Genomic DNA, 57,073 nt, shown 5'->3' with positions numbered 1-57,073 from the left:
GACCGTCGGACCGCTGTCGATCACGATGGCCTGGACATTCTGGACCGGCTGCGGCTGCGGCGTCGGCGCGGGCGTGCTGTTGTCGGAACCGCCGCCACCGCCACAGGCCAGCAAGAGCGCGCTGCTGAGCAGGCAAAGCAGATAAGTCATAGAACGCATGGTCATCTCCGGTCAGCGAATGTCATTAGGGGTCACGCCTTGCGGCAGCAAGGATGGCACATAAGCGCTGCCGGCAAAGGAGCGCATATGACCGCCTGAATGCAATACCAGCTGATCCGACTGGATGGCGACCGCGCGGCGCACGGCATGGGGCGCGCTCGCGGCGCTGACATACTGGTCGGCATAGGTGCCCAGCAATTCCTGCAGGTTCGGCATGTCCGGTCCCTGCCAGCTGACCGCAAACACGATGTTGGCCGGCGAGATGTATTCCCGCACCGTGGTGCCGGACGGCTGCACCGTCTCGCTGACGGTATAGCCGTTGTAGCTGCTGACGCGGGCGGCGCTGGCCTTGGCGCGCGCACTGTCGGACTGCGCCGCGCCGTTGACCGGGGCCGGCCCGGCGGCGGCGCCAAGTGCCGCAAATGCCGGCACGGATTGCGCAAAAAGCAATGCGCAGATGACGGAAACGGGGAATCTCATGGCTCACCTCTGTTCGATTAGCAAATGTCTACGAAATGATACCCGATGCTGCACAGCAATTTACAAAGATGTTTTCATGTCCTTGTCATCACATGACAATCGAAATGTGCTAGAAATTTCCCCCGTTTGCAATGATTAAATTGCGGCTTCGTTTCACCCCGCCCAACCCGGCCCGGCTTTTCTCAGATTCTGTTCTGCAGGCGGGCGCGCACAAAGCCGATATGTTCGCGCAGCACATAGAACTGGTCGGCAAACGCCAGCGGCATTTTCATGCGGTTGACCCCCTCCTCTATGCGATCCAGGCGCTGCAGCAGGTCCGCCTGCTCTTCCTCGGTATGGGTGGCGACGGCGCGTTCCAGCGCAATCAGGGCGCCATACCAGCGGTAGATGCGCGACTTGATGCGCCAGCCGTAGAGCAGCGGCACCAGCTTGAAACCTGGTATCAATAACAGGATGATGGGCAGCAGCACCACCAGGGTCCGGTCTACCAGGCTGGCCAGCCAGAACGGCAGTCCGGAGCGGTAGAAGAAACTCTTGCCCGACTTGTAGTAGCGCGTGGCGTCTTCGCTAAGCGGATATTCGTGCGCCAGCGGCGCCGGGAATTCGCCGGCGCGCTGCAATACGTTGGCGCCGCTGTGCACTTCCTTGGCGGCGTCGATCAGCATGTCGGAGAGCGCCGGATGCAGGTCGTCGCGGGCGATCAGTTCGGCGGTCGGTGCAATCAGGCGAATGTCGCGGCTGGGGACATTCTTGCCCAGGTCGAACAAGCCTTTGGGAATCTTCAGCTCGTTCAGGTAGCTGAAACGGCGCGCATAGGCGCCGGCCTGGGAAAAATCGAGCAGACTGATGCCCGGGGTGTGCAACAGCTTGACCATGGTCGGCGGCGAGGCCGAATCGCCCATCAGGAAAGCGGCGTCGATCTTGCCGTCGGTCAGGGCTTGCGCCGCTTCGTCGCCGCCCATGTCGAGCAGCTCGGTAGTGCCGCCGAGTTCGATCTCGTTGGCTTTCAACAGCGTCAGCGCCAGCACCCGCGAACCGCTGCCAGGCACGCCGATCGCCACCCGCTTGCCGCGCAGCTCGGACAAGCGGTCCAGCCGCTCATGGCCGCGGTAGAACACCGACACCGGCACATAGGAAATGCTGCCCAGCGACACCAGGCCGGCTATCGGCATGTCGCCCGCCACCCCGCCCTGGACAAAACCGACGTCGATGCCGGAATGCGGATCGCTCAGTTTCTTCAGGTTGTCCAGCGAACCCTCCGAGCTGACAATCTTCAGCTTGATGCCGTTGCGCGCCAGGATGGTCCGGTATTTCTCCGCGATCTTCCAGAAACTGCTGTTTTCGGAACCCGTGCTGATGGTGATCGTGCTCGGCGGCGCCGGGTGGATGAACTTGATCGCCAGCCAGATCGCGAAGATGGCCAGCAAGGCAATCGGACCGAAGCTGATCGCCAGGTCGCGCCAGGAAATCGCGACGAAGCGAGTCTTGATGTTGATTGCGGATTGCTTGAGGTCGGACGGTTTGAGTGGATTAGCCATGCGTCTTATTTTATCGTTGAAGAGCGACAGTCAGCCCTTTTTCTTTGCCTTATCGCTGGCGCAAGGGCTGCAGCAAGTGCGACAAGGCATTGTGATCCAGTTCATACATCAGCGCCAGCAAACCGCCCAGCTCGCCGGCGGGAAAGCCTTCACGGGCAAACCAGGCCAGGTAATCGCCCGGCAAATCGGCGATCAGCCGCCCTTTGTATTTCCCAAACGGCATCTGGCGGGTCACCAGCAGTTGTAGATGTTCCGGGTTCATGGCGTAACAGATCCTGCTCAAGGCATTGCGTAGCAAACGCGCGTATTGTGCCAAACTTCCCGCCGCTATGCGATTTTTGCAGCAACAAGAGCCGATGCCGTCATTTTCTCTTTCTGAGTTCTCTTTCTGGGCAAGCGCCCAAACGCTGAGGGAAAATCCTCTATACACTGTCGACCACAAACCAAATTATCAATCGTCCATGCAAAGCAACAGCGAACCAAAGACATCTGCCGACACCGGCATCCCGGCACTGGAATGCCGCGGCCTGCGCAAGACCTACGGCCATGGCCGTGTGGTGCTGGCGCATCTCGACTTTACCCTGGCCACCGGCGAATACGTCGCCATCATGGGCGACTCGGGGGTCGGCAAATCGACCTTGCTGAACCTGATCGCCGGCCTCGACAACGCCAACGGCGGCGCGATACTGATCGACGGCGTCAACATCTCGAACCTGGGCGACGACGACGCTACCCGCCTGCGCCGGCAAAAGCTCGGCTTCATCTTCCAGGCCTTCCACATACTGCCGCACCTGACCTTGCAGCAGAACGTCGCCCTGCCCTTGCTGCTGAATCAAGCGCCGCAGGAACGCGCGCTGGAGCTGCTGGCGGCAGTCGGCCTGGATGGCCGCGGCAACGACTTTCCGCGCCAGCTGTCGGGCGGCGAACTGCAGCGCGTCGCCATTGCACGCGCCCTGGCGCACCGCCCCAAGCTGATCCTGGCCGACGAACCGACCGGCAACCTCGATCCGGACACTGCCCATGAAGTGCTGGCCCTGCTGCGTCAGGAAATCAAAGTCAACGGCGCTTCCGCCATCATGGTCACCCATTCCGCCGCCGCGGCTGCCAGCGCCGACCGCATCCTGATCATGAGCGCCGACGGCTTGCGCCCGCTGCCGGAAAACGCCACGCTGCCGCTGCTGCAATGAGCGCGGACGCCTCTGCCGCAATCCCGCTCCAAGGCGGCAAACCGCTGCGCACCCTGTCGCGCTGGCTGCTGCTGGGCGAATGGCGCGCGCATCCGGTGCGGGCGCTGGTAGCGATCGCCGCCATCGCGCTCGGCGTCGCCCTCGGCTACGCGGTCGACCTGATCAACGATGCTGCCTTCAACGAATTTTCCGCCGCCACCCGCAGCCTGTCCGGCCAGTCCGACCTGCAGGTGCGCGGCGTCCAGGCCTGGTTCGACGAGGCGCTCTATCCGCAGCTGGCGCTGCGGCCAGGAGTGGCTGTCGCCAGCCCTGTGCTGGAACTCAACGTCACCTTGCCGGGCCAGCAAAGCGCCCTGAAAGTGCTTGGCATCGACGTCTTTCGCGCTGCGCACGTTGCGCCCGACCTGGTCGGCGTGCCGGCGCCGGAACGGCCTTTCGATACGCTTTCCGACGATGCCATTTTCCTGTCGGCGGCAGCCCAGGAATGGTTGCAGGTGCGGCCGGGAGAGCAGCTGGCGCTGCGCAACGGCACCGGCCTGGTCCATCTGCGGGTGGCCGGCGGCCTGGCAAGTGCGCGCGCCGGACAGCGCGTGGCCGTGATGGATATCGGCGCCGCGCAATGGCGCTTCGGCCGCATCGGCAAACTGTCGCACATCGATCTCAAGCTGCAGCCCGGCGTCAACCTTGCCGCATTCAGAGAGCAACTCAGCAGCCAACTGCCGGCCAGCGTGCAGGTGACGGCAAGCCAGGATCAGGACAGCCGCAACAATAATATGTCGCGCGCCTATCGCATCAACCTGAATGTGCTGGCGCTGGTGGCGCTGTTTACCGGCGCCTTCCTGGTGTTCTCGACACAGGCGCTGTCGGTCATCCGGCGCCGTCCGCAATTTGCCCTGCTGCGCGTAATGGGCTTGCGCCGGGCTCAGCTGCTGCGCCAGGTTCTGCTGGAAGGCACTCTGCTCGGCTGCCTGGGGGCGTTGCTGGGACTGGCGCTGGGATACGCTATGGCCGCGGCGGCCCTGCATTTCCTCGGCGGCGACCTCGGCGGCGGCTATTTCCGCGGTGTGCAGGCCAGCGTCCGCTTCGACCTGCCGGCGGCACTGGTTTTCTTTGCCCTGGGCAGCGGCATCGCCCTGCTCGGCAGCCTGGCGCCGGCGCTGGAAGCAGCCAGGGCAAAGCCCGCGGCAGCGCTCAAATCCGGCAGCGAGGAAAGCGCACTGGCGCGGCTGGCGACGCCCTGGCCGGCGCTGGCCTGCCTGCTGCTGGGCGCCCTGCTGACCCGCTTGCCGCCGCTGTTCGGCTTGCCGGTGTTCGGCTATCTTGCTGTGGCCCTGCTGCTGATCGGCGGCATCACGCTGATGCCGCGGCTCGCTGCACTGGCATTTTCCGCGCTGCAGAGGTTCAGCCTGGGGCGCCGCATCGGCATCGTCCAGACGCTGGTGCTGGCGCGCCTGGCCAACGTCCCGGGGCAGGCTTCGATAGCGCTCGGCGGCGTGCTGTCCAGCTTTAGCCTGATCGTGGCGATGGCCATCATGGTGTCGAGCTTCCGCGTTTCGGTCGATGACTGGATGCAGCAGTTATTGTCGGCCGACCTCTATGTACGCTCCGCCAGCAGCGGCGAAACCGGCGCCATGCGCCCTGACGAGCAGCGCCGGCTGACGGCGGCGCCCGGAGTCGCACGCGCCGATTTCCTGCGCAGCTCGCCGCTGACGCTGGATCCGGCGCGGCCGCCGGTGATACTGATCGCCCGCGGCATCGACGCTGCCGACCCCGGCCGCACCCTGCCGCTGATCGGCCCGCTGCTGCCAGCGCCGGCCGTGGCCGCGGCCATTGCCGCCAACGAGCTGCCGATATGGGTGTCGGAAGCCATGGTCGATATCTATCGCTACCGCCTGGGCCAGCGCCTCATGCTGCCGCTGGCCGGCCGCAGTTATCCGGCGGTGGTGGCCGGCATCTGGCGCGACTATGCGCGGCAATCGGGCGCGATCCAGTTGCGCCTGGCGGATTACCAGCGCCTCAGCGGCGATAGCGAGGTCACCGACGCCGCCCTCAGCCTGCAACGTGGCGTCGATCCCGAGACCGTGATCGCGGCGCTGCGCAAACTGCCGTTCGGCGCGGCGCTGGAATTTTCCCAGCCGGGAGAACTCCGTGCCCTCACCCTGAAAATTTTCGACCGCAGCTTCGCCATCACCTATCTGCTGGAAATCGTCGCCATCGTGATCGGCCTGTTCGGCGTCGCCGCTACTTTCTCGGCCCAGACCCTGGCGCGCGCCAGGGAATTCGGCATGCTGCGCCATGTCGGCGTCACCCGGCGCCAGATCCTGTCCATGCTGGCGCTGGAAGGCGGCCTGCTGACGGCCCTGGGAATGGCGGTGGGCTTCCTGCTGGGCTGGGTGATCAGCCTGATCCTGGTGTTCATCGTCAATCCGCAATCGTTTCACTGGACCATGGATTTGCATATGCCCTGGTTCGGCCTCGCCATCGTGGCGTTGCTGTTGCTGGTTTCCGCCGGCGCCACGGCTTTGCTGGCGGGCCTGCGCGCGGTGTCTATCGATGTATTGCAAGCGGTGCGGGAGGACTGGTGATGTTGCAGAGAATATTCACATGGCTGTCCGGCAGCCTTCTATGGGTCATGCTGTCGTGGGCGCCGCCGTCAGTTGCCGCCGCGCCGGAGTTTGTCCAGGTCGTCCCGGAAAAAGCGCTGGCGCTGCCGCGGGATACCGGCGCCCATCCCGATTTCCGCACCGAGTGGTGGTATGCCACCGGCTGGCTGGCGCTGCCCGACGGCAAGCCGCTCGGCTTCCAGATCACGTTCTTCCGCTCCGCCACAGAACATGACCGCGCCAATCCCAGCGCCTTTGCCCCCAGCCAATTGATCATCGCCCACGCAGCGCTGTCCGATCCAAGCCTCGGCAAACTGCTGCACGATCAGAAAAGCGCCCGTGCCGGATTCAGCCTGGCATATGCCAAAGAGGGCAACACCGACGTCGCCCTGGATGACTGGCGGCTGCTGCGCCAGGCCGACGGCCGCTACCTGGTCAGTGTCGCCGCCCGCGACTTCACGCTGGAGCTCAGCCTGGCGCCGACCCAGCCGCCCTTGCTGCAAGGCGACGGCGGCTATTCGCGCAAAGGACCGCAGGCGGCGCAAGCCAGCTACTACTACAGCGAACCGCAGCTACAGGTGAGCGGTAAAGTGAGCCGCGCCGGCCAGGCCCAGGCTGTCAGCGGCAGCGCCTGGCTGGATCACGAATGGTCAACCAGCGTGCTGGCGGCCGGCGCCGTCGGCTGGGACTGGCTGGGCGCCAACCTGGACGATGGTTCCGCGCTGATGGGATTCCAGATCCGCAACCGCAGCGGCGACAAGGTGTGGGCGCATGCGGCCTTGCGCGATGCACACGGCCAGGTCACCCAGTACGGACCGGAGCAGGTCAGCTTCGTGCCGCAGCGCAGCTGGCGTTCGCCGCGCACCGACGCCAGCTATCCGGTGCAAGCCGTCTTGCACACCGGCGCAATCGCATGGTCGCTGCAGCCATTGCAGGACGATCAGGAGCTCGATTCGCGGCTGTCGACGGGATCAGTCTATTGGGAAGGCGCGGTCACGGTAAACCGGGACGGCAAGCGCGCCGGGCGCGGCTATCTGGAGTTGACCGGCTATCTCAAGGCCTTGAAATTCTGAAGGCGAGCTATGCGGCCTGCTTACATGTCGCCATACACTTCGACGATGGCATCGGCCACGGCGCGCACCCGCGCCGTGCGGTTCAGGTCGCCATGCAGCACTAGCCAGATATCGTAGGCTTCGGCGCGCTGCGGCCAGATCCGCGCCAGCAGAGGATCATCGTCCGCCATGTGGGTCGGCAGCTCGCCGATGCCGAGCCCGGCACGCACCGCTTCTATCATCATCAGGCCGGAATTGACTTCCATCGCCACGCGCGCATTGCCGCAGGGTTCGCCGCACAAGGCTTCGCTCTGGGAAGGCGAGATGCTGCGCTGGTAGATCACCAGGTCGTGTCCCTGCAAGGCGGTATCCGGCTGCGGCTGGCCGCGCAGTTTCAGGTAGCTTTTGGAGGCATACAAGCCGACTTCGCGCCGTGTCAGGTGGCGCGATATCAGATCCGGACTGCTCGGGCGCAAGGTGCGTACCGCCAGGTCGGCTTCGCGTCGGGTCAGGTTCGAGAGCTGGGTAGAGGTGCTTAGCACTACCCGGATATCCGGATGCAAGACGTGCAGGCGCTGCATGGCGATCATCAGGAAGTGCTTGCCCATGGTGTCGGTGGCGGCCAGCCGCACTACGCCGGACAGGCGATCGTCGATGCCTTGCATCTGCCGTTGCAGCTGGTCGGCCGCCTGCTCCATCCGCTCGGCCGCGGCAAAGGCCAGCTCGCCGGCCGGCGTCGGCACATAGCCGGTGGGCGTGCGCAGGAACAGGCGCGCGCCGAGCGACTGCTCCATCGCCGCCAGGCGGCGGCCGACCGTAGCCTGGTCCAGATGCAGCAAGGCGGCAGCGCCGCGCAGCGTGCCGACACGGTAGATGCCAAGGAAAATCCTGGCGTTGTCCCAATCCATCAATCCTCGCTGTTGTTTTTAGTGATGCATTTTTGCATCAGACAAATGAAATTATACGGATTTATTACATCAACGGAGGGTACTACCATACTGGGCTATTGATAAACACAACACAGGGAAACATACCATGGCCGCTCAATGCCCCACTCCCGTCAACCTCACCGGCACGGCGCCCGGCGGCTTGCTGCCGCTGGTCACGCTGGCCATCGGCTTCGTCATGGCGATGCTGGACGTCACCGCCGTCAATGTCGCGCTGGCCGACATTTCGCACAGCCTGCGGGTGCCGCTCAGCGGCCTGGTCTGGGTGGTCGACGGCTACACCTTGACCTTTGCCGCCCTGCTGCTGGTCGGCGGCGCGCTGGCGGACCGCTATGGCGCCAAGACCGTCTACCTGAGCGGACTGGCGGTTTTCATGCTGGGCTCGGCCCTGTGCGGCGCAGCCCCGGACGGCAATACCCTGATTGCCGCCCGCATGCTGCAAGGCGTGGGCTCGGCCTTGTTCATGCCGAGCTCATTGAGCTTGCTGACCCACGCTTACCAGGATGAGCGCGTGCGCGCCCGCATGCTCGGCACCTGGTCGGCGATTGTTGCGGTCGCGGCGGCCATGGGGCCCTTGGTGGGCGGCGTGCTGGTCGACCGCTACGGCTGGCGCAGCGTGTTCCTGATCAACTTGCCGGTCGGCCTGCTCGGCCTGCTGCTGGCGCAGGGTGCGATCCCTGCGGCGCCCAGGCACTGGCGCGCACTGCCTGTATTCAGCCACGCGCTTGGCATCGGCGGCCTGGCCAGCCTGTGCTTTACCTTGATCGAAGGACCTGTGTATGGCTGGACCTCGGCGCCGATCCTGGCCAGTGCGGCGCTGTTTGCCACTGCGCTGACGCTGCTGGTGCGGCGCGAACGGCGAGGCGCTGAACCGCTGCTGCCGCGCGCCCTGTTTGACACGCCGCGCTTCGCCGCCGCCAACGCGATCGGCTTCCTGGTCAATTTCAGCGCCTTTGGCCAGTTGTTCCTGCTGAGCCTGTTTTTACAGCAGGCGCGCGGCAGCGACGCCTTGCATACCGGTTTGCAGCTGCTGCCGGTAATGGCGGTATTTTCCATCGGTAACCTGCTGTCTGGACGTATTACCGCGCATTGGGGCGCGCGTCTGCCTATGTTGGGCGGCCTGTTGCTGGCGACCGCGCTGACCGCGCTGCTGGCGGGCATGAAGCCGGATACCCCGTATCTGCTGTTGGCGCTGGCAGCGGCCGTCGCCAACTGGGGCGTCGGCATTGCGATTCCGGCGATGACCACCACCGTGATGCAGGTAGCAGGACGCAGCCATGCCAACAGCGCAGCGGCGGCCCTGAACGCCAACCGCCAGATCGGCGCCCTGGTCGGCGTCGCCATCGTCGGCAGCATCCTGCATGCCGCCGCCGGCTGGGACAGCCGCCTGCCGTTCGCCTTCGGCGCCATCAGCCTGGCCTATGGCGCCGCCGCAGTGCTGGTGTGGCGCTTCATCAGGAATCCGGTGCAATCGCACAGTGTGCGAGCCTGATGGCAATCGATCGGCCCGGCGCCTGCTCTCACTGCTGCCCGATCGGCGCCAGGTTTCCATTTCCGTCAACGCAGGCTACACTTAGAGCCGGGACCAAAAGATGATACATTTAACCTCGATAGCTTAAATTCAATTCGCAGCATTTTTTATCGGGAGACGCATGAAAAGTCCATTGACAGGTCCATTTCTCTTTCTCGCCACCATCCTCCTTGCCGGCTGCAGCATGATGCAGCCCAACGTGCGCAGCTATACGCCACCGCCGCGCAGCGCCGCGCCGGCGCCCGCACCGGTATCGCTGTCGGAATCGCTGAGCCCGTCGGAACAGATCGTCGACATGCCGCAAGCAAGCGCGGCGCCGAAACGCGGCGAATTGTCCGACGTGGTGGAACGCATGGCGCGCCGCAACGCGTGCGCGCCGGCCGCCAATGCCACGCTGATCGCCAAGACCAGCGCGGTCGAAACCTACCAGGTCAGTTGCCAGGATGGCCAGCAACAGCTGTACAAGTGTGAGTTGCGGCAGTGCCGCTTGATGAATTAAAACCAGACCGACGGGTGGTTTTCATGAAAACTGCACTAGCCGTACTTGCACTCATTTCATTGCTGGCCGGCTGCGCCTACCCGCATCTGAAATGCGACGATCCCGATGCGCGCCCTAGCTGGTGCGACGACACCGGCGGCATGCGCGGCGCCAAGCATCCTCAATAAGGCACAGCCGTTTCCTCATCTGAAAACGGCTGCCTGCACGGATGGCAATCGGCAGCTATAGCGGCGGCGCGGCGATGAACTCAGCCAGATGCTCCGCTTTTTCCGAAAACGCTTGCAGCGCCGGATAATCCGAGGCGATGACGATTTCCGGCAGCATCATCTGCGTGAAATTCCAGGCAACCGCGGTCGTCAGCCCAGCCTGGTTCATGGTCCGGCTCGTCACTTCCAGCGGCTTGTTGCGCAATTCAAGCTCCAGCGCCTGGTAAGCCGCGAACAGCTGGCCCTGGACCCGCGCCACCCACGGCTCATGTTGCTTTTCCGGCGGCCGCAAGTTGCGCTCGTAGACGATCTGCACGCTCTTCTCGCATGCCGCCAGGCCAAGGCCGATAAGCCGCAAGGCATGCAGGCGTTCGCCGATCTCTGCCGGCATCAGGCTTTTTCCCGGCGCCGCCAGTGCTTCGGCGTATTCCAGGATCAGCGTGGAATCCATCAGCACTCCGCCATCGTCGCACACCAGTGAAGGCGCCTTGACTACCGGATTGATCTGGCGGAACTGTTCAAAAGTGCTGAATACCGAAATCGATTGATGCTCGAAGGGGATGCCAAGCAATTGCAGGGAAATCGAGACACGGCGGACGTACGGTGAATCAAGCATACCGATGAGCTGCATGGTTTCTCCTGATGAGGGTGCGATAGGACCGCCGGACGCGTCCGGCAGGCCGCGTTGCGGCGGTGGAAATCGTAGCATGAAACCGCGTCAGCGCATGATGCATACCTGCGCGATGTAGACCAACTTGCTGGGATGTATGTGCCCCCGGCCGGCGCATGCCGCCGGAGGGGCTAGGATTGCGAGTCAATCCAGATCTTTGCCCATTCACTGCCGAGATATTGTGCTTCGGTCTCGCTGGCCGCCGCGATGGGGGGCTTGAAGACCACTTCGATTTCCCTGTCCGGACCTGATATCGCTACCATCAGAATCACTGCTTCGAAGCAGCCGTTGGCAAGAGCATTGATTTTCAGCGAGTACCTGAAATTACCGTATTCACGCTGTACTGCAAATAACATAAAGCCTTGATCAAGAAAAATTTCAAACGCGTTTGATGCCTGCTACTCCACAACACCATCCTCGGCCTCAGCGCCTCAAGCTTCTTCCACCTCGCGCTTGGCGGGCGTCGCATAGATGTCGATGCACTTGAAGATATCCGCATAGCGCTTCGGGTCGCCGCCGGACTCCAGGACTTTCTTGAATTCCGCCGCTTCGGCGGTACTGTCGAATTCGTAAGCCAATCCTTTAAAAATAACGGTCGCCTCATTCAGTCTAACCATTGCAATCTCCTTGGATTTTATTTGAAAGGAAGTGCCATCCTAGCATCGCCGAAAGTATCCTTTTTCCACTTATTGCAAGAAAAGGTAACGACACTTGTCTTGCCGCGCCACACTGCGGCAGGAACGCCAAAGTCAGTACCGCCGGTACCGGCGGCCTGCTTGGATCAGATTGATATTACGCTTTTGAAGTTCCCTGATGAACTGTCAATAGTGGCAGCAATTCCTATTCGCGCGGCGACGTCTTCAGGACTGGCAGACAAGGTTCCGCGCGCTGCTACCGCTCCAGACTCATTCACTGTCGTCGACGAAACGGCATCTGTCAAACAGTCAAATGTTATGGAATTGTAGATCCCCATCAAAAAATGCTAATGAACGCCCCGCCCTCCAAAAAATAATGTGCGGCAAAAGAAAAAGCCCCGACGTGATCAGGGCTAATTCTTTACCACTTGCTGCGCTGCAGCAGCACCGGTAACCGGTTACTGCATTTTTTCCGGCGTCACTTCGGGCGCGGCTACTGGCGCGGCTTCCGCCTCTTTCGGCGCCGCTTCGTCCACTATCTCATAGGAGGGGTCGTGCACCCAGCGGCTCAAGTCCTTGCCGATGGCGACTGCGCTGCGGTCAAGAATGGTGCAAGTGCCTTTGAAGGCGCCGAACATGCCGCCCATCGACCAGCGGTTGATCTTGGTATGGCGCAGCACCTTGCCGCTAGGATCCAGCAGGTCGGCGTTAACGGTGATGGCTTTCGGCCCGCTGAAAGCGCCGCCGCCGACACCCAGCACATGGGTGATCTGCAAGCGCAGCAGGGTAGCGCCAGCGCTATCGGCGCCAGCGGCAATGGTGCCATCGCCGCCCTTGTTCAGCTTGGCCAGCACCGGACCGACCCGGTGCTGCAACATGTTTTCAATCTGGCACTCTTGCTTGACTTTTTCCACCACGCCGGCCTCGGGGTGATAGGTGACGGGCACTTCCAGCAAGGTGGAGCCGGCAAAAGCCGCTGTGCCGTAGCTTAACAGGCCGATCAACAACAATTTTTTCATCAATATTTCCTGAAGGGTGAGAGAAAAGAGAACATCTTGCCGAGAAGACAGCGCCGGTATTGTACATTGTTGCAAGATGAACATTTGTTCCAAAAGGAAATAAACTTCCCCTCGCCCTTTTATTGCCTCACCATGGAGCGCACCATGCCTGCGAACTGCTCCAGGTCTTTGCCCGCCAGGTCCGACACCGTCCAGTAATTCATGCCGTCCCAGGTCCAGCGCACCATGTGGTAGCCTTGCCGGTTTTGCAACTGCGGCGCAACGTCCCTGTCCGTCGTGGGCCAGATGTACAGATTGATCGGATGCTGTGCATGCCGGTAGATCAGCGCCGCGACAGGCCGGCCGCCGAGATAGTCAAGGCGTCCGCCGATCAGTGGAAAGCCCTGCGACGCCAGGTCGACCACCGGCGGCGAAAAATTCAGCTTGCCGTTAAACCAGGGCTTGACCGTGTGCTGGTCGGTTGAAACCACGTCCGACAGATGATCGACCTGCAGCGAGCGCACATGGCTGGCGACCACTTCATCGGTGAGCTTGTCCTGGTCCGACGGCAGGTTGAGATAGAGGCCGACGCTCCAGGCCAGCGCCAGCATCGTCGCCAGCGCCGCGCCGGCATGGCGCCAGCTGATGCCCCAGTTGAAATGCCAGAAACTGGCGCTGGCGGCGTCCTGCGGCAAAGCATCGATGATGCGTTGCGTCAGATACGCCGGCGCTTCGAAATAAGCGGCGCCCTTCTTGAAGCGCGCACTGACGATGCGCTGCGCTGCGTACTCGCGCTGGCAATCGGCGCAGCCTTCCAGATGACGCTGGATCTCAAGCGTCTCGACGATGCCGAGTTCCTGGTCGGCATAGGCGGGCAACAGCTCCAGCACTTCCTGATGGTCCATCATCGCTCCTGCGGTGCCGCATCCGGCGCCAGAATCCCCGCCAGCAACTTACGGCCGCGTCCGAGACGCGACATGACGGTGCCGATCGGTATGCCGACAATGCCGGCGATTTGCTTGTAAGACAGCTCTTCCAGTTCGCGCATCACCATCACCTCTCGGAATTCCAGCGGCAAGGCTTGCAGCGCCTGTTGCAGCTGCCGTTCGCTGTCCTTGCTCATCAGCAGCGCCTCCGGATTGTTGTCGGCCGCCATCTGGCCGATGCAATCGCCGGCCTCGGCGTGATGCAGTTCCTCGTCGAACGAGGTCTCCTGGCGTAGTTTCTGGCGCTCCTGATGCCAGTTGTAAAAGGTATTGCGCACGATCGTCAGCAGCCAGGCGCGGCCGTCATCGCCGTGAAAGCCGTCGAAAAACCTGTAGGCCCGCAAATAAGCCTCTTGCACTACATCCTCCGCATCTTGGTGGTTGCGCGTCAGCCAGCACGCCAGGTTGAACGCCGAGTTCAGGTGCGGCAGCACGACAGCTTGGAATCGTTTCTTTTTTATCGAATCGCTCATTCACGCGTTTCCATGGTTCATGCAACACTAGACCGCCGATATGCAGAATATATTCCCGAAAAGACGATTAAAACAAAAAAACGGGAATAAATAACAGGGTACACCGGTATAGGATTTTGTCGATCAAGTGATCGCGACAATCACGGAGGGATCATGAAACAAGCCCATCCCGGTGCCCACCCCATCAACCGCCGCAGCTTTCTCCGGCTGGCGGGATTAGGCGGCGCCATCTATGTCTCCGGCCTGAGCGGCTGGTCCAGCGCCGCCGCCCTGCCAGGGGGCGCGAACGAAGACTTCTTTTTCATCCAGCTGTCCGATACCCACTGGGGCTTTGAGGGAGCGCCCAATCCGGATGCCCGCGGCACATTGCAAAAGGCAGTGACGGCAGTCAACAGCCTGGAGCAGATCCCGGACTTCATCGTCTTCACCGGCGACCTCACGCATACCACCGACGATCCGCAGGAACGCCGCAAGCGCCTGCGCGAATTCAAAGAGATTGCCGCGGGACTCAAGGTAAAGAATGTTCACTTCATGCCTGGCGAGCACGATGCCTCGCTGGATCACGGTGAAGCCTATCAAGAATTTTTCGGCAAGACCCACTACAGCTTTGCCCATAAAGGCGTCAACTTCATCGTCATCGACAATGTCTCCGACCCCACCGGCGCCATCGGCGAGACGCAGCTGGCGTGGCTGGCCGGGGAACTGCAGCAGCTGCCGCCGCAAGCCCGCATCGTGGTCTTCACGCACCGCCCTTTGTTCGATCTCTATCCGCAATGGGACTGGGCCACGCGCGACGGCGCCAAGGCCGTCGAGCTGCTGCAGGCACATGCCAACGTGACCGTGTTCTATGGCCATATCCATCAGGAGCATCACCACATGACCGGCCAAATCGCCCATCATGCGGCGAAATCGCTGATTTTCCCGCTGCCGGCGCCGGGTTCCCAACCCAAGCGCACGCCGCTGCCCTGGGACGACGCTTACCCCTATCGCGGCCTCGGATACCGCCAAGTGGCGGCAGAAAGCGCACGGCCGACGGACTACAAGCTGACTGAACTGCCAGTATTGAAAGGCTAATCATGGACCTCCTCTACAAACGCCGCCTGCTGCTGGCAAGCGTGGCTGCCGGCAGCCTGGCCGCAGTCACCCGGCTGGCGCTGGCGCAAACGCCGGAACGGGTCATCAAGATCGTCGCCAAGAAATTCGACTACACGCCGAGCGTGATCCGCCTGAAAAAGAATGTGCCGGTAACGCTGGAGTTCACCGCGCTGGACGCCGTCATGGGCTTCAACCTCCCTGATTTCGCCATTCGCACTGATATTCTCCCCGGCACCGCCTCGCGCCTGCGCTTCACGCCGGACAAGAGCGGTGAATTTGCCTTTCATTGCGATGTGTTCTGCGGCTCCGGCCACGAAAGCATGACCGGTTCCGTGATCGTGACCTGAAATGCGGGAGCGCTGTCAGGGATGCAGCTTCTTGCGCTCGCTCAGCATCTGGGTGAAGGCCGCGATCCGTTTGGCGCGGGTTTCGGCCTTCTTCGCGGTCTGGACCCGGAACAGGACGGCATAGCGGTTCTGGGCATCGAGCGTGGCAAAAAAATCCCGCGCCGCGGGATTGGCGTCGAGCGCCTCCTGTAGATCATCGGGGATCGCCGAGGTGCGTGCGGAATCGTAGGCGGCCTCCCAGCGGCCATCGCTTTTGGCCCTGTCCACTTCCTGCAGTCCCGCCGGCTGCATCTGGCCCGAGGCGATCAGCGCCAACGCCTTGTCCCTATTGATCTTGGACCAGATGCTGCGCGCCGAACGCGGCGTAAATCGCTGCAGCCAGTATTGTATGTCGTCGCTTTTCTTCTGGCCGTCGATCCAGCCGTAGCATAGGGCCAGTTCCAGCGCTTCCGGATGGGATATGGAGCGGCATTCGGCATTCTTCTTGGCGAACCTCAGCCATACGCCGGGTGACTTGCCGTGGTTCTTCTTCAACCATGCCGCCCAGGCCTTCCTGTCGTCAAACAGCAGTATCGATGCATCCTCAGTCGGCTTGCGATCCAGGCTCATAGGCTTTTCCGCGGCAAAAGAGAAGTACCTATTATTGCCGCTCATTTCCCTGAAAGCAATATCTTCACAAAATCCCAGCCCTGGCCAGACAAGACTTCGAGGCCTTGTTCTCGTTTCGTTACCAGTTGCGAAAATCTATGAAGAACAAAAGCACGAACGGCCATTGCGCGAATCATGATTTGCCAGCATTTCATCGGCGAGTTGCCGCGCCAGCTTGCCTTGCATGGCAACACCCGGAGCTCGACTCCGCCATGCATGTGCCTCTCCTCATTTGCTGTTGATTCCTTGCTGCATGGATCCCATTATCAACCGCAGCCAGTCTGAGCCCGCTTCAATTTTGCCGTCATACGGCTTTCCTTCGCTGCCGCTTTTCGGCGCGGGCCAGCCATGAGCTTTACGCACGCTCTTTTTGTTCGCTTTTTTCTCTGCCCGCTGCCGGATATCATCGGCTCGGGCGACAATTTTTTCGAACTGCGCCGTCAATTCAGGATCGTCCTTCACTTCTACTTTCAAGCGATGCCAGATGCCGCTCAGATTCCAGCGCCGAAAGCGCATGTACGCCGTATTCCACTTACCGAATTCAGGCGGCAGATTACGCCATTGACGTGCATCGGCATACCAGAATACCGCTTCGATGAACAGCCTGTTGTCGCGCCCCCGCATGCCTGAATCACCCTCTCTGCCAAGCAGCAGCGGCTCCAGTTTTTCCCATTGATCATCTCTAAGAATCATTTTTCACACCCGTAGTGGTTGTCAACAAAATTTCCCGGCGCCGTCACTGAGAACGCCGCCCGTGCGCGCTAGGCTATCCCTGCCCGTCCCTCTGCCCTGAGCATCTCTGCATAAGCGCCAGGGGACATTTTTTTCTGCTGGCGAAACACCCGGCAAAAATGCGACTGTTCGGCAAAACCGCAGCGCCAGCCAATCTCAGCCAAAGACATGGCTTGTGCATCTTTTTCCGCCAGCAGGCGAATCGCGGCATCCAGCCGGATATCGCGCAACATGGAATGGAAGCTGGTGTCATCGCCGGCATTCAGGAAAACATGATGAACGTTGCGCACCGACATCCGGAACACGTCAGCCACGGTTTGCGCCGTCACATTTGCATCGTGGTAGTTCTGCCTTAGCCACAACACCATGCCGCGATGCAGTTCGCCGCGCTGCCGCAGATTGCGCGCTCGGCTGTTTTCCGCTTTTGGCAGACCCGCCTCCTTGAAAGCGAAACGCATGAGGGAAGCGATATGGTCGGCGATCAATGCCTGTTCATAAAGACTTACCTCCGCTTGCAAGATCTCGGCATTGAGATTGCGGAGATAGGTGGACAACACCGCACCCCAGCCACCGCTCCCTTTCAGTACATGGGCGACGCAATGCTCGACTCGCGGAATCCAGTGATTGACGAATGCTTCGGATAAGGAAATCACTCGCGCGTCAGTCACTTGTTCTTTCACGCTGGAAGACAGCAGGTGCGAATCGATCAACACCATGTCGCCGCTGGCAATGTCGACCGTGCGGCCCAGCTGGCTCAGCACGTGCCGCCCGTCCTGCGTCAACACCAGATGGAAACGCAGCGACGGCACGTTCCGCAGTAAAGTTTCAGTCCGCGCGATGGTGACCGCCGGCCCGAAATAGCGCGTCACGGCAATCGGCCCCATCGATATCGACTCGACGCCGCCGTAAAACTCCGCCTGCTGCTGGCAACTCACTTCCACCGCGTGCAGGCGGCGGCCTAGCTCCTTGGTCCAGTATTCAAGCTTAAGATGTTCAGGCAAGTTCTCTGTCGTAAAAACATGGGTTTTTGGGTTTTCCATTTTTCCTCCAGCAATTCAGTAAAGAATTTCGGCATGGTTGATCCAGGTTGGCGGCAATCGTAAAAATGCATGGTTGTCAAACTTAAAAATACAAACTCTCCCCGGAACCTGCCCTTCATGCGCATCGACCGGAGTTGCTGCGCCAGCCAGCCGTGACGACGGGCAAACGCAGGCCGCTCCTTGAGTTGGCGCGAACAAGGAAGATCGGGCTTTGCATCCGGCAGGATTGTTCGTTATTCAGCGTGACAGGAGAGTTGCAGGAACATGGCCAGCTGTGGCTCCTGCATCAGGTAACGTGGGCGGACAAGAGTCCACCGCGTTACCGAAAATAATCCTCACACAGTTTCTGTGAGCGATACGCGAGCGAGATGAAATTTGACACTGCCCTGACAATCCACGACCAGCGAATTGCAGTGTGCTCCGCTTCCGGCCGGCAATCGATACGGAGGGATGTCATAGCTTGATCGGGTATCTGACCCTAGGTTTCGACCCAGTCCGCCAGCTGCTCCAGTCCTTGCACGACGTGATCAGGAGACTGGCCCAACTCGTCGAAGGTATTGCCTGCGCGGTTGATCCAGCACACGGGATAACCGAAATGGCGCGCTCCAGATGCATCCCAGGCGTTCGAAGAAACAAACAGGAGCTCGGAGCGGTGGCGCTGCATCTGTTGTTCGGCCAACTGGTAAACACTGTCATGCGGCTTGAAGATCCGGACGCCGTCGGCGCTGATCAGATGAGCGAAGCGATGTTCCAGCTGCGACGCCGCAACCACGCTGCGGATCGAATTGAGCGAGCCGTTGGAAAGAATCGCGAGCGGTATCGCCATCGCCTGCAGCCTGGCGAGCGCAGCCGGCACCTCGGGAAAGGGCTGGATCTTGAGATATTCCCGGCACAGCGCGGAGCAGGCCGCCTGGTCCAGAGGCAGTTTCAAGTGGCGCGACGCAAACACCAAGGCGTCATGCGTGACCTGTTCGAAATCGACATACGCCCCCATCAGGCTGCGCAGCCAGGTGTATTCAAGCTGCTTTTGCCGCCACACGGCGCTTATCTCGCGACCTCTGCCGGGATGGTAGTTGTCGCACGGCGCCGCCACCGAATGCACATCGTAAAGCGTGCCGTAGAGATCGAATACGATACCTCTTATATTTTTCATTGCCGTTCCTCTGTAAGCTCGCGTCTGACAGCAGTCCAGGCCGGCATCTCCTGCCGCCATAGAGATCACCCCTGCAGCGTAAATGAAAAAAATCTTTGCCGCTTTCCTTTTGCTCGCACCGCTGGCCGTGCATGCGCACAAGATCGTCCACATAGCCGACGGCGACAGCCTGACGCTGCAGGCCGGCCGCAAACGGCTCAAGCTGCGCCTGGCCGGCATCGACGCGCCGGAAATAAAACAGGCCTTCGGCCCGCAGGCCAGGCAATCACTGTACCAGCTATGCTGGGGCAAAGATGCGCGATACACCGCCAAAGCGATCGATCAATTCGGCCGTACCGTGGGGACGCTGCGCTGCGACGGCATTGACGTCAGCCGGGCCCAGGTGGAACGTGGCATGGCCTGGGCGGCTGCGCGCAGCGCAAACGGCAGCCGTCTGAAGAAGCTGGAGACGGCTGCCCGCAACGCAAGGACGGGACTATGGTCGGACCCGCATCCGCTCGCCCCTTGGCGCTTCCGTCACGGAACGGCCGCCGGCGCAGCCTGCCATATCGGGCCGCGCGGCGGCCGCTATCAATGGATTAACGGACGCAAGGTATACGGCTGCTAAATCATGTTAAATTTGCTTTATCTTAAATCCGAATCTCGCTCGCCGGTTTCGCCTGAGCTCAACCGATGCAAATCTCAATGCAACTACAAAAACTGTCCACCGGACTTTCCCTCTGCCTGCTTGGCCTGATGCTGGGCGGCTGCTGCAAAAACAATCAGACGGCCTCCTGCGACAACGCCGGCAGCAGCAACACCAGTGCCGGCAGCAGCGACGGCAGCGGCAATAGTGTGCGCTTTAACCAACCCACCGGGATTGCAGTCGACGCCGGCGGCAACCTGTTCGTCAGCGACACCGGCAATAACACCATCCGCAAAATCACTGCCGCCGGCGTCGCCACTACCGTCGCCGGAAGCGCAGGCAATGCCGGCAGCACGGATGGCGCCGCTCTGAGCGCGTTGTTCAACCAGCCCGGCGGCATTGCGGTCGATAGCGCGGGAAACCTGTATGTAGCAGACACCAGGAACAACACCATCCGCAAAGTGAGCCCGGCCGGCATCGTCTCGACCCTGGCCGGCAGCGCCGGACAAAGCGGCCAGGCTGACGGCATTGCGGGAAATGCCCGCTTCAACCAGCCTTGGGGCGTCGTGCTGGACCCAGCCGGCAACCTGTATGTCGCCGACACCGGCAACGATACCGTGCGCAAGGTCAGTCCGGCGGGCCAGGTCACGACGCTGGCGGGCGCTCCCGGCAGCGCCGGCAGCCAGGATGGCGCCGGCAGCAATGCCCAGTTCAATTTACCGCAAGGCATCGCCATTGACAGCGCGGCGAATCTGTATGTCACAGACACCAGCAACAACACGATCCGTAAATTGACCCAGGCCGGCGTCGTCAGCACGCTTGCCGGTACTGCCGGCAGCAGCGGCAGCAGCGACGGCAGCGGCCAGCGCGCCAGCTTCAGCCAGCCGAACGGCATCGTAGTGGATAGCTCTGGCAATATCCGCGTGGCGGACAGCGGCAACCAGCTGATACGCAGCGTCTCCGCTTCCGGCGTCGTCAGCACCCTCGCGGGGGCAGCCGACAATGCCGGCGCCACGGACGGCGGCGGCGACAAAGCCCGCTTCAGCCTGCCCAAGGGCATCGCCAGCGACACCGCCAACAACATGTATATTGCCGACACCGGCAACAACCTGCTGCGCAAGGTGACGCCGGCCGGCCAGGTCACCACCTTGCTATCAGGCGGCAACGGCTCGTCGTGCCTGTGCCTTTTCAATTTCTGATCTATATCGGCAGGCGCTGCATGCCCCGCGTCATTTTTTAAGAAAGACATCCGGCTGGATAAGCGAGCAGCCAATTGGCTAGCAATGAACGGCACCCAGATCCACCTCCTCGCCACCGGCATAGCGGTCCTGTTCATTGTTCTATTTCTGGTCAAAAGCGGCGACGGAAAGCAAGCGCATGGAATCAAGGCGCTCGCTGCGGCCATTGGCCTTTGAGCCGCCCTTGCCGACGCCGTTCTGGCATGGCTGGGAGTTTCTGACCAGGCAAGCACGCCCTTCAAAAGCACTGACCGGGCATTTCTTGTTATTCCGCTCAGTTACTTACAACAAAACCATCTATTCTGTAAATTTGTGGAAAAATTGCCAAATGAGCAGCGCAAGCTGGCGGGATTTATTGGACATTCGCTGAAATTGATGCGATAGTTGCACAATAGAAACTAATTAATTGCCCAGAAGATACAGTTGTTTGCAATTGAACATGCCAGACTGATATAAAGTCAATGTTGCATGCGTGAATTAAGCACTCAATCTGGCGCCGCTATCCAAAAATCCCGGCAGTCATTTTTGGTGACTGGAATTTTGTCCTGCGCTTGATCTTCATCAGACAGAACATTCTGTTTTAACTCGTCTGGCGGCGGCACGGCCAGCATCACTTAAGCCTCAAACTCAATAAGGGAGCATTACCATGGCAATCGACGTATACCTGCAAATCAACGGCATCAAAGGCGAATCGACAGACAGCGCCCACAAAGACTGGATCGAATGCAAATCGGTGCAATGGGAAGTGCTGCAGCCGAAGTCGGCTACGGCATCGACCGGCGGTGGCCACACAGCCGAGCGCTGCGAGCACAAGGACATCGTGATCACCAAGATCGCCGACCTGGCAACGCCTTTGCTGCTGCAGAACTGCTCGTCCGGCAAGACCATCGACAGCGCCAAGTTCGAATTCCTGCGCGCCGACGGCAAGGGCGACCGCATCAAGTACTTCGAAATCGAACTGTCGAACCTGCTGATCTCCGACGTCACGCCATCCGTTACAGAAGGCGATGTGCTGAGCGAAACGGTCAGCCTGAAGTACTCCAAGGTCAAATGGAAGTACACCCAGCAAAAAATCGGCGGCGGCTCCGGCGGCAATACTTCCGGCGGCTGGGACCTGTCGACCAACAAGATCGTGTAATTCCTGATACCGGCAAACAGAACCGCAGCATGTCGACGCTGCGGTTTTTTTTCGCCCTAGATTGCCAGACGCGCTTGCATCTCTTGCTGCCGGCAGCAACCCAGCTCCCCTATTCCAAATACGCGTAAACTGCCATCGCGAACAACTCGCGACGCGACGCTTTCCATCGATTTTATCGACACCACTATTGATAATGATTATCGTTTTCGATAAAATAACAACAATTCAACTTCACTGATTTACCCGCTTCTTGCCGGCGCTGCAGGTATCCGCCGCATCAACGCGCACTGCGCCGTTATCCGACAATGTCGCCGTTAGATAACGTGCCGCACGCACAGTGAGCATCTCGCCAGATGCTCATCTTCGATGTTCATCCAAAATCATTTTTTGCCAGCCGCACCGCCAGCAAGGACTTCACTTTGCGACACGGATCCGCGCTACGCGCGCCCTTCCCCGCAATTCATCGTTTCATTTTTACAGGGGGGATTCCCATGAGAAAACGCTTGCCTTATTTTTTCCGCACAACGTCCATTGTTGTTGCAGGATTATTCGTTGCGCCGGCATCGGCTGTCGAAACAAATCCCGAATCTTCTGACAGCGAAGACCAGGTGAAAGTGAAGCACGCTTTCGATGCCTTGCACTACTCCAAGGCAAGACACACTCTTGAGGCCTTATCGCCCATGGAACGCAAGAAACTGGTTTCGTCGCGGACTGCAAAAATTGCGCCGAAGCCGGCCAGGAGTTTTCTTCAGGGCGAGAGTGACGGCTGCATCAGCGCAGAGGACTATAGCGAGAATAGCGTCGGATTCAGAATGGGAATGAATCCTGACGGCGTGAAATTCAACGGCGGGATTTATAAAAAAAGGAATGGCGGCGAATCATTCGGCTCCCCTGCACCGGCCTCCCGCAAGCACTCCGCCTTTTGTGCATTGTCGTCTTCCGAAACAACATCGACAGGCCAGCCAGATCTGCTTGAATATCCGGGCCATGCACATAGCCTGAATACCCGGCCTCCTTTCAGCGATCGTCATTTGCCCGCTTCGGAACTGGGCGAATCACTGCGCAGGCAGCGATATGCAAACGGCCAGCCGCAACAGCTGGCGCCGCTTCCGTCGATGCCGGCGACGGTGGACACCTATCGCGAAGGCAGGTCAAGCCGCGCCCCTGGGCTGCCTGGCAGAGTGATCGTCACCACCCCCGGCGGGGGTCTGAAAATGAAGACGCAGTAGCCGCGGTCCTGCCCTCCCTTCCCGGGCCGCTTGCTTTAACAATGTTTTCACCATGTGAGGTAATTCCATGTCCAAATTCACGTCGCAATACTGGATCCATCTGCTCGGATGGCTTTTCCTGCTCGGAACCGGCAGCGCCAGGGCGAATACGATAGAGGGAAACTTCAGGCTTTGGGACGATTGCAGCAGCTATTGCCTGGTTTACGCCGCCCCTCATAAAATCTATCAGTCCCCGTTGGCCATGCAGGTTGCGCCGGATTCTCCCGGCAAGGAAGGCGTACTGCATTACTCCATGATGATGAAAGATTATGTGGGCAACGGCCAGGTCCTGGCTTTGCGCCTTGACGATGTCGCCACCGTCTTTGTCGAGCAGGAAAACCTGAGGCTGAGCCTGGTTGGCTCTGACGGCAAGCCCAGGAATTTTCAGTATGCGCGCCAAGGCGCGAAACATTGGTCGCTTAACTGGCTGGTGCCCGTTGGCGACGATGCTCCCACCAGCATCAAGGTCTTCTTCAAGAATCTTGACGGCCAGAACAAGGTCCTCTCCATCTCGCCTCTTTACAGCGTGGAAGTGGACGACAAGACACTGGCGCGCTGGCCCGCACTCGCCAACTTCTCTGTCACCCAGGAGAATATTACTCAGGGCCAGGGCTTGCTTGGAATACGACATGCAGGCGTCAGCTACGTCGCTGCTCCTGCGAGCCATGATCGTCATAAACGCTGGAGCGAGTGGCATAGCGGCAAGCTGCTCTGCCTGCTCGACCCTTTGGATGCCATTTACAACTACGTCACCCAGAACCGCTGCAGCCTGGGCGAAACCTGGGAAGGCGCAATCTATCAAACCCTTGCGGGCAAGCCTGTCGACCAGTACGCGCCACCGTCAGGCAAGCCGGTTATCGGCCAACGCATCCATTTTGCCAAGGGCAATGCTCTGGAAGCGCTGACCAGCCACCGGGTATGCGGCATACCTCTTGAGTCCTTGGCGCGCAGACGCAAGCCCAGAGGATGGGAAGAATGGTCTTCGTGCGGCAACCCCGCCGCCAATTTGATAGCCCTTTACATCGCCACCCGCTTGCCGCTCGACCAATTCCGTCAGGTGATTCATAACCTGGTTCATGGGCAAGCGGTCGCCGCGCCTGATCCGGTGCCTCTGGACGCCCTGAGAAGCGCGGTTCTTGAACGCCCGGAACTGGCCCGTCAAAGCATCGCCCAGGCCGCCGACATCTTCCGGAACTACCAGGCAGCCAATCCTGGCGCCAGTGCCGCCAACGCACAGCAGGCCGATGTGCTGGCCGTCACCTGCCCGACTGACGCGCGCCCGTGCGGTTCCGGCGCAAGCAGCGACGTGCTGGTCCAGCATGAAAACCCCACCGGAGCGCACTTTTTGAATGATGGGGAGCCGCCAAGCTTCACCGTACAAGGCACGCAAAACTGGAATTTGAACCGCCTGCAGGCTGCTCACCAGCGCCTGCTGGCGCAGGGATACGTTTTTGCGGGTTATCACGGCACCTCCCTGGAGGGCGCACAGAGTATTGTGTTTGGCGGAATCCATAACCGGCAGCAGGACCTTGAGGAAATCTGGAAAGGCCTGTACGTTGCCGGAGATCCTGCGGTTGCCTACGGCTATGCGCAGGATGCGGAAGGAGATGCGCGCGGCCGCATCCGCAACGGCACAATGCTGCGCATCTATGTCCCGCGCAGCGCTCTGCCACGGCTCTTTGCCACCAGTCTGCCGCTGGATCACCCTGGCGCTTCGCAAGAAGTTGCGCGTTTGATCGGCCATCCGCTTCCCTTGCTGTATGAATCGATCACAGGACCGGAAGCGGCAGGCGGCAATCGCCTCGAGACGATCCTGGGCTGGCAGCTCGCGGAGCAAGCGGTCGCCATTCCCTCGATGATCCCGACCGACAGCCGCACTGTCGGCAACCCCCTCGATCCCGCCACAGTCGCGCCTGAAGAAAAGCAGATCAGCAGCTTGCCGAATTACGCCACAAAGCCTGCGAAAGGCGGCAAGATGGAACTGTGAGCCTTAATACTTCACCCCCAGCTTCACCCAGGCGGTGCGGCCCTGGTCATTGATGGCGGTATTGGCTGCGTAGCCAAAGCCGGTATTGCCAGCCAGGTTGAGATGTTCCGCATACGCCTTGTTAAAAACGTTATCGATGCCGGCAACGATTTGCACCGATTTGGAAAATGCATAAGCTGCATTCATCGAAAAGACGCCAAAGCCCGCGCTCGGGCCGAAATCCTTGCCGACGACATTGCCTTCATTGATAGCGACCCGGTTTTGGGCTGACACCAGGCGCCACAGCGCGCCGAACGACCAGCGTTCGTCGTTGTAGTTCAAGGTAAGCCGCGCTTCAAGCGGCGGCATTTGCGGCAAGGCCTTGCCATCGCTGCGGTTGCGGCCCCAGGCATAGGCCAGCGAACTGTCAATCTTCCAATGCGGAGCGAAGCCATAGGACGCACCGAGCTCGCCGCCCATGATCTGCGCATCGACATTGCTGGCTTGAGATGTTGCGCCCATCGCGCCCGGCAGGTAAGAAAACAGGATGTAGTCGTTGACCACGCCGGCGTAAGCCGATGCCCAGGCCTGCCATGCGCCGGTTCTATACTGCGCGCCTATATCAAGCTGCGTGGTCTTTTCCGGACGGATGCCGGCAAAGGCATTGGGCGATCCGGCCGGCGCCATTTTCGGCGAGAACAATTCCCAGTAATCCGGAAAGCGCTCGGCATGCCCCAGTCCTGCGTAGAGGGTCCCGGCTTTCGACGGCAAATCGTATTCGTAGCGGACGAAGCCGCTCGGCAGGGTAACCCGGCGCTCCATATCGGCGGTAGGATTGGGCGCCGCCATCATGCCCTGCCCCAGCGTGCTGCGCTCATCCTTCACCGTCGCGTAATCGATGCGTGCGCCGCTGATGAGCCGCTGCCGCGGCGCCACAGACCAGGTCGCCTCGCCGAACATGCCGGCATTGCTGAACGCGGCATCCTTGTTCCACGGCTTTTGCGCATAGGTGCCGATGCCCATGCCGCTGCGCGCGCGGTGAGCGTTCTGCTGCATGTCAAAGCCCGTGACCAGGCTCAGTGCGTCGTCCCACTCCAGCGTCGCGGCGATCCTGGCGCCGACGGTGCGCCGGTCGACTTCCGACGCCATCGGCATTTTCATCATGCCGGCATTGGGATCCGGCTTGCGCAGGGTGTAGTTATCCATCAGGTGATCGGCATGGTTGTAATACGCCATCGCTTCGATCTTCGCGACGTGCTGGCTGACATTGCGCTTTTCGAACTTTGCGTTGAAACTGTGGCGCTTGAAACTGACCCCATCCATCCCGCGCCCAGCGTAAGCCGCCGAGCCGTCGCCAGCGCCGGCATTCAATTCCAGCAAGGTATCCGCATCCGGCGTAAAGCCGAGCGCAGCGTCCACATTCCATTTGTCCCAGCGCGACGCCACCGTTTGATTGTTGCCATCCTTGTAGTCGTTGGCCTTGGCATGATTGGCGATGACGCGCGTATAGACATCCGGCGTGCCGGCGGTAAGATCCGCTCTCTGCTCATTGCGGCCGTACGATCCGGCCGTCAGCCCGCCGTCAAAGCGGACAGGATTTTCGGTTTCTGAAAACCGTTCTGTCTTGCGCTCAAACAGCACCGTGCCAGCCGAAGCTCCCGGTCCCCAGATCACGCTTTGCGGCCCTTTGATAACAGTCAGCCTGTCGAAGCTTTCCGGCGAAATATAAGACGTCGGCGCATCCATGCGGCCAGGGCAAGCGCCCAGGATGGTGGTGCCGTCGTTCAGAATATTGATGCGCGAGCCGAACATGCCGCGCAGGACAGGATCGCCATTGGTGCCGCCGTTACGCACGGCGGAAAAGCCCGGGATGGTTTTCAGGTAATCGGCGCCGTCGCTGGCCGGTATCGGCTGCCGCGGCGCTTTCGGGTCGACCACGATGGTCAGAGGAGAAGTCTCCTGCGCCGCCGTGATGACGACTGTCGGCAGTACAGCTTCGTTCGTTGCCGCATCGCTGGCAATGGCGCCGGCAGTCAGCGCGCTGGAACTGACGACCGCTGCATGGATCAGCGCAGGCAGGAATTTAGGGCGGGCGTTTGGAACATAAGGCATGGGCATCCTATAAATGGCTGAGAAAAATTCCCGCCGAGTATAGAAGCGCATCCCTTCAAAAAGAATGCGGCTAATTGTCGCACCCTGTGACGCCAAGCGCGCCGTTCAAACCGGAGCAAGCTGGCGCGCCATTCAATTGATATGTGATCCCTGCCGGGCTCAAATGCCATCGGGACGTCGTTGCGGCGTTATCACCAACTCGTCGAAACCTGAAACCGCGTCCGGTTCACGGACAAAACGATGCTCCGGCAATAGCGCCACCAGCAGCTCGGCTGTCGTGCGCACAATGCATCCGGGTGCTACGTGGCCACCCAGCACGCAACCTTGCGCATCAGCTACCGTCATGTGGAGATGGGCGCCATCGACCGAGAGCGATCCGGCAAGTGTGAGTATCTCCAGGTCGCCGCGAAGTTCGGTAGCTTGTTTTGCGCCGGCAAATCGCAGCTGCGCAAGGGATAAACTGCCAATCCCCTGGAGCACAAAAGCGGCGCTGACGCCATGTTCGATCAGTACAGCTTCCAGAACCGAGCGCAGATCCTGTCCGGGAGCGAGACGTAGAGGTAGGGTTTGCATGGGACCATTACGCTTGATAGGCTTGGGAAAGATATTACATTGAATGACGCATGACCGGAGCGCCCGCAGCGCTGATCGAGCAGGAAGTGTAATATACATTCGGTCAGCAATTCCCTCCCGCCGTCCCAAGGAGACACTTCAATGAGCCCGTCAGCCGCCATCGCAGCCATTCTCGCTGCACTACTGATCGGGGCGATGAGCCCCGGCCCAAGTTTTGTGATTGTTGCCCGGCATTCAATCGGCCTGTCGCGCCGTGACGGCCTGGCCACGGCTGTCGCCATGGGGATAGGCGGCGTGTTCTTCAGCGGCATTGCCCTGGTCGGGCTCTATACCTTGCTGGCAACCGTGGGATGGCTCTATATGGGTCTCAAGATAGCCGGCGGGATTTATCTGATTTACCTGGCGTCCAAAATCTGGCGCGGTGCGGCGGCCCCGCTGGCCCTGGGCAGCAATCAGCCTGCAAGCGGCGGGAACGTGCGCAAATCTTTCTGGGTCGGCCTCAGTACGCAATTGAGCAATCCGAAGACGGCCGTTGCCTATGGCAGCATCTTTGCGGCGCTGCTTCCCCAGCACCCGCCCCTTTGGTGTTATTTCGCCCTGCCGCCGCTGGTTTTTGCCATCGAAGCCGGCTGGTACGCAGTCGTCGCCCTGTGTTTTTCCAGCAAACGGCCGCGTGAACTTTATTTGAAAGCGAAAACAAAGATCGACCGTGTCGCCGCCGGCGCCATCGCGGCTCTTGGACTCAGGCTGCTGTTTACCGCACATAGAACCGGCATTTAAGTCGCACCCATGAAAAAAAACCCGGAAACTTCCGGGTTTTCCTTGCCTGGTTCAGGGATTCTTTAATTTATCCAGCCCAAATTTCTCCAGCATCATATCCGCGGTTTGCAACGCCCCCTCGACCCAGCCCTGCGCATCGGAATAGGCCTCGCCGCAAATATACAAGGGCTGCCGGCCGATCGGCTGGATGATCTTTTGTTTCACCTCCCAGCTCTTTACGCCGATGTTCCAGCTATTCCAGCCGCCGCCAAAGGGATCATCGCCCCAATCGCGGAAACAGGCATCTTGTACCTTCGGTGTGTAACTCAAGCCATGCATGGTCGCCAACTGGCGCGCCACTTCGGTAACCATGCGATATGGCGCCTGGTGCTGGTCCCACTCCAGCTCCGGATTCGGCTTGCGGTTTTCGGCCACAAACGGTTCACTCACTTTGGCGACAGACTGCCCCCTGGCCTTGTGTTGATGCCTTTGCGGCCGCAAGCCGTCCCAGAATCCGGTATTGTCGCCATCGTCATAACTGGCCAGCAACATCGCGGGGCCGGTCTTGACGGGCGTGCCATCGCTTTTCGGCCAGTAATAGGTTTGCCTCACCGGAATATCAGTGACGCTGCGGCCGGCCTCTACCGGCACTACGCTGCCGTCAGGCTTGCTATATCCGGCTGCGCGCCACCAAGGATTGGCATAGGTGGTAAATAATTTAAACAGCGGACGCGGTGTGACGGAAGAGATCAAGCCGTTGATTTCCTGCAGGATCGGGCTGCTGTCAGCAAGCAGATCCAGCGAGCGGCGCGGCATGGCCAGGATCACGGAGCTGGCGCGGACCGACTTGCCGTCGGCCTGGAATTGAACTGCGCCATCCAGGCTTTCAAGCGCCGACACGCTGCTGTTCAAACGTACCTCGCCGCCTGCCTCGATGAATAATTTCGCCAGAACCCGGGGCACTTCCTGAAAGCCTTTGGTGAACCCCTTGTAAACCGGCTGAACTCCGAAGTCAGACAAATACCAGGGGATGGCGTCGGCGGCGTTCCAATTGCTCATGGTGGAGTCATACCCGCCCGCGTCCAACGAATATTGATACGATTCGCCGTTAATGACGCGCATCAGCACGTTCCAGAATCCCTGCTGATACAGCGGTTTTCCGGAGAAAGTGGCTTGCTGCGCCATTTCGCGACGCTGGTCTTCGGTAAGATCCGGATTGGTTATGCCCGGCACAATCTGCTCAATTGCATTAATCATGACGGAACCGGCGGTTTGCCCGTGATTCGGAAAGCCAAGCCGGTACGGAACCTTGTCCGGATTGGTAGTGAATTCGGACAGGCGCAAATAAGTGCCGCGCAGATAAGCGATGTTTTGCGGTTCGTCAACCGGGAAGGGATACAGCTTGATTTGCTCGCTATCCGGCAGCAAATGATTCAGCGCATCGATCAAGGTACTGATCAGCGGCTGTACCTTGGGCAGAATCCGCATGCCGCCCAGTTCCGCCACCATGTTGGGGATCCCGGGCGGCGTCACCGACAGCAAACGCCCGCCAATATGATCGCTGCCTTCGAACACCACGATTTTTTGTCTCGGGTTGGCTTGTTTCAACCGCCAAGCGCTATATACGCCGGAAACCCCGCCGCCAACGATGGCGATATCGATTTTTTCATCTGCCATGATGCGTAATCCCCTTTTTTTCGATTAAGTGGAAGAACGAATCCCTGGGCCCGGCCGGACAGCATGTCAAAACCCGGTTGCACCCTGGGCACCGCATTTGCCGCCAACGCTGCTTAGAAAATCACTGGTGCATTCTGATTATCGCCAGGCCCTGCGCCAGCAAGCAGCTGTCCTTGCTGGTGGAAAAAATTCAAGGCGGGTTGCACCGGCGCTCTTGCTTGCCTAGCTTGTTTGCCGGTGTCGTCATCCGTGCTGGGCGGCGGCGGCGGATTCTGGGCGGTGCGCATATCCAGAACGTAAGCTTGCTGATGCTGCAGGACATGATCCATGCCGCGCCGCACGGCTGCTTTGACGCCTTCCGGCGTGTCGACCACCTCGCCGCTTAGGCCGCCCAGCGCCTTTGCAATGGCGACAAAATCCATCACCGGACTTTGTATGCGCAGATAGGACGGGTCCGTATTGTTGTCTTTGGGATGCCATTCATAGCCGGGCGCGGTGCCATACGCCGCGACCAGCTGTTGCAAGCCGTTTTGCAGGGTGTGGTATTCGTGATTATTGGTGATGATGTACAGCACCGCCAATTTGCGATGCGCCGCGGTCCACCAGGTTTGCGGATAAAACAGCGACGAACCGTCGCCCACCGCCGCCACCACAAACTCGGCATCGATCTGCTGCCAGCCTTGCGGACTTAGCTTGATGCCGAGCGACGCCGGCATCGACCAGCCCAGCGAACCGCCGCCAACGCAGTAATAACTGATCGGCGCGGCGCCTTCCGTGCCGAACGGCAGCAGGTACTGGAACGGTGCGGGATCGGAAACCGCCTCGTGCACATAGACAAATTTCCGGTTCAGACTGCGTTGCTTGATTTCTTCACGCAAAGCCTGGGCAATGACTACCGCCAAAATATTCGGCGCCGCCAATGCTTCAACAAAATACTTATCCCACTGTACCCGCCGCTGCGCCGCCAGCACGGCCAGTTTCGCATTGCGTGCCGCGGCCGGCGCTGACGGAGCGCTGCCTACCTGCGCATTGATCAGCGGCAGCGTTGCTTTGATGTCGCCAAACACCGCCGCTTCGCCATAATAATTTTTGCCTATATCCCAAATATTATTGCTGAGATAAACCTGCCTGACAGCGGGAGGAATCAGAGCCCCATCCGAATATTTAAAAATCGTGATCTGCGCCTGGTTGCTAAAACCGCACAGAAATGCCACGTCATGATCCTTGAAGACACCTTGCACGCCGGCTTGCGTACCCGGCAGCTCACCCTGCCAATGGCTATCATCATTTGGGAAATTCGCCACGGCGCTAAAGGTTTGCAGCAATACGGGCGCCCCGATCAGCTCCGCCATTTGCTGCAGTTCCGGCCAGGCGTTGGCATAGCCGACCGCATCGCCGGCGATGATGATGGGATTTCTTGCCTCCTTGAGCGCATTGGCAACCTGGGCAATCGACTCCGGCGCGCCGGTGAAATGCGGCGAAATGCGCGTTACGCCTTTGATCTTGTCGTCAGCGCCGATTTCGCGCATGGTGAATTCCCAGGGAATCGATACGAATACCGGGCCGTTCGGCGCCGCCATCGCTTCTTTAAAGGCCCGTTGCAGTACCAGCGGAAGCTCTTCGGCAGCGCGCACTTCGTGCGCCCATTTGGTGTATTGCCTGGCCAAATCAACCAGATTGGATGCCAGCAGCGGTTCCTGGGTCACCAGTTCATTTTGCTGCTGGCAGCACAAAATCACCAGCGGCACCTGCGAGCGAGAGGCATTGAATAAATTGCCGATGCTGTGCGCAATACCCGGTGTGACGTGTACCACCAGCACCCCAGGCAATCCGGTCATGCGCGCAGACCCCATTGCCGCACCGAGTGCGATGTTTTCATGCAGGCACTCAATGTACTCCACCTTGTTTTCCGGATAGGAGGTGCCATCGATAATTGGAATCTCGTTGGTTCCCGGCACACCGAAAATATGGTGAATGCCAAGTTCGCTCAAGATGTCGAAAACATAGTCGCGCGCCCAGCGCGTCGGTGCCTGCCCAAGCTTATCCGCCATTTGTTCCCCCTATTTAGACCAAGTTATCCAGCTAAGAAATGACCGGACCGCACATGCATCTATCTCTGCCGTTCAAGCGACGACAGCCTGCTCTGCTTCTTTGTCTCAATACCGTGATGAACTGTCGGCAAAGCTCCCCGCCGATCCGCAGCCAGTGCCTACGGATATCGGCAAACGCGGTCTTCTCGTTCGCCAACTGCGCCGCTATCGCTGCGGCGATGTCGTCAAACGATGAGTGAAGGGGATGGGAAGCGATGCGGACAATTGTATGCCGGTATTTCCACAGGGAAACCTGACACAATTGATAGGTGGACAATCCTTGATATTGTGCTTCTCCGACGAGCTGCCACGCATAGGCAATGGCAGTGCCAGGTAAAAGGGCAATCGAGCCCTTAATTGAACCCTTATCTCTGCACGTTATTCAACTGCATTGTCGATTTTTCATGAAAACGGCTTGATCAAGTCGAGCACCGATCCATCCTTCTTCAGCGTCGCCAGCACGATGCTGGAATCGGTCGACATGACGCCTGGCGTTTTATGTAATTTGTGCTGCACAAAATCGGAATAATGATCGAGATTTCTGACACGAACGGTCAGCACATAGTTGGTGGTGCCAGTCACGATCCGCGCTTCCACCACCTCCGGCCAGCGGCTTAGCGAACTCACGAAATTTTCATGCCAGCGTTCAACATCATGCCGCATGGATACATTTACCAATGCCTCGAATTCCAGGCCGACTTCTTTCGACGAAATCACACATCGATACCCGGCAATGACTCCAGCATCTTCCATTAATTTCACGCGCCTGAAGCAGGCGGAGGCGGACAAATTCACTGCTTCAGCCAGCTCCTGGTTGGTGATTTTTGCATTTTGTTCCAGGTGTCGCAGGATGCGCAGATCTACGGGATCAAGATTCATATTGAAAATTCCACCGAAAAACCAACGATAAACGGAATTATTTTGCGTATTTCGCCCAATTCGCGCTGCAAAGAGGAGAAATATTAAGCGCCCTCCTTGATACCATATTTTTCAATAAAAGACATGCCTGCAGGCGGAAAAGAAGGCGATCCAGCTTAGCGGCAGACACATCCATCATCCACGGAGACCGTAAGCAATGTTCAAGCACATCCCGCCATACCCGGGCGACCCGATCATGTCCCTGTTCGAGGCGTTCCAGGCCGATCCGCGCGCCAGCAAGGTCAATCTCAGCATCGGCCTGTACTACGACAGCAGCAACAGCATCCCGGTGCTCGACAGCGTGCGCCGGGCGAAAGCCATGCTGGCGAACGAGGACAGGCCGCATACCTACCTGCCGATTGAAGGCATGGCGCAATACAGGCAGCTGTTGCAGGAAATCGTGTTCGGCAAGGATAGCCCGGCGCTGAGCGACGGGCGTGTAGCCACCATCCAGTCAGTCGGCGGCTCCGGCGCTTTACGGGTGGGCGCCGAATTCCTGAAGACCTATTTTCCCGGCAGCGCGATCTGGGTCAGCGATCCGACATGGGACAACCATCAAGTGCTGTTTGCCGGCGCCGGCCTGGAGATCCGCAGTTATCCGTACTACGACGCGCTTACCAACAGCCTCAAGTTCGAGCAGATGCTGGCCTGCATAGCGACCCTGCCGGCGCATGCCATCGTACTGCTGCAACCTTGCTGCCATAACCCGACCGGCATCGACCTCTCGCGGGAGCAATGGCAGCAATTGATCCCGCTGCTGCAACAGCGCCAGCTGATTCCTTTCGTGGACATGGCCTATCAAGGCTTCGGCGACGGTATCGAGGAAGACGCCTGGGCAATCCGGGCGATGGCAGATGCCGGCTTGTCGTTCGTGGTCAGCAATTCCTTCTCGAAGAATTTTTCCCTGTATGGCGAACGCTGCGGCGGCTTGTCCTTCGTCGCCGCCAGCGCAAGCGAAGCGGCGACCGTGCTGGGACAGCTGAAGGCAACTGTGCGCAGGATGTATTCCAGCCCGCCGCTGCATGGCGCGCGGCTGATTTCGACTGTGCTCGGCAGTCCAGGGCTGGCAGCCAACTGGAGCGCGGAAGTCGGGCAGATGCGGGCTCGCATCAAGCACATGCGGGGTCGGCTCCAGCAACTGCTGCTGCAACAGCTGCAGCCAGCCGAGGTCGCCTACCTGACTGCGCAGCGCGGCATGTTCAGCTACACCGGCCTGACGCCGGCGGAAGTCGACCTGTTGCGCGAACAGCAAGGCGTGTACCTGCTGCGTTCCGGCCGCATGTGCGTAGCCGGACTCAACGACGCCAATATCGAACATGTCGCCGCCTCGCTTGCTGATGTGCTGCTGGCACGCGGACAGCAGCGCGCGCTTGCCTGACAACGAAGCCGAAGGGAACTTACCATGCCAGACATCATTGAAACCGGCTTGCCGACACCGGCGCAGCCTTTTTCCTGGGCCACCCACGCCAATGGCGTGATGTTCACCACCCACGGCCCGGTCGACGCCGACGGCAAGATTGCCGGCGCCGACATCAGCGCGCAAACCCGGCTGACGCTGGACAATCTGGCGACCACGGTCGCGGCCGCCGGCAGCAGCCTGGAAGACGTGCTGCAAGTCCTGATCTACATGGATTGCGCGCAAGACATGCCGGTCATCGACGCCATTTATCGCGAGTATTTTTACGCCCCGCATCCGAATCGCAGCAGCATCGCGGTCAAGGGTTTCGCGCATCCAGACATGCTGATCGAAATGGTTGCCTATGTACGGATACCGGACCAGGCGGAGCCAGCGTCGCCCTGACAACACCGTTTCCGTCTCTCCACACAAAAAAACATATGGAGAGACTTCATTCGAAGTAAACCAAGGAGGAGATAAACATGAGGAAATTCCCAATGCAGCTGGCGGCAGGCATGCTGATCGCGGGCAGCGCCACAGCGCAAACGTCCGTGACCATCTACGGCATCGCCGACATGTCGCTCGACCGCTTTTCCGGTAGCAACGGCGGCTTGCAATCAAACGCCGCTGTCACCCGCCTCGATTCGAACGCCAGCAATAATTTGGCGGGCAGCCGCCTCGGCTTCAAGGGCAAGGAAGACCTGGGCGGCGGACTCAGCGCCGATTTCAAGCTGGAAATGGGGATCCGCATGGATACCGGCGCCTCTGAACAAGGCGGCGTGATGTTCGGCCGTGCTTCCAACGTCGGCTTAAACGGCGGCTTCGGCTCGGTCCATCTCGGACGCCAGGATACGCCGGCATTCGAGCTGCTCAACAACGTCGACCCGATGGGCGTCGGCCTGGCCGGCTCGGCCGGCAATATCCAGATCGGCAACAAGGCATTGTTTCCGGTCGGCGGATTGAAAGGCGTACCGGAACAAGGCTGGCTCGGCCTGGGGGCAATCCGGGCCAACAACAGCATCCGTTATGATTCGCCCAACTTCAGCGGCTTTAGCGGCAGCCTGCTGTATAGCCTGGGCGAAGTGGCCGGGTCCAGCCAAGGCAATGTCGGCGTGGCCGGCCTGAGTTACAAGCAAGGTCCGCTATACCTCGGCTACGTCCACATCACCGATCATGGCGCCGGGGTCGTCAGTCCAGGCACGCTCGGCTTCCATCAAAGGAGCGATGCCCTTGGCCTTACTTATGACTTTGGCCCCGCCAAGCTGTACACGTTGGCCGCCACCAAGACGGCTGACTCTGCCGGCATTGTCGACAAGGCCAACTATTACCTGCTAGGCGTCAGCGCTCCGCTTGGGCAGAACAGTCAAATAATGGCAAGCTGGAATCGCTCCGCCGGCCGCAACTCCAACGCGAACAGCGCCGATCAATACGGCCTGGGCTATCTGTATTCCCTGTCGAAACGGACCACCCTCTATACTTCAGTCGCCAAGATCATCAATAAAGGCAGCGCCGCCTTCGGTATCGACGGCTACGACGGTCACGATGGCGGTGCTTTCGATTATTCAACGCTGTTCAACGTAGGCATTACCCATTCTTTTTGATGTTGACGATCGAGCCGCAATGCAAGCATTTTTCAGCGGCCGGATATTTTTATAATGATCAGGAGACGTATATGCAACTCAATACAAAAATGATTTCCCTATGCGGAACGATGGCGCTTACCTTGGCCGGCATGGCGTCTGCCCAGGAACAAGTCGTCAGAATCGGGCACGTTGGCCCGCTCACCGGCGCTATTGCCCACCTGGGCAAGGACAATGAAAACGGCGCCCGCATGGCGATCGACGAATTGAACGCCAAAGGCATCGTGCTGGACGGCAAAAAAACAAAATTCGAACTGGCGTCGGAAGACGACGGCGCCGATCCCAAACAGGCAACCTCGGTGGCCCAGAAACTGGTCGACGCCCGCGTCAGCGGCGTGATCGGCCACATGACTTCGGGCACCACGATCCCGGCGTCGAAGATCTACTACGATGCCGGCATTCCCCAAATCTCGCCATCGGCAACCAATCCGAAATACACCCGGCAAGGTTTCAACACAGCCTTCCGCGTAGTCGCCAACGACGGTCAGCTGGGCGGCGCCTTGGGCCGCTATGCCGCGCAATCCCTGAAAGCCAAAAACGTGGCCGTCATCGATGACCGTACCGCCTATGGTCAAGGGGTTGCGGAAGAATTCAGCAAGGCCGCAAAAGCCGCAGGCGTAACGATCGTTACAACCCAGTTCACCAACGATAAGGCTACCGACTTTACCGCGATCCTGACCGCGATCAAAGCCAAGAATCCTGACATGGTGTTCTTCGGCGGCATGGATGCTGTCGGCGGACCGATGCTGCGTCAGATGAAACAGCTGGGCATCAAGAGCAAGTTCATGGGCGGCGACGGCTTGTGCAGCTCGGATCTGCCGAAATTGGCTGGCGACGGCCTCGAAGACGAGCAAGTCGTTTGCGCGGAGGCCGGCGGCGTGCCTGACTCCGAGAAAAAAGCCATGGATGACTTCAAGGCCGCGTACAAGAAAAAATTCAACCAGGACGTCGTGATCTACGCACCGTATGTCTACGATTCGCTGATGACCATGGCCGATGCCATGCAAAAAGCCGGTTCCGCCGATCCGAAAAAATACCTGCCGATCCTGGCCAAGCTCAGTCACAAGGGCGTCACCGGCAATATTGCCTTCGATTCAAAAGGCGATATCAAGGACGGCTCCTTGACTTTGTACACGTACAAGGGCGGCGCGCGTACCAAGATCGCCACGGTCAAGTAGGAGCTGCAAGCGGCGCTCCTGGCGCCTTCCATCCACGATGGAGCGACAGCCTGGCCGGCACGCGCAGGATGATCGGCAAGACGCCGGGAGCGGCAATATCAGGCCAGAAGACATAGATGAAAATTTGATGGGTATGTTCAGCATCCAATGCCATGGACAAGACGACATTGTGGTTCGAAATTTACCAATTGCCGCAAGGATGCGCTGATTCGGCGAACTATTACGGTCTTGAAGAATGGACCGAGCTTTTTACCGACAGTCGTCTATACGAAATCGCGCCACGTGAAAATACCGGCAGTCCCCTGCCGATCGGAGTTCTCTATTTCGACAGCCAGTGCATGCTGCGCGACCGCTTGCTATCGCTGCAGCATGCCGATCTCCATGAAGCGCACGGGAACCGCTGCCCGGCTTCAGGGTTGATGATCAATACCGCCAATGCCGGCGCCATCGATGCCGTGCCTAGCTATGTGGTGATAAAGACGCTGCAAAACGGAGAATCCTTTGTGTATAAGGCTGGACCTTACCTGGACCGGGTGGTCAAGGCCGCAGCGCAATGGCGTGGTGCAAAGCGCCGTGTGGGATACGACACGCTGCATGGGGCATCATTGAGCTGAAGCTGTCCAGTCATACACGAATGAAGAGAATCAACGATTTTCGTATCTTCCATCGTCATGCCGCTCGCCTTCACGATGGTCATGCCGGTCACCGTCCCGATAATCGTGCTCGCGGCGTTCATCGTATCGCCGATGGTCTTCGCGCCATCCGCCGGATTGCAGTACCCAGCCGTTAGGGCCTTGGCGCCATTCAGGGCGCGCATATACATAACCCGGACGAGGCTGTTCCCAATGTCCGCCAGCCCATACATGCCGGCCGTCACGCCAATCCCAAAAACCAGGAATCCACACATAGCCATATCGTGGCGGTGGAACGGATTCATATCTTGGCGGTGGCGGCGGTCTTCCGATCGTGATGTCAACCCCGATTTGCGCCACGGCCTGCGTTGATACAAACGCGCTGGCACTCATAGCGATGAGTGCAGCAGCGAACAAAGTACGTTTCATGGCTATCACCTTTTAGCGGTCGTCGCATTAGCGACCATAGTAGTAGTCGTGATGGTGATAATAACCACCGCCACCAACCGGTACGACGATACATCCGGACAATGCCGTACTGAGAACGATTCCGATTGCGACTAAACTGATGAGCTTTTTCATGCTGATCTCTTTCATTGAATGGCATGAGAACTATGCTGCCACCCAAGACGCTCTGCAGGTGATTCAGTTTTGTATCGCTTGTAAGCGTTGATTACCGAGTGAGGTGGCGATTCGTGACTCGGTTGATCGTTGTTTTGCTTGTGCCGAAGGTCAAACGACCGACTTCTTCCATACCAAATTTCCTGGACAGGATATTCGTAAAGCAACTTTGAGTGAGGCGTCCGGCTAGTCTGAGAGGCCGACGCTCGGATGCGTGGTATTGCACGCTCCGCAGGAAGGCCATGCAGACGGGATCTCGTAGGTCAGGCAATGGAATATGTGCATTCAGCTCTGAGGGATCGTACGATCGAGTTACTGCCCTTGCGCGCCAATGGCGACTGAATCAATCTGAGGGAGTCTACTGTCAATTGTGATAGTGAAATTCAGGTATCAAAACTAAAATATCGCAACACATGAGTCGCGCCATTGGCGTCGTAGTGGTGCGCCTCCTATTGAAGCTGGGGACTCTGTGCGAACAGCGAAGAGTTTTATCTGGGAGGCAGATCAAAGCCATTCGCAACCTCCTGTGCGCGACGGAACCGAGCCTCTCAGCGGCCGGAAGCTGGCCCGCAATGCCGGACGCAGAATCTTTCGCAGGATCCCTTGCCGTCCTCTTGCTTGCCTTGCGCGTCGGCGCTGCGGAATTGCTTACCTTAGTCACACACATTTCCTACGCCTGCATGGCTGCTTCGTTAAAGCGTTGCGGGAACACGCTCCAGCAGACGGGGCGCATAACGCTTGATCCGGTTGTAGCCGGAGGCGGTCAGACGTAGGTGGCCGAATGACTCGGGCCATCCCAGTCCAAGCCGAGCGAACGAGCGAACGAACGAACGAACGAACGATTGTATATAGCTATTTATTTGATGGAAATAATTAATTTCATATATCGTCGAATTGAAATTATTATGAATGCGCTATTCGATAATCTGGAGACGTCTCATGAAAAATACTCCACTTCGCAGGCGCTATATCGGGCTGCCAGTTCTATGCCTAGCGACCATCGCGGTGGCGGTCATTGCCCTTGGCAGCGGTCCAAGTATTGCAGCAGCACCCATTCGGGATAAGGGCGCAGCAATAGGCGATAATCAAAGTTTACAAACTGTTGGTCCGAGCGGCCTGATCAAAGAGATGTTGTAGTCACCTCACCTACCCACGACAAAGGAGATCCTCATGTCAACTGAAGCCAAATGTCCCTTCCATCACGCCGGCGGCGGCACAACGAACAAAGACTGGTGGCCGAACCAGCTACGCGTTGATTTGCTGAACCAGCATTCCAACAAGTCCAATCCGTTGGGTGAGAAATTTAACTACGCTGAAGAGTTCAAGAAGCTTGACTACAAGGCGCTCAAGGCAGATCTGATCAAACTCATGACCGACAGCCAGGACTGGTGGCCGGCCGATTTTGGTCACTATGGTCCGCAGTTCATCCGCATGGCCTGGCATTCGGCCGGTACCTATCGCACCCTCGACGGTCGAGGCGGCGGCGGTCGTGGACAACAGCGTTTCGCACCGCTCAATTCGTGGCCGGACAACGTCAATATTGATAAGTCGCGCCGCCTGTTGTGGCCGATCAAGCAAAAATATGGCCAGAAAATCTCCTGGGCCGACCTTTTCATCCTGGCCGGCAATGTGGCGCTGGAGTCCATGGGCTTCCGGACCTTTGGCTTTGCCGGCGGCCGTGAAGACGTGTGGGAACCGGACCTGGACGTGAACTGGGGCGGCGAGACCACCTGGCTGGGGACCGACAAGCGTTTCCATGGCGACCGCGAACTGGACAGCAACCTTGCCGCCACCCACATGGGGCTGATCTACGTGAACCCGGAAGGCCCGAACGCCAGCGGTGACTACATGGCTGCAGCCAAGGACATCCGCGCCACCTTCAATCGCATGGCCATGGACGACGAGGAGATCGTTGCCTTGATCGCCGGCGGCCACACCTTCGGCAAAGCGCACGGCGCCGCGCCCGAATCGCACAAGGGTCCCGAACCGGAAGGCGCGGGCATTGCAGCCCAGGGCCTGGGCTGGAACAGCAACTTTGGCAGCGGCCACGGTAAAGACACCGTGTCCAGCGGCCTGGAAGTGACCTGGACCAAAACCCCGGCATTGTGGAGCAACAACTTCTTCGAAAACCTGTTCAAGTACGACTGGGAGCTCACCCATTCGCCAGCTGGCGCCAAACAATGGGTGGCCAAGAATGCCGAAGACATCATTCCCGACGCGCATGTGCAAGGCAAGTTCCACAAGCCCACCATGCTGACCACCGACCTGACCCTGCGCTTCGACCCGGAGTTCGGCAAGATATCCAAGCGCTTCCATGATGACCCGCAAGCCTTTGCAGAAGCTTTTGCCCGCGCCTGGTTCAAGCTGACCCATCGCGACATGGGCCCGAAAGCACGTTACCTCGGCCCCGAAGTACCGAAGGAAGACCTGATCTGGCAAGACCCGTTGCCGGCTGCGACGCACCAGCCATCACCGGCCGACATTGCCGATATCAAGGCCAAGATCGCAGCCTCCGGTCTGTCGGTAGGCGAGTTGGTGTCGGTGGCCTGGGCTTCCGCCTCCACCTTCCGTGGCGGCGACAAACGCGGCGGCGCCAATGGCGCACGCCTGGCTCTGGCTCCTCAGAAGGACTGGGAAGTCAACGCCACGGCAGTGAGTGTTTTGCCAAAGCTGGTCGACATTCAGAAGGCTTCGGGCAAGGCCTCGCTGGCTGACGTGATTGTGCTCGCCGGCAGCGTTGGTATTGAACAGGCAGCCAAGGCGGGCGGGATCTCGATCGAAGTGCCATTCGCACCGGGCCGTACCGACGCCAAGCAGGAACAGACGGATGTCGAGGCCTTTGCCGTGCTGGAGCCAGTCGCCGACGGTTTCCGCAACTACAATAAGGGCAAGTCCAGTGCTGCGACCGAAGCGTTGCTGGTCGACCGGGCCCAGCTGCTGACGCTGACCGCACCGGAGCTCACCGCGCTGGTCGGTGGCCTGCGGGTACTCGGCGCCAACTTTGATCGCAGCAAGCACGGTGTGTTCACCGACAAGGTTGGCGTACTCAGCAATGACTTCTTCGTCAATCTTCTGGACATGGACCTGGAGTGGAAAGCCGTAGACGACCAGGCCGAATTGTTCGAAGGACGCGACCGCAAGACCGGCGCGATCAAGTACACAGGTACGCGCAACGATCTGATCTTCGGTTCCAACTCGGTGCTGCGGGCTTATGCCGAGGTCTATGCAGTCGTGGATGCCAAGGAGAAGTTCGCCAAGGACTTCGTCGCGGCTTGGGTCAAGGTCATGAACGCGGACCGCTTCGATCTCGCGTAATGCCGACTGCCAGGGCCCTGTCTGGTTCAAGGACAGACAGGGCCTGCTGCGCCAGCGTCTGCGTGGCGACGCTAGTCCTCTTTTTTGTTGCGGACTCGATCAACTTAGCCGGCCTTCAGCGAAGCGTCCCCGCTCAATGCCAATGGCAGCGCCCTGGCCCAGCGATTGGCCGAAAGCGAAAAAGTCAGCGCGCGAACCTGGTGGTACCACCCGGCTGGTACGTATAGAAGCTCACCGGGTTGCATGATGCATTCGATCATTGCCGCCTGACGGGCAAGCGGAAACTTCTCGAAATCCGGCGCCTCGGGATTAAACGGCGAGCCGAACAGGACGGCGTTTGCCTCGCGGGGATAAAGGAATTCGTCGTGGTGCGGCGGGGACAGGAAAATACGCTTGGCGCCCCAGATCTGCGCAAAAATATTATCGTCATAGTCGCAATGCAGCGGGGTTACCGTTCCCGAGGGGCCAAGCCAAAAGCGAGGCGGCCCCATTTTTTTAAGATAGGCTGGCCAGTAGCACAGCCTATTCAGTTCACGCAATTCCAGATTGCCCAGATACGGCGGCAGGTCCTGCGTGTTATCAGCGACGAGATCAAGGTAGGCCAGCAGCGACATATCCTGCATCGCCCGGTCAGGCGCGAAAGCGGTATTGACATAGTCGCCCACCCTCGCGCGCACATGCAGCTCGCCAAAGCGGTCGCGCAGCGTTTGCGGCGTAAGGATCGAAAGCGGCCAACGATTGACCAGCCCGGTGACGACAAACGGCAAGCCTTCTGCTGCACGCTTGCAAAACGCCGCGGCGTCGAGCGTACCGATGCGCGGCACTGCGGAAATAGTCGGGAGATCCCGCGCCGCACACCTGATCGCTTCACGCATTTCCTGTATTGAAGTGACGCCGCGAACCAGCGCATCCTTTCGCTCCCTGGCCCGTTTTTCGACAATAGCGTCTTCGGGCGACATGGACGCCGATGACGGCCGGGGCGGCAGCATTCGTGACGATAGGCGTGCCTCTCGCTGTTCTTGATTATCGGCTGCCGGATTTTTCATGTTTCCATAACTGTACAAACTAATGCTTCAACGTTGATTAATACCGATTTCAGACGTCTTCGATCAATCGCTCATACTGAAGACAAATATAATGAGCCCTCAATAATTGAGTCGTTACGCTGTCATTGGGAAGTGACACTTGACGCAATGCAGTCAGACCTGCGGCGCTGGAGCTCTCCTGCAGCGTCAACAACTGATCCAATGCTCGCTGAGCAGCCCCGTCCACCACACCGCGCTCCGCCTGGCGTTGCACCCAATGACGAAACTCTCGCAAAGCCCGCGGCATGATCAAAGCCGGCTTTGCAAGATCTGGGGCGGCCATTTCAGTGCGCGAGGTAAGCCGACGCAGCTTATCAAGCCATTTTGTCGCGCGGTCTGGTTCGGGAGCGGCATCGAAATAAAGACTGTCTACCGGATTTTCATCCGCGCCAGCATGTGGCCGTATCAAACTCAACGGCTCGGCAACCAGGCCATTGACGCTACCACGCATACGAGCGACAAGCATGGTGCCAGCCGGCAGCTGGCCTCGCTCAATCTGCTCTACGCGTGCAATGGCGTGTGCCGTCTGCTCGCTATAGACCAGTTCAACGCTAAGAGACTGGTCGTTCTCATCAAACAACGGCCATACCAAGGTCTGGCGCGCTTCGTCGAATTGAGGTGCGCCATATCTGGTTGGCTGTAACACAGCCCAATCCTTCATAGGCTGAGGCTCGCCCAGCAGGCTGCGGCGCGCCTGACTACGTGCTTGCATTAGTTCAGCCCAGTTCTTAGACGGCTTAAGCTGTTCGGAAAAACTGGCGCCCAATTTCGACGATTTCATCGAGGCCGAGGTGCTTTCGGCCGCGGAGAGTCTGCCGGCGGCGTTAAGCTGGGCGCCAGTCAACGTGACACACCTGCCCGTCGCCTGCGCAGGCGCCCCCAAACCACCCCAAGGTCCGACGGCCTTATACCGTGCCATGGGGTTGAAATTTCGTTGTTGCTCGGGACGCGCATCAGTACAGGATAAAAACGCCTGGTCTTGCGGCGACCAGAACATCATCGTCAGACCAACGTAGCCGGAGGCTGAGCGCCACGTGTGGGCGCCGAGCCCAAGCAACTCCAGCGTGCCGCCTCCTTCATAGCGGCTACGGGCTTGGCCGACCAAATAGCTAGGCGACATCCCCTTTGTTTGGGCTGCTTCGAGTGCATTGACCAAACCAAAGGCCAAAGCCAATTCGTCCAGCAAACGATGTTCGTCGGCAGCGCCTGCACGTTCCAGTAACAACTTCACATGGTCGGCCAGACGACGCAGCATTAGAGCGAGACGGTAATACTCGGCTCCCTGCGCCCACACAGCCAGCGTCGCGTAGCGGTCGCAAATACCTCGCGACAGGTGCGACAAGCCTAAGGCGATGCATTCCTCGATCAATTGTTTGACGCTCTCGCGTAGCCGAGTACGAGAATCTCTCAGCGCCTCTCCGATCAACTCAGCCCCGACATGATCTTTACCCAGATCCAGAGCAGCTGAACGGTCCTTGCCGACAGGTTCAGGCGCAACCAGATTGCCACCATGACTGCGCTGATATGCCAGCACTGCGGCCACGCGATATTTTTCGATCTGACTGATATCCACATCAGCAATCAAGCTATCAAGACCGCCCCCCATATACCTGAAGCTCATACGGGGATGTACGAACTGAATGACAAGATGGCGCTCGCCACTTATCTTCACCGCCTCTTCCCCGTCCAGATCATGCACAAATTGCCATGCCCAACGGTAACCGGATTTCCCCGCATATCGGCTCAATTCGCTGCTGGCTACCTGCATGAGGGCTGTGTGCAGTTGTTCCAAAGTGTCTTCAACGGGTGCGGCACTGGCGTTGGAGGCCTCGCTTGCAGTCAACTGCTGTAGTCCGATTGCAGCAGCCAAGATGTGCTGACAAACACCGGCGGCTGGGCAACTACATTGGGCCTGAGCCGGACCGTGAATATCAAAGCGGATACTGAAACTGTCAAAACCCAGTGTCAAGGCATCGGGGGATTCGTCAATTATGTTGACATGCTGTTTTTCGAGATCTTTCTTTGCGCGGCGCAACAAGCCACGGTTGGCCAGTGCAGCAAAAGCCTCGTCGTCGAAACGACTCAATTGCATTTGCAATTGCTCCCGTAACGAACTCACGAAATCACCTTGAGCAGCCAGTGTGCGAGACGTTGGGGCGTGAGTGCGGCAATTTCCATACCGCAGGCTGCCAAGCGTTCGGCCATCTGGCGGTCGTACATCGGATGCGCCTGGCCGTCGAGAGCCGCCAAACCCAGCACCTTTACCCGGGTCTCGGCAAGTTTTGCGACAGCACGCACCAATTCAGCGGGCGCAGCCCCCTCGCAAAAGTCCGTGACCAAGACCAACACCGTACGATGGGGATTCTCCACCAACTGGGAGCAATAACGTAAGGCCTGGCCAATGTCAGTACCGCCGCCGAGTTGCACCCGCATCAACATCTCGACAGGATCGTCGGCATACGCTGAGAGGTCGACCACATTAGTGTCGAATACAACGATCTTGACCCGAAAGGCCGGCAAACCTGCCAGAATGCCCGCCATCACAGCACTATGGATGACCGAGTCGGCCATGCTGCCACTCTGGTCTACGCACAGAATGATGTCCCAAGGCAGGCGTCGCGTATTGCGCTCAAAAAAACGCAATTGCTCAATGACCAGCTGCTGACGCTGCCTATCGTAGTGCTTGAGGTTTTTCCGCAGCGTACCGATAGGATCAAAATTTTGTGCAGCCGCCATCGGCGAATGCCGGAAACGATTGAGACGGCCGGATAGGGTCTGCCGCACCTCAGGTTCAAGCTTGCTGCGAATTTCATCAACTACCTGCTTGACGATGCGGCGCGCCAAATGCAGCACTTCACCGTGCAGATGGTTGCGCAAAGCAAGCAAGGTGCGCAGTAATTGCTGATTGGGTTCAAGTCGCTCCAAGGTCTGTGGGTCGGTCACCAACTCCGTCAAGCCGTAGCGGTCTAGAGCATGCTTTTCAATGATTTCCACAGTATCATTAGGGAACAGCTCCCGCACCTCCGACAACCAGGTCACGAGGGTCAGCTGTGAAGGATCGAGCGAGCCAGGAGCCAAATCATTGCGCAGTCCCCGCCCTTGATACTCGCGGCCATAAAGAAATTCCAGCGCCCGGTCCATGCGTCCGTAGGCATCAGACAATCCGCCGCCAGATCCCTGCAAACGTTGGTCGGCAAACTTTCCCAGCATCAAACGCCAGCGGTCGAGCGTACTCATGCGCCTCCCCATGCTTGCAAGCCATCTGCGGCAAGGAGCTCGGACAATGTGCCCGACAAGATCAGATTCGCCTGGACCTCCGCGGCCGACAAATCATAACGAACCAGCCGGCCGAGATCCTCGGCACCATGCAACTGCGCCACGGATTCTGCGACGCGGTCAGTTTCCTTCGGTGTCATTTCAGCAAAAGCCAAACGCAACTCAGGCAATGTAGTAACGAAAGCATTCTCATCCCATTGCTGCAATAATTGATCAAGCACCCCAAGTAAGGCGGGCTGCTGCCATGCCGCTTCGCGCGCCATGAATAAGAGCCCGCGTAAGAAGCTCACCGCCTCGGGCGGCGCAATCAAGCCGTTTACATGGCCATTCAATGCCACGCCCAATTCTGCTTCGGATAGCTTTCCTGCAGAGTACAGCAGTCCGGCGCAGGCGCCTCTTACCAATGCCGCCTGGTGATGGATATATAACGCTAAGACCATATCCCAATAAAGATTGGCATCGAGCGCGCGGCCGGCTGTACTCAGCAATAGTTCGCGCAACTGCGACAGCGCGGACAGTATCTTGCCGTCGTCACCGGGCGCGGCCGGCAGTTCTCCGCCGAGGTAGACTGCCCTCTCGTAGGCCGCCTGTAACAATGGCGGGATTTCGTCCACATCGCGCGTCTCCAGCGGTTCGCGCGACTCCAGCAACAGTTCTATGCTATTGGCGGCGGCCACAACTGAATCAAACGCCGCATCTTTGCCAATTGCTTCCCGTAGCGCCGTGACGACCCTTGGCAGATGGTCATGCAAACCCAATACGCAGGCATGCATCAGCAATGCAGCCGCAACCCGGGCATCGCGCCTCTCACACTGCGATTCCAGCCGCTCAATCCTGGCGCTAAAGCGATTGGCCACCGCCTGCGCTACCGTCACGCCGTACACTGAACTTTCGACTAGAGCGGCTTCAGTCAACGGTGTGTAAGTGTATTCCCAATGCTCCTGCAGCCTATCGAGTCCGGTGCCGTTGACAAAATCAGGTCCCGCCGTGCACACACCCATTGGCACGCCTAATAAATTGAGGCCATGCAACAAACGGCTTGTGAGCCGATGTTCGGGGCGGCGATAAATATCGAGCACGGCACGCCTCGGCTGTGAATCGTCGATTTTCAAACGCTGGCGGCGGGCGCGATATTCAAAATCCGTGACCAGCGGCGATGTGCCAGCACCGGGTGGCACCTTCCCCATTGCCTGGCCGCTAAAGACGCGTCGTGCTACCGCCAGCACAAGTGCGCCGTCGGCGTCGGCGTCGCCCTTGATGAAGCAACTGGTCACGGCATCGAGCACATCGTCGCGTGCGGGCGCCGAACGTTGCCGCAGGATGGCCAGCTGCAGTGCATGTTCGTACGCAGCAACCAGCGTCGGCATAGGCAACGCCAGTTTGTGCCGTTCGCGCAGCTCGACGGCGATCTCGAAGAGCATCATGAGTGCCGCTTCATTACGGATACGTGAAGCGTTGTCGTCGTCCGTCTTGCTGTATTTTAATGTTTGTTCCCACAACAGTTGCTGCCAGGCAGGCGATGTCATCCCCGCCGAATAACCACTCAAACGGTCAAGACGCTCGAAACTGTAGCGAATGATCGCCGAGGACTCGTCATTGATGTTGCTGCGAGAAATTGACGGACGTATCACCGTCCCAGCCAACAAGGTTGGCATGGCGACCGCATGAAAACCGCCAACGACTGCGACCACCGGACCGTCGCCAGCCTGGCGTTGACTCAGTGCTTGCTGGATATGCCACGCCATCTCAGCTTCGCGCTGCAGCGTGCCGTCTGCGCTAAGTTCGTCGTCACTGCATCCTATCCGGGCCAAATGACAATATGCAGCCATATCCATCACGTGCGCCTCCAAGCTACGTGTCGTCGCCGGCACTTCGAACAAATGCTCCCACAACTCCTCATGGTTACGGCAACCAAGTTGCAGCGCCAAGGCGCTCAGATAACGACTGCGCCGGAAATGATGTTCATCAAGCAAGGACTGGGTTTCTTCATCACGGCCATGTCCATCTATTTGGCATTGCTCGGCAAAATCCAGATCGATAAACCGCGCCGGCACGCCACGTTCCTGCGCCATACGCAAGGCGACGAGTTCCGGTGAATGATCGCAAAAGGGATAATAGGCGGCCCGGCGTAACGCCGATTCTCCTTCCTCGTCATCCATCCTATTATTGCGTCGCACTGCATAGGTGTATATCGCCAGCGGCATGCGCGCTTCAGCGTGGGTTAAGAGAGGCATGAGTGAAGTAAAGCTGCGCGGGCCCTCCACCAGCACGGCAGAAGGCGTGACGTCACCAAATAAACGACGCAACTGCCACGCACAGGCCGGACTGTGATGCCGCACAGGAAAGACGATCAGCTCGGCGCTAACGAGCTGGGCACCGAGGGCGCGGACGGCGTCCGAAGTCGGCAACATCTGCGAAGTATGATTCAACGATCCAACTCGCGGCGCGCATCGAACATGCGCCGCCACTGTGCGCCGCGCTGAGCGCGTTGCTTAACGACGACATCAAAGTAATGACGCAATTTCTTACCATCGTCCGGGTTGTCTTTCAACACAGTACCAATCAATTGCCGCGCGATATGCTCCCCGGCCACGGCGCCATCGCCAAAGTAATGGGCGTCCAGAGCCGCGGCATAACCCACCGATACCGCTTCTGCCGAAGACATGACGGCAGTTGGTTTCTCGACTACGACACCTTCGCCGGTGACTCCTTGGCGCAGATCGTGAAACGCCGTCACCAGCAAATCCACCACGTCCGGCTGAAAATCGACTTCAACGTGCGCACGCTTGAGTAGTGCCGCGGTCTGCTCGCGCACCAGCTGCATTTCGAGTTTGCGATCCGTAATCGGGCGTACAGTTTCAAAATTGAAGCGCCGCTTCAGGGCGCTCGACATTTCGTGTACGCCCCGGTCGCGAATATTGGCAGTCGCCAGTACATTGAAGCCCCGGGCTGCAAATACTGTGGCAGCGTCGCCATCAAGTTCTGGCACGTGCAATACCTTATCTGACAACAGGCTGATCAAACAATCCTGAATCTCCGGCTGGACCCGCGTAACTTCCTCGAAGCGGCACAGACAACCCCGTTGCATCGACTCATAAATAGGGCCACGTACCAGCGCTCGCGGCGATGGTCCTTCAGCCAATAACAAGGCGTAGTTCCATGTGTACTTGATCTGGTCTTCCGTTGTACCGGCAGTTCCCTGGATCGTACACACCGATTGCCCGGAAATTGCTGCTGTCAACAGTTCGGAGAGCATCGACTTTGCTGTCCCTGGTTCGCCTACGAGCAGCAGGCCGCGATCGCTCATCAACGTCACAATACAGCGGTCAATCAAGGCATCGTCCCCATAGAACTTACGCCTCACATTCAGCTTCTCATCACCAAGGATGAAACTACGCACCGAGCGTGGCGACAATTGCCAGCCGTTCGGGCGCGGGCCTTGGTCTTTCTCCGCCAAACGGGTCAATTCGTCGGCATGCACCTGTTCGGCGGGCGCACGTAAGATAGCGGTGTCATTTGCCATGATTTAGTACTCGCTTTTCTTTTGCCAGTCAGCGTCAAAACCCGATCCTTCTGCAGCAATCAACCGCAGATCGTTATAGCATTCGGAGAGAAGGATTTTGGGCACTTTCGACAATGGCAAACAACCACGCTGCCATGTTGTTGCGTTGGCCGTATTGGAGAACGACAGCGACAGCAATGCTACCGTACGGTTTTCTTCTGGCAGTGGATTACCCGTAAATTGGATATCTGCAAGCAGGCCCAATGTGGGAAACCGTTTTTCGAATCTGAAATACCAACCGCCATCTTCGGCAGCGCCGCGCGTATAGCCCAACTTGAGGGCGCGACCACGCAAAGCATAGGCTTCCAGTAAATGCCCCTCGAAATCCTTGATCTGCTCGGCACTAGCTTGGCCGATCGGCAATAAATAAATACCCTTGCCCATCTGCTGAAACAAAGGCGTAATCTCATAATCGGTCATATGCTGCTGCCACGCTGCAATTTCATCGGCGCTCAGCAATGAATCGTGGGCAATGCGTACTCGTGCATCGGCTGGCAGCTGCACCTCGTTGTCGTCACAATCGGTGAGCGTACCGTCGTCGAGCGGGCGGAATATTTGTACTACCTTGCCATCGACCACTTGCACCCATACCAGGCGTTGCACCAGCCGACGCACGATGGCGTGTTGATTCAGGTATAAATTCCAGTCTTCAAATGGCCAATCGCGTTCGATACACAACGTTTCGTACAAACGGTCCGTCTGCAGATCGACAATGTTCTTGATTTCCTTTTTTGCAGCGCTAAAGGATTTCTTCGCTGCCTTGGCCAATTCGACGTCGTCATCCTGGCGCGGCTCTGGCAAGCTGGCAATTTTTTTGCCGTCCGGGTTGTAGAGTTCGACCTTAAAGTCCGGCAACAACCGCACAGAGAAGCTGCGCGATCCATAACTGAGCTCCTGCGTGCCGGTCTCATCGAAGCCCGCCGATGGAATAGTCCGATCAGCCAACTCCGACAATGTCCACCCCTTGCGCTCGGCCAGCGCTTCGGCTTGCTTAGTGGCCTCCTCCTGGAAACTCTTGGTCCGGAAACGGTTGCCAATGGACAGCATCAGTTGTGTAGCGCTCGGATGCTCGATCCAGCCAAGCATGACGATAAGTGCCCTACCCTGAAATGCGCGAGAGCCGTACCATTCTTTCAAATAACGCGCCACCGGCATCGCTACGCGTTCGCCGGCGCATGCAGCTACTACAGCGAGCAAACCTTTGCTAGCGTTGACCGAACCAGCTGGTTGACGCAAAAATCCGGGCAGAAAAATTGCAACCATTTCTTCTACCGAACGTCCCAGGTGTGGGTAATTCTGGTAGTACTGAGGCGACTGCGTCATTGCTCTATGCATATCTTGCGCGTTATTCTGCGCCAGTGTCATTGCCTCATCCGGAGAAATTGGGCGTACGTCTTCGCTTAACCAAACCTCCAAAATCCATTGTCCAAATTGCTCGCGGTCTTGTGCGACGAACATGGCGCAATATTTGCGCAGGATAGCGTTGGGCTCAGGAGACTTTTGTTTGACTGCCTGCACCAGCATCCAACGCAGTACCTCAACAGGCACCGCTTCTTTGGTATCGGCCCAACGTACTTCCGGCAGTCGATTCCAGGGGAACCACTCCAATTCTTTGGGTAGCCCCTTGGCTAAGGACTTGGCGGCCTCTGCGATCAAGGCCTTGCGATCCAAGTATTTATCAACCGGCTGCCCAAGCGCTTCCAGCGCATCTAACAAGACGCCTTTAACCAGGTCATTCTTTTCCTTGATCAGCGCCTGTTCCAACGCAGGCACTGCTTCTGCATAACGCAGTCTGTTCAACCACTGTGCCGCAACGACACGTGTTTCAGCCTTACCGTCTGTCAGCGCATTGATAATCCGCCCTTCTTTGCCGGGATGAGCAGCCAAAGCCTCTTGCGCTGCCAGGCGGTCATTTTTGGTCACGCCAAGCGCCACATTGAAGAGTGCGTTGACGACTGTTGCCGGCACAAACGGCAATGTACCAATTGCCCGAAACAGTTTGCTGCGGCTAAACGTATACTCTTTTACCGTACCTTGAAAAATTGCCTGGGTCAGCGTATCTATATGCTGGGCAAAGAAAGGCCACACCGCGTCATCATTCCAGTCGTCAGCGAGCGTTTGCCCCCAGTTTTCACAGTAACTGCGAAGCAACGTTACGCCGGATTGACCGCTCTCTTCGAGCATCTGGGACAATTCAAGTAGCGTCGGCCGGCCAGTGGCGCGGTGCATGATGTTAAACGCAGCGATGACTGGATTGAACAAATCGCCACGAGGACTGTTGGCGAGATCAAAGAACAACGATATTTTCCAGATCGCTACAGGAGTCACGCCATCAGTGTTGGCGAGCTTTCGCAAGGCGGAGCCGACGAAATGCCAATTCGAACTTCTGTCGTTCGTTCTGCGCGGTATCTCTATTTGGTCGGAGGCGAGGTAGTCGCGAAGTAGCTTTAGATCCCCTACGGAATACGGGGGAATTTGATTCAACCGAACTGTGCGACCCTGTGCCAACATCCGCTCGTAGTGCTCTTGTCTTTGCTTGTTGAACTTGGCGACGCCCTCATTCAACTCTCGCCACATAGGTTCCAATTGCTGTTCTAGCGACGGAGTCAGCGAACCTGACCAATCAATTTTCGGCAGCTCGTACTCAAAACGCCGTTCACTATCGCTGTCGACGGCTTGTTTGGCCGCGTCCCACTCCCCAATCAGGCCGGACACGGACGCGGCCTTATCGGCCTGCGCGGTGTCATGCGCGAAATCCCGTAGAGCCTCATTTTTCTTGGTTTTTGCCAATGCGTAGATCAAGCGCAGGGCTTGCAGCCGTTGATCCGGCTTGCTCTTCAACGCCATTTCACACAGTGGCGGCAAGATGGCGTCGCCGCATCGATGCACTATCGCTTCGGCGACAAGGCGCACCTGCTTGCTGTTTGCCACGCTCAATTCGCACAATTCTGGCGCTAGTTTGTCGAGCGTACCGGCATTAGCTTTCTCCAACATGCTCAATACATGCAAGCGCTGAGGCACAGTTGCGGGCAGCAGCAACGGGCGCACCGCCTCGACGTGACGTTCCAGATACTCTGCATACCCCACCAAGTCACTTACCATGAGCAAGCGCTGCACAACATATCCCGCCGTGACCGGTGAAGAAAAGGAAGAAACAATCAGCCCTGAAGGAGCCAAATCGGCTTCGACCAGCAAGCGTTCCAGCATTTGCGCGGAAAGATTTCCTGCTTTCGGCCGCGGGCTAGTCCAGCCAGACAGCCCGCATCGTGCGCTGTGCATGAGCAATACCTCTGGCCAGTGCGCACCGCCAGGGATTTGCATAATGCAGCTCGCCGCACTTGTTCCGGCGCACGCTTCAAGAAAACGAGCCCAACGCAGCCCTATCGGCGCGGGAACTTCATCGAAACCAGCATATATATCAACCGTGGCATCGCCACGCCCTCGATACCCGTAACCGGTTAGCCGTAAAAATTCGCCAATACTTTTTCGCTGACTGACATCATGGAGGATGGACATCGACTCTCCATGGAGCACATAGGCCAAGATGTCTTGTGACAAACCATCGCGCCCGCCATTAGGTAGCTTATCCAAAGGTTTGATCAGTGTTTCCAGCTGAGAAGCCCATGCTTCAGGTACGTTGTCAGGTACATTTGCGGGCGCATCACCCAACACTTTATTTAGCCACTTCAGCACAGTGCCCCCTTACGGTATTAATGTTGGCAAACGTGGCATATTACCAAACAACAACTTTGCATTGGCGCTACGCCAAAAATATAAAGCTTATTGTTCCCTCATCGTGAATCAGCTTGCACGAAACGCAACCATGACCACAAAAACCATTATCCTGAGGGCAAAGTTAATAGCCGTTGAAACATCGAGGATCACAGATAATCGCGGATCTTGATGCACAAGCACAGCTTTGCATTGATGGAAATGACAACTCAAGAATTGTTGCATTTCGACATCGCGTGCTGCTTCAAATGCCGATATAATTTCTCTATGGAAATATTGTCACCACCCAAATTATGAATTGCTTGCGTTTACCTGCCCGCTAATTCGGCCAAACGGCACCGCTGAGCGCCATTGCGACCGCCTTAGAAGAAAACGTATATGACTAACGCAGCCAAGCATTTTGATCCCCAGATCGGCATCGATATCCACATGTACGAGATGCCGCCAGGGCCGCTGCCGACCGCGCATATTTCGATTGTGCTGGATCCGTTCGACTACCTGCCCTTCATCGGCGCCACGGTGCAGGTGGCCGGCGTCAAGCGCGCCACGGCAGGCACCCAAGGCTTGTCGGTCCACATCCCGCTGGGAGTGTGGATGCCGCCGTTGCGCGCTCCCGAGGGGCCGCAGTTCGACGACCAGATCTTCATGGGCAGCAAGACCGTGCTAGCCGATGGCTCGCCATTTTCACGCCTGGGCATGCCGGTGCTCGATTGCAGCGTGGTCGGCATGGTGCCGCCGTTCCGGCTCAAGAAGTCGGCCGAGCCGCATATGTCGATGACCCTGCCGACATCGGTCAACCTGGCGATACCTGACACCGTCTTCGTTGGTGGCCCGCCGAGTATCATGGAGGCACTGGAGGGAATCGCCGCCCAGCTGGCGCTGGCGGGTCTGGCTAAAGGCCTGGGCAAGGGCTTAAAGGCTTTGCGCGGGACCAAGGCTTTCAAGCGCGCCGCCGATGCCCTTAAAGCGAAATACAAGAAGCTGTTCGAGAATATGGAGTCCGGTTTCCTTAAGTGCAAAGTATTGCGCGCTGAACCTGTCGATATTCGCGATGGCAGCGTCGCCGTCTCGCACCAGGATTTCTCCATTCCGGGCCGCTTGCCGCTGAGCTGGAACCGCAACTATGCATCGGGCAACAGTCATGACGGCATGTGCGGTTATGGCTGGCAGACGCCGGCCGACTTCCGGTTGGAAATCGACGCCGACGGCACTGTCCTGTTCTTCGAAGCGAGCGGCGCTGCCGTCTTTCCGCACTTACCTGCGGCCATCGGCATCGAGCATGCTGTGACCGAATTTGTCGACGGCGCCCGCCTGATCTGGACGCAGGATGACGGCACTGACGTACTGCAAGTGTTGACCAAGGATGACCTGCGCTACGTCTTCCGCAAGCCGGTATCGAATGTGACGCCGCTGCATCGAACCCTGCATCTGCCGATTGATCGGATCGAGGATTTGTGCGGCAATCACTGGCGCTTCGAACGTGCCGACGGTCATCTGACGCGGATCGTAGAGAGCGGTATCGACGCCTTGCCGGGCCGCTTCCTGGAAGTGCATGAACGCGATGGAAAAATTCATCAATTAAGTCTGCACGATCCAGCCACCGGCCTGACCCACCCGCTGGTGGCATACAAATATCAGAACCGGGACATGGTCGCCGCGCTCGATGCGCTCAACGCCGCCCGTACTTTTGAGTACAACCGTCATCACATGGTGCGTCATGCCGACCGCCTCGGGCTGTCGTTTTACTATGCCTACGACAGCGAATGGCGGGTGGTGCACGCCTGGGGCGATCACGGGCTGCATGACTACCGCTTCGCCTACAACGAACTGCTGCGCGAGACCGAAATCACCGACTCGCTGGGCCATACCTCGCTGATCAAGTTCGACGAGAACAATCTGCCCTTGTGCGAGATCGATCCGCTGGGCGGCGTCACCATCTTCGAATATGACGAGGTGGGCCGCACCACGGCGGTAGTCGATCCGGTCGGCGCGCGCATCGAATTTGACTATGATGAACGCGGCAATCTGCTCAAGGTAGTGCAAGCCGACGGCACCGCCACCGTCACGGCCTTCGATGATGCCAACCGTATGACCGAGGTGGTCGACCCGCTCGGCCAACACTGGCGGCGCAACTGGGATGAGCGCGGCTTGCTGCTGGAACAGAGCACCCCGATGGGCGCGCGATCGCGCTTTACCTATGATACCAATGGTCAACTGGCAATCCACATCAACCCCCGTGGCGCTACAACGGCACTGGCTTTCGATCGCTACGGCAACCTGGCGCAACTGACTGACCCTCTCGGTCATCGCAACCATTTCGAGCATGACGCGCTCGGCTGCCTGAAGCGCAGCACCGACGCTGCCGGCAACGTCACCGAATATCGCTACGACGCCAAAGGCCGTCTGCTGCAGACTTGCCAGGCGGACGGCGCCAGTGTCCATTACGACTACGACGCACAAGATCATCTGATCAGCTATATCGACCAGAATGGCGTCGGAACCCATCTGGAATATGTCGGCACCGGCCAAATAGCTAAACGCGTGCAGGCCGACGGCTATAGCGTGCGATACCTGTATGACACTGAAGAGCAACTGATCGGCCTGGTCAACCAACGCAAGGAAAGCTATCAATTCCAGCGCGATGCATTGGGCCGCGTTGTTGAAGAAGTCGATTATTGGGAGCAATCGCGTCACTACCGCTACGACGCCGGCGGCAACCTGTTAAGCGCCACCGATCCGCTGGGCCGCATCATCGCCTACGCCACCGACCGCTTGGGCCGCATTACCAAAAAAACCTTGCCCGACAGCGACCATCCTGGCCAACACATCCAAGAGACGTTCAGTTACGACAAGAACGGCGCCTTGGCCGAGATGCGCAATCCGCATCGGCACATCTTGCGCAAGTTCGACGCCGACTGGCGTCTTTGTGAAGAAGTGCAGGATGGCTTCCAGATCGCCTGCCGCTTCGACGAAGTCGGCAACCGCTTGTCGCGGCAAACCAGCGCCGGCAACAAGATCGTCGCCACCTACGATCTGCGCGATCAAGTGACGAGCATCGCCATCAATGACGAGCCACCCATCCTGATCGAACGCGATGCGTTCGGACGCGCCGTCAAAGAGCAATTGAGCAGCAACGTCCAGCGTCAGCTGCGCTATGATGAGGCCGGCCGCTTGACTGCCCAGACCGTGCTGCGCGGCGAGGCACCGTTGTTCGCCACCAGCTACGAGTACGACCGCGCCGGCAACCAGACCCGGCGCAGCGACAGCGAACATGGCAGCGACCTATATCACTA

53 protein-coding genes (2 of these 53 only partly in view) are annotated in these 57,073 nt (G+C 58.8%); 24 read left to right on the top strand and 29 right to left on the bottom strand.

Annotation, left to right across the window (positions count from 1 at the left end):
* The 4 genes from KHU30_RS02450 to KHU30_RS02435 form a co-directional block, all read right to left on the bottom strand.
* Positions 1-159, bottom strand: the start of a protein-coding gene (locus tag KHU30_RS02450; protein WP_211441052.1) for a DUF3443 domain-containing protein. It extends 1,068 nt beyond the left edge of the window; the window shows 159 of its 1,227 coding nt (coding positions 1-159); the start codon lies at positions 157-159; its stop codon lies beyond the left edge, outside the window.
* Positions 160-171: 12 nt separating this feature from the next.
* Positions 172-639 carry a DUF2844 domain-containing protein gene (locus KHU30_RS02445; RefSeq protein ID WP_211441051.1) on the bottom strand — a complete coding sequence of 156 codons (468 nt, stop codon included), beginning with the start codon at positions 637-639 and terminating at the stop codon, positions 172-174.
* Between the two features lie 182 nt (positions 640-821).
* Positions 822-2,177: a TAXI family TRAP transporter solute-binding subunit gene (locus KHU30_RS02440; RefSeq protein WP_211441050.1), complete on the bottom strand. Its 1,356-nt coding sequence runs from the start codon at positions 2,175-2,177 to the stop codon at positions 822-824.
* A gap of 49 nt (positions 2,178-2,226) precedes the next feature.
* Entirely contained in the window at positions 2,227-2,439 is a 213-nt protein-coding gene (locus KHU30_RS02435) for a DUF3820 family protein (protein WP_211441049.1), read from the bottom strand.
* Between the two features lie 199 nt (positions 2,440-2,638).
* Here KHU30_RS02435 and KHU30_RS02430 point away from each other — a divergent pair, with 199 nt between their 5' ends.
* Genes KHU30_RS02430 through KHU30_RS02420 form a run of 3 tightly spaced genes read left to right on the top strand, consistent with a single transcriptional unit; the run spans position 2,639 to position 7,040 of the window.
* Entirely contained in the window at positions 2,639-3,364 is a 726-nt protein-coding gene (locus KHU30_RS02430) for an ABC transporter ATP-binding protein (RefSeq protein ID WP_211441048.1), read from the top strand.
* Positions 3,361-5,949 (top strand): ABC transporter permease, encoded by a 2,589-nt coding sequence (locus tag KHU30_RS02425; protein ID WP_211441047.1) that lies wholly within the window; start codon positions 3,361-3,363, stop codon positions 5,947-5,949. Before KHU30_RS02430 ends, KHU30_RS02425 begins: the two co-directional genes overlap by 4 nt.
* Before the next feature lie 47 nt (positions 5,950-5,996).
* Positions 5,997-7,040, top strand: coding sequence for a lipocalin-like domain-containing protein (locus KHU30_RS02420; RefSeq protein ID WP_407928031.1), 1,044 nt, complete (start codon positions 5,997-5,999; stop codon positions 7,038-7,040).
* A 20-nt stretch (positions 7,041-7,060) separates the two neighbouring features.
* Here KHU30_RS02420 and KHU30_RS02415 read toward each other — a convergent pair whose 3' ends face one another.
* The gene (locus tag KHU30_RS02415; RefSeq protein ID WP_211441045.1) at positions 7,061-7,927 is read right to left on the bottom strand and encodes a LysR family transcriptional regulator; all 867 of its coding nucleotides are present in this window, start codon (positions 7,925-7,927) and stop codon (positions 7,061-7,063) included.
* 127 nt (positions 7,928-8,054) lie between these two features.
* Here KHU30_RS02415 and KHU30_RS02410 point away from each other — a divergent pair, with 127 nt between their 5' ends.
* The 3 genes from KHU30_RS02410 to KHU30_RS02400 all read left to right on the top strand — a co-directional run bounded on the left by KHU30_RS02410 (position 8,055) and on the right by KHU30_RS02400 (position 10,163).
* The gene (locus KHU30_RS02410) at positions 8,055-9,458 is read left to right on the top strand and encodes an MFS transporter (RefSeq protein ID WP_211441044.1); all 1,404 of its coding nucleotides are present in this window, start codon (positions 8,055-8,057) and stop codon (positions 9,456-9,458) included.
* A 160-nt stretch (positions 9,459-9,618) separates the two neighbouring features.
* Positions 9,619-9,996 carry a hypothetical protein gene (locus tag KHU30_RS02405; RefSeq protein ID WP_211441043.1) on the top strand — a complete coding sequence of 126 codons (378 nt, stop codon included), beginning with the start codon at positions 9,619-9,621 and terminating at the stop codon, positions 9,994-9,996.
* A gap of 23 nt (positions 9,997-10,019) precedes the next feature.
* Positions 10,020-10,163, top strand: a complete 144-nt coding sequence (locus KHU30_RS02400) for a hypothetical protein (protein ID WP_211441042.1) — start codon at positions 10,020-10,022, stop codon at positions 10,161-10,163.
* Between the two features lie 55 nt (positions 10,164-10,218).
* On the opposite strand, the gene KHU30_RS02395 is transcribed toward KHU30_RS02400, so the two are convergent.
* The 3 genes from KHU30_RS02395 to KHU30_RS02385 all read right to left on the bottom strand — a co-directional run bounded on the left by KHU30_RS02395 (position 10,219) and on the right by KHU30_RS02385 (position 11,489).
* Positions 10,219-10,833 carry a glutathione S-transferase gene (locus KHU30_RS02395; RefSeq protein WP_211441041.1) on the bottom strand — a complete coding sequence of 205 codons (615 nt, stop codon included), beginning with the start codon at positions 10,831-10,833 and terminating at the stop codon, positions 10,219-10,221.
* Between the two features lie 170 nt (positions 10,834-11,003).
* Positions 11,004-11,228, bottom strand: coding sequence for a hypothetical protein (locus KHU30_RS02390; protein ID WP_211441040.1), 225 nt, complete (start codon positions 11,226-11,228; stop codon positions 11,004-11,006).
* Positions 11,229-11,303: 75 nt separating this feature from the next.
* Positions 11,304-11,489, bottom strand: coding sequence for a hypothetical protein (locus KHU30_RS02385; protein WP_211441039.1), 186 nt, complete (start codon positions 11,487-11,489; stop codon positions 11,304-11,306).
* A 21-nt stretch (positions 11,490-11,510) separates the two neighbouring features.
* Between KHU30_RS02385 and KHU30_RS02380 the strand changes: the two genes are divergently transcribed.
* Positions 11,511-11,837, top strand: coding sequence for a hypothetical protein (locus KHU30_RS02380; RefSeq protein WP_211441038.1), 327 nt, complete (start codon positions 11,511-11,513; stop codon positions 11,835-11,837).
* 128 nt (positions 11,838-11,965) lie between these two features.
* On the opposite strand, the gene KHU30_RS02375 is transcribed toward KHU30_RS02380, so the two are convergent.
* The 3 genes from KHU30_RS02375 to KHU30_RS02365 form a co-directional block, all read right to left on the bottom strand.
* The gene (locus tag KHU30_RS02375) at positions 11,966-12,526 is read right to left on the bottom strand and encodes a hypothetical protein (RefSeq protein ID WP_211441037.1); all 561 of its coding nucleotides are present in this window, start codon (positions 12,524-12,526) and stop codon (positions 11,966-11,968) included.
* Positions 12,527-12,645: 119 nt separating this feature from the next.
* A complete protein-coding gene (locus tag KHU30_RS02370) occupies positions 12,646-13,413 on the bottom strand; it encodes an anti-sigma factor family protein (protein ID WP_211441036.1) in 768 nt (255 codons plus the stop codon).
* Positions 13,410-13,964, bottom strand: coding sequence for a sigma-70 family RNA polymerase sigma factor (locus KHU30_RS02365; RefSeq protein WP_211441035.1), 555 nt, complete (start codon positions 13,962-13,964; stop codon positions 13,410-13,412). Before KHU30_RS02365 ends, KHU30_RS02370 begins: the two co-directional genes overlap by 4 nt.
* 153 nt (positions 13,965-14,117) lie before the next feature.
* Between KHU30_RS02365 and KHU30_RS02360 the strand changes: the two genes are divergently transcribed.
* Complete coding sequence (locus KHU30_RS02360; RefSeq protein WP_211441034.1) at positions 14,118-15,038, top strand: metallophosphoesterase family protein; 921 nt, start codon at positions 14,118-14,120, stop codon at positions 15,036-15,038.
* A gap of 2 nt (positions 15,039-15,040) precedes the next feature.
* Positions 15,041-15,406, top strand: a complete 366-nt coding sequence (locus KHU30_RS02355) for a cupredoxin domain-containing protein (protein WP_211441033.1) — start codon at positions 15,041-15,043, stop codon at positions 15,404-15,406.
* A gap of 15 nt (positions 15,407-15,421) precedes the next feature.
* Here KHU30_RS02355 and KHU30_RS02350 read toward each other — a convergent pair whose 3' ends face one another.
* The 5 genes from KHU30_RS02350 to KHU30_RS02330 all read right to left on the bottom strand — a co-directional run bounded on the left by KHU30_RS02350 (position 15,422) and on the right by KHU30_RS02330 (position 18,979).
* Positions 15,422-16,015, bottom strand: coding sequence for a YdeI/OmpD-associated family protein (locus tag KHU30_RS02350; RefSeq protein WP_211441032.1), 594 nt, complete (start codon positions 16,013-16,015; stop codon positions 15,422-15,424).
* A 41-nt stretch (positions 16,016-16,056) separates the two neighbouring features.
* A complete protein-coding gene (locus KHU30_RS02345) occupies positions 16,057-16,272 on the bottom strand; it encodes a hypothetical protein (RefSeq protein WP_211441031.1) in 216 nt (71 codons plus the stop codon).
* A 10-nt stretch (positions 16,273-16,282) separates the two neighbouring features.
* On the bottom strand, positions 16,283-16,747 hold the full coding sequence (locus KHU30_RS02340) for a transposase (RefSeq protein WP_211441030.1): 465 nt from the start codon (positions 16,745-16,747) through the stop codon (positions 16,283-16,285).
* Positions 16,748-16,815: 68 nt separating this feature from the next.
* The gene (locus tag KHU30_RS02335) at positions 16,816-17,826 is read right to left on the bottom strand and encodes an AraC family transcriptional regulator (protein ID WP_211441029.1); all 1,011 of its coding nucleotides are present in this window, start codon (positions 17,824-17,826) and stop codon (positions 16,816-16,818) included.
* 478 nt (positions 17,827-18,304) lie between these two features.
* Positions 18,305-18,979, bottom strand: a complete 675-nt coding sequence (locus KHU30_RS02330) for a haloacid dehalogenase type II (protein ID WP_211441028.1) — start codon at positions 18,977-18,979, stop codon at positions 18,305-18,307.
* Positions 18,980-19,061: 82 nt separating this feature from the next.
* Here KHU30_RS02330 and KHU30_RS02325 point away from each other — a divergent pair, with 82 nt between their 5' ends.
* From KHU30_RS02325 to KHU30_RS02305, 6 genes are all read left to right on the top strand, one after another.
* Positions 19,062-19,586, top strand: coding sequence for a thermonuclease family protein (locus KHU30_RS02325; protein WP_211441027.1), 525 nt, complete (start codon positions 19,062-19,064; stop codon positions 19,584-19,586).
* Positions 19,587-19,663: 77 nt separating this feature from the next.
* Entirely contained in the window at positions 19,664-20,803 is a 1,140-nt protein-coding gene (locus tag KHU30_RS02320) for an NHL repeat-containing protein (protein ID WP_211441026.1), read from the top strand.
* Between the two features lie 84 nt (positions 20,804-20,887).
* Positions 20,888-21,019, top strand: coding sequence for a hypothetical protein (locus KHU30_RS25330; protein ID WP_268907161.1), 132 nt, complete (start codon positions 20,888-20,890; stop codon positions 21,017-21,019).
* A gap of 469 nt (positions 21,020-21,488) precedes the next feature.
* Positions 21,489-21,980, top strand: coding sequence for an Hcp family type VI secretion system effector (locus tag KHU30_RS02315; RefSeq protein WP_211441025.1), 492 nt, complete (start codon positions 21,489-21,491; stop codon positions 21,978-21,980).
* 353 nt (positions 21,981-22,333) lie between these two features.
* Positions 22,334-23,209 (top strand): hypothetical protein, encoded by an 876-nt coding sequence (locus KHU30_RS02310; protein ID WP_211441024.1) that lies wholly within the window; start codon positions 22,334-22,336, stop codon positions 23,207-23,209.
* Between the two features lie 67 nt (positions 23,210-23,276).
* A complete protein-coding gene (locus KHU30_RS02305; protein ID WP_211441023.1) occupies positions 23,277-25,235 on the top strand; it encodes an exotoxin A binding domain-containing protein in 1,959 nt (652 codons plus the stop codon).
* A 3-nt stretch (positions 25,236-25,238) separates the two neighbouring features.
* On the opposite strand, the gene KHU30_RS02300 is transcribed toward KHU30_RS02305, so the two are convergent.
* Positions 25,239-27,326: a TonB-dependent copper receptor gene (locus KHU30_RS02300; protein ID WP_230427157.1), complete on the bottom strand. Its 2,088-nt coding sequence runs from the start codon at positions 27,324-27,326 to the stop codon at positions 25,239-25,241.
* 159 nt (positions 27,327-27,485) lie between these two features.
* On the bottom strand, positions 27,486-27,899 hold the full coding sequence (locus KHU30_RS02295; RefSeq protein WP_211441021.1) for a PPC domain-containing DNA-binding protein: 414 nt from the start codon (positions 27,897-27,899) through the stop codon (positions 27,486-27,488).
* A gap of 141 nt (positions 27,900-28,040) precedes the next feature.
* On the opposite strand from KHU30_RS02295, the gene KHU30_RS02290 reads away from it, so the two are divergent.
* Positions 28,041-28,679 carry a LysE family translocator gene (locus KHU30_RS02290; RefSeq protein WP_211441020.1) on the top strand — a complete coding sequence of 213 codons (639 nt, stop codon included), beginning with the start codon at positions 28,041-28,043 and terminating at the stop codon, positions 28,677-28,679.
* A 51-nt stretch (positions 28,680-28,730) separates the two neighbouring features.
* On the opposite strand, the gene KHU30_RS02285 is transcribed toward KHU30_RS02290, so the two are convergent.
* The 3 genes from KHU30_RS02285 to KHU30_RS02275 all read right to left on the bottom strand — a co-directional run bounded on the left by KHU30_RS02285 (position 28,731) and on the right by KHU30_RS02275 (position 33,304).
* Positions 28,731-30,335 (bottom strand): flavin monoamine oxidase family protein, encoded by a 1,605-nt coding sequence (locus tag KHU30_RS02285; RefSeq protein WP_211441019.1) that lies wholly within the window; start codon positions 30,333-30,335, stop codon positions 28,731-28,733.
* A 113-nt stretch (positions 30,336-30,448) separates the two neighbouring features.
* Positions 30,449-32,386 (bottom strand): thiamine pyrophosphate-binding protein, encoded by a 1,938-nt coding sequence (locus KHU30_RS02280; RefSeq protein ID WP_211441018.1) that lies wholly within the window; start codon positions 32,384-32,386, stop codon positions 30,449-30,451.
* Positions 32,387-32,827: 441 nt separating this feature from the next.
* On the bottom strand, positions 32,828-33,304 hold the full coding sequence (locus KHU30_RS02275) for an Lrp/AsnC family transcriptional regulator (protein WP_211441017.1): 477 nt from the start codon (positions 33,302-33,304) through the stop codon (positions 32,828-32,830).
* Positions 33,305-33,500: 196 nt separating this feature from the next.
* Between KHU30_RS02275 and KHU30_RS02270 the strand changes: the two genes are divergently transcribed.
* The 5 genes from KHU30_RS02270 (at position 33,501) to KHU30_RS02250 (ending at position 38,171) form a co-directional block, all read left to right on the top strand.
* Positions 33,501-34,721, top strand: coding sequence for an amino acid aminotransferase (locus KHU30_RS02270; protein WP_211441016.1), 1,221 nt, complete (start codon positions 33,501-33,503; stop codon positions 34,719-34,721).
* Between the two features lie 24 nt (positions 34,722-34,745).
* A complete protein-coding gene (locus KHU30_RS02265) occupies positions 34,746-35,144 on the top strand; it encodes a RidA family protein (RefSeq protein ID WP_211441015.1) in 399 nt (132 codons plus the stop codon).
* Positions 35,145-35,221: 77 nt separating this feature from the next.
* The gene (locus KHU30_RS02260) at positions 35,222-36,340 is read left to right on the top strand and encodes a porin (protein WP_211441014.1); all 1,119 of its coding nucleotides are present in this window, start codon (positions 35,222-35,224) and stop codon (positions 36,338-36,340) included.
* Between the two features lie 71 nt (positions 36,341-36,411).
* Positions 36,412-37,557 carry a branched-chain amino acid ABC transporter substrate-binding protein gene (locus tag KHU30_RS02255; protein ID WP_211441013.1) on the top strand — a complete coding sequence of 382 codons (1,146 nt, stop codon included), beginning with the start codon at positions 36,412-36,414 and terminating at the stop codon, positions 37,555-37,557.
* 152 nt (positions 37,558-37,709) lie between these two features.
* Positions 37,710-38,171, top strand: a complete 462-nt coding sequence (locus tag KHU30_RS02250; RefSeq protein ID WP_211441012.1) for a nuclear transport factor 2 family protein — start codon at positions 37,710-37,712, stop codon at positions 38,169-38,171.
* A 30-nt stretch (positions 38,172-38,201) separates the two neighbouring features.
* Here KHU30_RS02250 and KHU30_RS02245 read toward each other — a convergent pair whose 3' ends face one another.
* Positions 38,202-38,582 (bottom strand): YXWGXW repeat-containing protein, encoded by a 381-nt coding sequence (locus KHU30_RS02245; protein WP_230427252.1) that lies wholly within the window; start codon positions 38,580-38,582, stop codon positions 38,202-38,204.
* Positions 38,583-38,645: 63 nt separating this feature from the next.
* On the bottom strand, positions 38,646-38,771 hold the full coding sequence (locus KHU30_RS25325) for a hypothetical protein (protein ID WP_268907056.1): 126 nt from the start codon (positions 38,769-38,771) through the stop codon (positions 38,646-38,648).
* Positions 38,772-39,749: 978 nt separating this feature from the next.
* On the opposite strand from KHU30_RS25325, the gene KHU30_RS02240 reads away from it, so the two are divergent.
* Together KHU30_RS02240 and katG are read left to right on the top strand one after the other, a co-directional pair.
* Positions 39,750-39,947, top strand: coding sequence for a hypothetical protein (locus KHU30_RS02240; protein ID WP_211441010.1), 198 nt, complete (start codon positions 39,750-39,752; stop codon positions 39,945-39,947).
* 33 nt (positions 39,948-39,980) lie between these two features.
* Positions 39,981-42,125 (top strand): catalase/peroxidase HPI, encoded by a 2,145-nt coding sequence (gene katG / locus KHU30_RS02235; RefSeq protein WP_211441009.1) that lies wholly within the window; start codon positions 39,981-39,983, stop codon positions 42,123-42,125.
* 104 nt (positions 42,126-42,229) lie between these two features.
* Here katG and KHU30_RS02230 read toward each other — a convergent pair whose 3' ends face one another.
* Genes KHU30_RS02230 through KHU30_RS02205 form a run of 6 tightly spaced genes read right to left on the bottom strand, consistent with a single transcriptional unit; the run spans position 42,230 to position 53,741 of the window.
* Entirely contained in the window at positions 42,230-43,171 is a 942-nt protein-coding gene (locus tag KHU30_RS02230; protein ID WP_211441008.1) for a cupin-like domain-containing protein, read from the bottom strand.
* A gap of 49 nt (positions 43,172-43,220) precedes the next feature.
* Positions 43,221-45,302, bottom strand: coding sequence for a hypothetical protein (locus KHU30_RS02225; RefSeq protein ID WP_211441007.1), 2,082 nt, complete (start codon positions 45,300-45,302; stop codon positions 43,221-43,223).
* Between the two features lie 23 nt (positions 45,303-45,325).
* Complete coding sequence (locus KHU30_RS02220; RefSeq protein WP_211441006.1) at positions 45,326-46,447, bottom strand: VWA domain-containing protein; 1,122 nt, start codon at positions 46,445-46,447, stop codon at positions 45,326-45,328.
* On the bottom strand, positions 46,444-48,915 hold the full coding sequence (locus KHU30_RS02215; RefSeq protein ID WP_211441005.1) for a DUF5682 family protein: 2,472 nt from the start codon (positions 48,913-48,915) through the stop codon (positions 46,444-46,446). Before KHU30_RS02215 ends, KHU30_RS02220 begins: the two co-directional genes overlap by 4 nt.
* Positions 48,912-50,009 carry an ATP-binding protein gene (locus tag KHU30_RS02210; RefSeq protein ID WP_211441004.1) on the bottom strand — a complete coding sequence of 366 codons (1,098 nt, stop codon included), beginning with the start codon at positions 50,007-50,009 and terminating at the stop codon, positions 48,912-48,914. The genes KHU30_RS02215 and KHU30_RS02210 overlap by 4 nt, the downstream gene beginning before the upstream one ends.
* 3 nt (positions 50,010-50,012) lie before the next feature.
* Positions 50,013-53,741, bottom strand: a complete 3,729-nt coding sequence (locus KHU30_RS02205) for a DUF4132 domain-containing protein (protein WP_211441003.1) — start codon at positions 53,739-53,741, stop codon at positions 50,013-50,015.
* A gap of 516 nt (positions 53,742-54,257) precedes the next feature.
* On the opposite strand from KHU30_RS02205, the gene KHU30_RS02200 reads away from it, so the two are divergent.
* Positions 54,258-57,073: the 5' portion of an RHS repeat-associated core domain-containing protein gene (locus KHU30_RS02200; RefSeq protein ID WP_329956627.1), read on the top strand. The gene runs 1,801 nt beyond the window's last position; only the first 2,816 of its 4,617 coding nucleotides appear in the window; the start codon lies at positions 54,258-54,260; the stop codon falls past the right edge of the window.

Source organism: Collimonas humicola (assembly GCF_018304945.1).
GTDB classification, from domain to species: Bacteria; Pseudomonadota; Gammaproteobacteria; order Burkholderiales; family Burkholderiaceae_D; genus Collimonas; species Collimonas humicola.
The sequence above is the reverse complement of the archived record's forward strand: the minus strand, read 5'-3'. Positions and strand labels throughout refer to the sequence as shown.

Excerpts from the sequence above, each read along its gene's own strand:
- KHU30_RS02445 (WP_211441051.1), bottom strand. The coding sequence starts at position 639 with ATGAGATTCCCCGTTTCCGTCATCTGCGCATTGCTTTTTGCGCAATCC.
- KHU30_RS02440 (WP_211441050.1), bottom strand. The coding sequence starts at position 2,177 with ATGGCTAATCCACTCAAACCGTCCGACCTCAAGCAATCCGCAATCAAC.
- KHU30_RS02435 (WP_211441049.1), bottom strand. The coding sequence starts at position 2,439 with ATGAACCCGGAACATCTACAACTGCTGGTGACCCGCCAGATGCCGTTT.
- KHU30_RS02430 (WP_211441048.1), top strand. The coding sequence starts at position 2,639 with ATGCAAAGCAACAGCGAACCAAAGACATCTGCCGACACCGGCATCCCG.
- KHU30_RS02425 (WP_211441047.1), top strand. The coding sequence starts at position 3,361 with ATGAGCGCGGACGCCTCTGCCGCAATCCCGCTCCAAGGCGGCAAACCG.
- KHU30_RS02420 (WP_407928031.1), top strand. The coding sequence starts at position 5,997 with ATGCTGTCGTGGGCGCCGCCGTCAGTTGCCGCCGCGCCGGAGTTTGTC.
- KHU30_RS02415 (WP_211441045.1), bottom strand. The coding sequence starts at position 7,927 with ATGGATTGGGACAACGCCAGGATTTTCCTTGGCATCTACCGTGTCGGC.
- KHU30_RS02410 (WP_211441044.1), top strand. The coding sequence starts at position 8,055 with ATGGCCGCTCAATGCCCCACTCCCGTCAACCTCACCGGCACGGCGCCC.
- KHU30_RS02405 (WP_211441043.1), top strand. The coding sequence starts at position 9,619 with ATGAAAAGTCCATTGACAGGTCCATTTCTCTTTCTCGCCACCATCCTC.
- KHU30_RS02400 (WP_211441042.1), top strand. The coding sequence starts at position 10,020 with ATGAAAACTGCACTAGCCGTACTTGCACTCATTTCATTGCTGGCCGGC.
- KHU30_RS02395 (WP_211441041.1), bottom strand. The coding sequence starts at position 10,833 with ATGCAGCTCATCGGTATGCTTGATTCACCGTACGTCCGCCGTGTCTCG.
- KHU30_RS02390 (WP_211441040.1), bottom strand. The coding sequence starts at position 11,228 with ATGTTATTTGCAGTACAGCGTGAATACGGTAATTTCAGGTACTCGCTG.
- KHU30_RS02385 (WP_211441039.1), bottom strand. The coding sequence starts at position 11,489 with ATGGTTAGACTGAATGAGGCGACCGTTATTTTTAAAGGATTGGCTTAC.
- KHU30_RS02375 (WP_211441037.1), bottom strand. The coding sequence starts at position 12,526 with ATGAAAAAATTGTTGTTGATCGGCCTGTTAAGCTACGGCACAGCGGCT.
- KHU30_RS02370 (WP_211441036.1), bottom strand. The coding sequence starts at position 13,413 with ATGATGGACCATCAGGAAGTGCTGGAGCTGTTGCCCGCCTATGCCGAC.
- KHU30_RS02365 (WP_211441035.1), bottom strand. The coding sequence starts at position 13,964 with ATGAGCGATTCGATAAAAAAGAAACGATTCCAAGCTGTCGTGCTGCCG.
- KHU30_RS02360 (WP_211441034.1), top strand. The coding sequence starts at position 14,118 with ATGAAACAAGCCCATCCCGGTGCCCACCCCATCAACCGCCGCAGCTTT.
- KHU30_RS02355 (WP_211441033.1), top strand. The coding sequence starts at position 15,041 with ATGGACCTCCTCTACAAACGCCGCCTGCTGCTGGCAAGCGTGGCTGCC.
- KHU30_RS02350 (WP_211441032.1), bottom strand. The coding sequence starts at position 16,015 with ATGAGCCTGGATCGCAAGCCGACTGAGGATGCATCGATACTGCTGTTT.
- KHU30_RS02345 (WP_211441031.1), bottom strand. The coding sequence starts at position 16,272 with ATGCATGGCGGAGTCGAGCTCCGGGTGTTGCCATGCAAGGCAAGCTGG.
- KHU30_RS02340 (WP_211441030.1), bottom strand. The coding sequence starts at position 16,747 with ATGATTCTTAGAGATGATCAATGGGAAAAACTGGAGCCGCTGCTGCTT.
- KHU30_RS02335 (WP_211441029.1), bottom strand. The coding sequence starts at position 17,826 with ATGGAAAACCCAAAAACCCATGTTTTTACGACAGAGAACTTGCCTGAA.
- KHU30_RS02330 (WP_211441028.1), bottom strand. The coding sequence starts at position 18,979 with ATGAAAAATATAAGAGGTATCGTATTCGATCTCTACGGCACGCTTTAC.
- KHU30_RS02325 (WP_211441027.1), top strand. The coding sequence starts at position 19,062 with ATGAAAAAAATCTTTGCCGCTTTCCTTTTGCTCGCACCGCTGGCCGTG.
- KHU30_RS02320 (WP_211441026.1), top strand. The coding sequence starts at position 19,664 with ATGCAACTACAAAAACTGTCCACCGGACTTTCCCTCTGCCTGCTTGGC.
- KHU30_RS25330 (WP_268907161.1), top strand. The coding sequence starts at position 20,888 with ATGAACGGCACCCAGATCCACCTCCTCGCCACCGGCATAGCGGTCCTG.
- KHU30_RS02315 (WP_211441025.1), top strand. The coding sequence starts at position 21,489 with ATGGCAATCGACGTATACCTGCAAATCAACGGCATCAAAGGCGAATCG.
- KHU30_RS02310 (WP_211441024.1), top strand. The coding sequence starts at position 22,334 with ATGCTCATCTTCGATGTTCATCCAAAATCATTTTTTGCCAGCCGCACC.
- KHU30_RS02305 (WP_211441023.1), top strand. The coding sequence starts at position 23,277 with ATGTCCAAATTCACGTCGCAATACTGGATCCATCTGCTCGGATGGCTT.
- KHU30_RS02300 (WP_230427157.1), bottom strand. The coding sequence starts at position 27,326 with ATGCCTTATGTTCCAAACGCCCGCCCTAAATTCCTGCCTGCGCTGATC.
- KHU30_RS02295 (WP_211441021.1), bottom strand. The coding sequence starts at position 27,899 with ATGCAAACCCTACCTCTACGTCTCGCTCCCGGACAGGATCTGCGCTCG.
- KHU30_RS02290 (WP_211441020.1), top strand. The coding sequence starts at position 28,041 with ATGAGCCCGTCAGCCGCCATCGCAGCCATTCTCGCTGCACTACTGATC.
- KHU30_RS02285 (WP_211441019.1), bottom strand. The coding sequence starts at position 30,335 with ATGGCAGATGAAAAAATCGATATCGCCATCGTTGGCGGCGGGGTTTCC.
- KHU30_RS02280 (WP_211441018.1), bottom strand. The coding sequence starts at position 32,386 with ATGGCGGATAAGCTTGGGCAGGCACCGACGCGCTGGGCGCGCGACTAT.
- KHU30_RS02275 (WP_211441017.1), bottom strand. The coding sequence starts at position 33,304 with ATGAATCTTGATCCCGTAGATCTGCGCATCCTGCGACACCTGGAACAA.
- KHU30_RS02270 (WP_211441016.1), top strand. The coding sequence starts at position 33,501 with ATGTTCAAGCACATCCCGCCATACCCGGGCGACCCGATCATGTCCCTG.
- KHU30_RS02265 (WP_211441015.1), top strand. The coding sequence starts at position 34,746 with ATGCCAGACATCATTGAAACCGGCTTGCCGACACCGGCGCAGCCTTTT.
- KHU30_RS02260 (WP_211441014.1), top strand. The coding sequence starts at position 35,222 with ATGAGGAAATTCCCAATGCAGCTGGCGGCAGGCATGCTGATCGCGGGC.
- KHU30_RS02255 (WP_211441013.1), top strand. The coding sequence starts at position 36,412 with ATGCAACTCAATACAAAAATGATTTCCCTATGCGGAACGATGGCGCTT.
- KHU30_RS02250 (WP_211441012.1), top strand. The coding sequence starts at position 37,710 with ATGGACAAGACGACATTGTGGTTCGAAATTTACCAATTGCCGCAAGGA.
- KHU30_RS02245 (WP_230427252.1), bottom strand. The coding sequence starts at position 38,582 with ATGAGTGCCAGCGCGTTTGTATCAACGCAGGCCGTGGCGCAAATCGGG.
- KHU30_RS25325 (WP_268907056.1), bottom strand. The coding sequence starts at position 38,771 with ATGAAAAAGCTCATCAGTTTAGTCGCAATCGGAATCGTTCTCAGTACG.
- KHU30_RS02240 (WP_211441010.1), top strand. The coding sequence starts at position 39,750 with ATGAAAAATACTCCACTTCGCAGGCGCTATATCGGGCTGCCAGTTCTA.
- katG (WP_211441009.1), top strand. The coding sequence starts at position 39,981 with ATGTCAACTGAAGCCAAATGTCCCTTCCATCACGCCGGCGGCGGCACA.
- KHU30_RS02230 (WP_211441008.1), bottom strand. The coding sequence starts at position 43,171 with ATGAAAAATCCGGCAGCCGATAATCAAGAACAGCGAGAGGCACGCCTA.
- KHU30_RS02225 (WP_211441007.1), bottom strand. The coding sequence starts at position 45,302 with ATGCAATTGAGTCGTTTCGACGACGAGGCTTTTGCTGCACTGGCCAAC.
- KHU30_RS02220 (WP_211441006.1), bottom strand. The coding sequence starts at position 46,447 with ATGAGTACGCTCGACCGCTGGCGTTTGATGCTGGGAAAGTTTGCCGAC.
- KHU30_RS02210 (WP_211441004.1), bottom strand. The coding sequence starts at position 50,009 with ATGGCAAATGACACCGCTATCTTACGTGCGCCCGCCGAACAGGTGCAT.